This window comes from Kitasatospora sp. NPDC038210 (genome assembly GCF_055600605.1).
In genome coordinates this window covers 1-55,641 of the sequence record NZ_JBVJYK010000003.1, presented here as the reverse complement: position 1 = coordinate 55,641, position 55,641 = coordinate 1, and the positions used below count along the sequence as shown (strand labels likewise).

The 55,641-nt window shown below is 74.9% G+C and carries 46 protein-coding genes and 1 tRNA gene; 16 read left to right on the top strand and 31 right to left on the bottom strand.

Going from position 1 to position 55,641, the window contains the following annotated elements; genetic code table 11:
* Nucleotides 1-419: 419 nt before the first annotated feature.
* Nucleotides 420-1,433 carry a hypothetical protein gene (locus tag ACZ7KX_RS06685; protein ID WP_470325612.1) on the bottom strand — a complete coding sequence of 338 codons (1,014 nt, stop codon included), beginning with the start codon at nucleotides 1,431-1,433 and terminating at the stop codon, nucleotides 420-422.
* Nucleotides 1,430-2,269, bottom strand: a complete 840-nt coding sequence (locus tag ACZ7KX_RS06680; protein ID WP_470325611.1) for an RNA polymerase sigma factor — start codon at nucleotides 2,267-2,269, stop codon at nucleotides 1,430-1,432. The genes ACZ7KX_RS06685 and ACZ7KX_RS06680 overlap by 4 nt, the downstream gene beginning before the upstream one ends.
* A gap of 589 nt (nucleotides 2,270-2,858) precedes the next feature.
* On the opposite strand from ACZ7KX_RS06680, the gene ACZ7KX_RS06675 reads away from it, so the two are divergent.
* The 3 genes from ACZ7KX_RS06675 (at nucleotide 2,859) to ACZ7KX_RS06665 (ending at nucleotide 5,329) form a co-directional block, all read left to right on the top strand.
* Entirely contained in the window at nucleotides 2,859-3,599 is a 741-nt protein-coding gene (locus ACZ7KX_RS06675) for a VC0807 family protein (RefSeq protein ID WP_470325610.1), read from the top strand.
* A gap of 129 nt (nucleotides 3,600-3,728) precedes the next feature.
* On the top strand, nucleotides 3,729-4,472 hold the full coding sequence (locus tag ACZ7KX_RS06670) for a tyrosine-protein phosphatase (protein ID WP_470325609.1): 744 nt from the start codon (nucleotides 3,729-3,731) through the stop codon (nucleotides 4,470-4,472).
* 98 nt (nucleotides 4,473-4,570) lie between these two features.
* Nucleotides 4,571-5,329, top strand: a complete 759-nt coding sequence (locus ACZ7KX_RS06665) for a Clp protease N-terminal domain-containing protein (protein WP_470325608.1) — start codon at nucleotides 4,571-4,573, stop codon at nucleotides 5,327-5,329.
* A gap of 88 nt (nucleotides 5,330-5,417) precedes the next feature.
* Here the strand turns inward: ACZ7KX_RS06665 and ACZ7KX_RS06660 are convergent, their stop codons facing one another.
* Complete coding sequence (locus ACZ7KX_RS06660) at nucleotides 5,418-5,909, bottom strand: NUDIX hydrolase (RefSeq protein WP_350519845.1); 492 nt, start codon at nucleotides 5,907-5,909, stop codon at nucleotides 5,418-5,420.
* A 98-nt stretch (nucleotides 5,910-6,007) separates the two neighbouring features.
* On the opposite strand from ACZ7KX_RS06660, the gene ACZ7KX_RS06655 reads away from it, so the two are divergent.
* Entirely contained in the window at nucleotides 6,008-6,412 is a 405-nt protein-coding gene (locus tag ACZ7KX_RS06655) for a hypothetical protein (RefSeq protein WP_470325607.1), read from the top strand.
* Here ACZ7KX_RS06655 and ACZ7KX_RS06650 read toward each other — a convergent pair.
* The 4 genes from ACZ7KX_RS06650 to ACZ7KX_RS06635 all read right to left on the bottom strand — a co-directional run bounded on the left by ACZ7KX_RS06650 (nucleotide 6,305) and on the right by ACZ7KX_RS06635 (nucleotide 9,138).
* Entirely contained in the window at nucleotides 6,305-7,297 is a 993-nt protein-coding gene (locus ACZ7KX_RS06650; RefSeq protein ID WP_470325606.1) for a sigma-70 family RNA polymerase sigma factor, read from the bottom strand. The two genes, ACZ7KX_RS06655 and ACZ7KX_RS06650, sit on opposite strands and share 108 nt — an antisense overlap.
* A gap of 176 nt (nucleotides 7,298-7,473) precedes the next feature.
* A complete protein-coding gene (locus ACZ7KX_RS06645; protein ID WP_470325605.1) occupies nucleotides 7,474-7,746 on the bottom strand; it encodes a hypothetical protein in 273 nt (90 codons plus the stop codon).
* A 176-nt stretch (nucleotides 7,747-7,922) separates the two neighbouring features.
* On the bottom strand, nucleotides 7,923-8,189 hold the full coding sequence (locus ACZ7KX_RS06640) for a UBP-type zinc finger domain-containing protein (protein WP_350519841.1): 267 nt from the start codon (nucleotides 8,187-8,189) through the stop codon (nucleotides 7,923-7,925).
* A 52-nt stretch (nucleotides 8,190-8,241) separates the two neighbouring features.
* Nucleotides 8,242-9,138 (bottom strand): helix-turn-helix transcriptional regulator, encoded by an 897-nt coding sequence (locus tag ACZ7KX_RS06635; protein ID WP_470325604.1) that lies wholly within the window; start codon nucleotides 9,136-9,138, stop codon nucleotides 8,242-8,244.
* A gap of 183 nt (nucleotides 9,139-9,321) precedes the next feature.
* Between ACZ7KX_RS06635 and ACZ7KX_RS06630 the strand changes: the two genes are divergently transcribed.
* Both ACZ7KX_RS06630 and ACZ7KX_RS06625 read left to right on the top strand, forming a co-directional pair.
* Nucleotides 9,322-10,083: an SDR family oxidoreductase gene (locus tag ACZ7KX_RS06630; RefSeq protein WP_470325603.1), complete on the top strand. Its 762-nt coding sequence runs from the start codon at nucleotides 9,322-9,324 to the stop codon at nucleotides 10,081-10,083.
* Between the two features lie 293 nt (nucleotides 10,084-10,376).
* Nucleotides 10,377-12,920 (top strand): lysylphosphatidylglycerol synthase transmembrane domain-containing protein, encoded by a 2,544-nt coding sequence (locus tag ACZ7KX_RS06625; protein WP_470325602.1) that lies wholly within the window; start codon nucleotides 10,377-10,379, stop codon nucleotides 12,918-12,920.
* Between the two features lie 40 nt (nucleotides 12,921-12,960).
* On the opposite strand, the gene ACZ7KX_RS06620 is transcribed toward ACZ7KX_RS06625, so the two are convergent.
* Nucleotides 12,961-13,158 (bottom strand): hypothetical protein, encoded by a 198-nt coding sequence (locus ACZ7KX_RS06620; RefSeq protein WP_470325601.1) that lies wholly within the window; start codon nucleotides 13,156-13,158, stop codon nucleotides 12,961-12,963.
* Between the two features lie 234 nt (nucleotides 13,159-13,392).
* Here ACZ7KX_RS06620 and ACZ7KX_RS06615 point away from each other — a divergent pair, with 234 nt between their 5' ends.
* The 6 genes from ACZ7KX_RS06615 (at nucleotide 13,393) to ACZ7KX_RS06590 (ending at nucleotide 18,845) form a co-directional block, all read left to right on the top strand.
* Nucleotides 13,393-13,860: a carboxymuconolactone decarboxylase family protein gene (locus ACZ7KX_RS06615; RefSeq protein ID WP_470325600.1), complete on the top strand. Its 468-nt coding sequence runs from the start codon at nucleotides 13,393-13,395 to the stop codon at nucleotides 13,858-13,860.
* 164 nt (nucleotides 13,861-14,024) lie between these two features.
* Complete coding sequence (locus ACZ7KX_RS06610; RefSeq protein ID WP_470325599.1) at nucleotides 14,025-14,669, top strand: class I SAM-dependent methyltransferase; 645 nt, start codon at nucleotides 14,025-14,027, stop codon at nucleotides 14,667-14,669.
* Nucleotides 14,666-15,250, top strand: coding sequence for a TrmH family RNA methyltransferase (locus tag ACZ7KX_RS06605; RefSeq protein ID WP_470325598.1), 585 nt, complete (start codon nucleotides 14,666-14,668; stop codon nucleotides 15,248-15,250). Before ACZ7KX_RS06610 ends, ACZ7KX_RS06605 begins: the two co-directional genes overlap by 4 nt.
* A gap of 125 nt (nucleotides 15,251-15,375) precedes the next feature.
* Nucleotides 15,376-16,284: an ABC transporter ATP-binding protein gene (locus tag ACZ7KX_RS06600; protein WP_470325597.1), complete on the top strand. Its 909-nt coding sequence runs from the start codon at nucleotides 15,376-15,378 to the stop codon at nucleotides 16,282-16,284.
* A complete protein-coding gene (locus ACZ7KX_RS06595) occupies nucleotides 16,278-17,891 on the top strand; it encodes an ABC transporter permease (protein ID WP_470325596.1) in 1,614 nt (537 codons plus the stop codon). The genes ACZ7KX_RS06600 and ACZ7KX_RS06595 overlap by 7 nt, the downstream gene beginning before the upstream one ends.
* A gap of 363 nt (nucleotides 17,892-18,254) precedes the next feature.
* Nucleotides 18,255-18,845: a YbaK/EbsC family protein gene (locus ACZ7KX_RS06590; RefSeq protein ID WP_470325595.1), complete on the top strand. Its 591-nt coding sequence runs from the start codon at nucleotides 18,255-18,257 to the stop codon at nucleotides 18,843-18,845.
* Nucleotides 18,846-18,947: 102 nt separating this feature from the next.
* Here ACZ7KX_RS06590 and ACZ7KX_RS06585 read toward each other — a convergent pair whose 3' ends face one another.
* The 15 genes from ACZ7KX_RS06585 to bldG form a co-directional block, all read right to left on the bottom strand.
* Complete coding sequence (locus tag ACZ7KX_RS06585) at nucleotides 18,948-19,718, bottom strand: PaeR7I family type II restriction endonuclease (protein WP_470325594.1); 771 nt, start codon at nucleotides 19,716-19,718, stop codon at nucleotides 18,948-18,950.
* A 12-nt stretch (nucleotides 19,719-19,730) separates the two neighbouring features.
* Nucleotides 19,731-21,473, bottom strand: a complete 1,743-nt coding sequence (locus ACZ7KX_RS06580) for an Eco57I restriction-modification methylase domain-containing protein (RefSeq protein ID WP_470325593.1) — start codon at nucleotides 21,471-21,473, stop codon at nucleotides 19,731-19,733.
* A 26-nt stretch (nucleotides 21,474-21,499) separates the two neighbouring features.
* Nucleotides 21,500-21,573, bottom strand: a tRNA-Thr gene (locus ACZ7KX_RS06575).
* An 81-nt stretch (nucleotides 21,574-21,654) separates the two neighbouring features.
* A complete protein-coding gene (leuE, locus tag ACZ7KX_RS06570) occupies nucleotides 21,655-22,305 on the bottom strand; it encodes a leucine efflux protein LeuE (protein WP_402802855.1) in 651 nt (216 codons plus the stop codon).
* Between the two features lie 108 nt (nucleotides 22,306-22,413).
* The gene (locus ACZ7KX_RS06565) at nucleotides 22,414-24,084 is read right to left on the bottom strand and encodes an alpha/beta hydrolase (RefSeq protein ID WP_470325592.1); all 1,671 of its coding nucleotides are present in this window, start codon (nucleotides 24,082-24,084) and stop codon (nucleotides 22,414-22,416) included.
* A gap of 210 nt (nucleotides 24,085-24,294) precedes the next feature.
* Nucleotides 24,295-25,449 (bottom strand): alpha/beta hydrolase, encoded by a 1,155-nt coding sequence (locus ACZ7KX_RS06560; protein ID WP_470325591.1) that lies wholly within the window; start codon nucleotides 25,447-25,449, stop codon nucleotides 24,295-24,297.
* A gap of 314 nt (nucleotides 25,450-25,763) precedes the next feature.
* A complete protein-coding gene (locus ACZ7KX_RS06555; RefSeq protein ID WP_470325915.1) occupies nucleotides 25,764-26,975 on the bottom strand; it encodes a DNA polymerase III subunit delta' in 1,212 nt (403 codons plus the stop codon).
* Between the two features lie 286 nt (nucleotides 26,976-27,261).
* Nucleotides 27,262-30,840, bottom strand: a complete 3,579-nt coding sequence (gene tmk / locus ACZ7KX_RS06550) for a dTMP kinase (RefSeq protein WP_470325590.1) — start codon at nucleotides 30,838-30,840, stop codon at nucleotides 27,262-27,264.
* Between the two features lie 280 nt (nucleotides 30,841-31,120).
* Nucleotides 31,121-33,991 (bottom strand): type I DNA topoisomerase, encoded by a 2,871-nt coding sequence (gene topA / locus ACZ7KX_RS06545; protein ID WP_470325589.1) that lies wholly within the window; start codon nucleotides 33,989-33,991, stop codon nucleotides 31,121-31,123.
* Nucleotides 33,992-34,465: 474 nt separating this feature from the next.
* Nucleotides 34,466-34,924 (bottom strand): DUF3592 domain-containing protein, encoded by a 459-nt coding sequence (locus ACZ7KX_RS06540; protein WP_470325588.1) that lies wholly within the window; start codon nucleotides 34,922-34,924, stop codon nucleotides 34,466-34,468.
* A gap of 258 nt (nucleotides 34,925-35,182) precedes the next feature.
* The gene (locus tag ACZ7KX_RS06535) at nucleotides 35,183-36,715 is read right to left on the bottom strand and encodes a DUF7059 domain-containing protein (protein ID WP_470325587.1); all 1,533 of its coding nucleotides are present in this window, start codon (nucleotides 36,713-36,715) and stop codon (nucleotides 35,183-35,185) included.
* 374 nt (nucleotides 36,716-37,089) lie between these two features.
* Entirely contained in the window at nucleotides 37,090-37,866 is a 777-nt protein-coding gene (locus ACZ7KX_RS06530) for a hypothetical protein (protein WP_470325586.1), read from the bottom strand.
* 129 nt (nucleotides 37,867-37,995) lie between these two features.
* A complete protein-coding gene (locus ACZ7KX_RS06525) occupies nucleotides 37,996-38,364 on the bottom strand; it encodes a cyclophilin-like fold protein (protein ID WP_470325585.1) in 369 nt (122 codons plus the stop codon).
* Between the two features lie 127 nt (nucleotides 38,365-38,491).
* On the bottom strand, nucleotides 38,492-38,911 hold the full coding sequence (locus ACZ7KX_RS06520) for an ATP-binding protein (protein WP_350519822.1): 420 nt from the start codon (nucleotides 38,909-38,911) through the stop codon (nucleotides 38,492-38,494).
* A gap of 160 nt (nucleotides 38,912-39,071) precedes the next feature.
* Nucleotides 39,072-39,413 carry an anti-sigma factor antagonist BldG gene (bldG, locus tag ACZ7KX_RS06515; protein WP_049659132.1) on the bottom strand — a complete coding sequence of 114 codons (342 nt, stop codon included), beginning with the start codon at nucleotides 39,411-39,413 and terminating at the stop codon, nucleotides 39,072-39,074.
* 222 nt (nucleotides 39,414-39,635) lie between these two features.
* Here bldG and ACZ7KX_RS06510 point away from each other — a divergent pair, with 222 nt between their 5' ends.
* On the top strand, nucleotides 39,636-42,053 hold the full coding sequence (locus ACZ7KX_RS06510) for a DEAD/DEAH box helicase (protein WP_470325584.1): 2,418 nt from the start codon (nucleotides 39,636-39,638) through the stop codon (nucleotides 42,051-42,053).
* On the opposite strand, the gene ACZ7KX_RS06505 is transcribed toward ACZ7KX_RS06510, so the two are convergent.
* The 7 genes from ACZ7KX_RS06505 to ssd all read right to left on the bottom strand — a co-directional run bounded on the left by ACZ7KX_RS06505 (nucleotide 42,048) and on the right by ssd (nucleotide 48,237).
* Nucleotides 42,048-42,515 (bottom strand): Rv3654c family TadE-like protein, encoded by a 468-nt coding sequence (locus ACZ7KX_RS06505; RefSeq protein WP_470325583.1) that lies wholly within the window; start codon nucleotides 42,513-42,515, stop codon nucleotides 42,048-42,050. The genes ACZ7KX_RS06510 and ACZ7KX_RS06505 overlap by 6 nt on opposite strands.
* A gap of 122 nt (nucleotides 42,516-42,637) precedes the next feature.
* Nucleotides 42,638-42,982 (bottom strand): TadE family type IV pilus minor pilin, encoded by a 345-nt coding sequence (locus ACZ7KX_RS06500; RefSeq protein WP_470325582.1) that lies wholly within the window; start codon nucleotides 42,980-42,982, stop codon nucleotides 42,638-42,640.
* Nucleotides 42,983-43,238: 256 nt separating this feature from the next.
* Nucleotides 43,239-43,511, bottom strand: a complete 273-nt coding sequence (locus ACZ7KX_RS06495; protein WP_470325581.1) for a DUF4244 domain-containing protein — start codon at nucleotides 43,509-43,511, stop codon at nucleotides 43,239-43,241.
* A gap of 43 nt (nucleotides 43,512-43,554) precedes the next feature.
* Complete coding sequence (locus ACZ7KX_RS06490; protein WP_470325580.1) at nucleotides 43,555-44,172, bottom strand: type II secretion system F family protein; 618 nt, start codon at nucleotides 44,170-44,172, stop codon at nucleotides 43,555-43,557.
* 164 nt (nucleotides 44,173-44,336) lie between these two features.
* A complete protein-coding gene (locus ACZ7KX_RS06485; protein ID WP_470325579.1) occupies nucleotides 44,337-45,173 on the bottom strand; it encodes a type II secretion system F family protein in 837 nt (278 codons plus the stop codon).
* Between the two features lie 566 nt (nucleotides 45,174-45,739).
* Nucleotides 45,740-47,113, bottom strand: a complete 1,374-nt coding sequence (locus ACZ7KX_RS06480) for a TadA family conjugal transfer-associated ATPase (RefSeq protein WP_470325578.1) — start codon at nucleotides 47,111-47,113, stop codon at nucleotides 45,740-45,742.
* Complete coding sequence (gene ssd / locus ACZ7KX_RS06475) at nucleotides 47,113-48,237, bottom strand: septum site-determining protein Ssd (protein WP_396544975.1); 1,125 nt, start codon at nucleotides 48,235-48,237, stop codon at nucleotides 47,113-47,115. The genes ACZ7KX_RS06480 and ssd overlap by 1 nt, the downstream gene beginning before the upstream one ends.
* Nucleotides 48,238-49,065: 828 nt before the next feature.
* Between ssd and ACZ7KX_RS06470 the strand changes: the two genes are divergently transcribed.
* Nucleotides 49,066-49,863 (top strand): HAD family hydrolase, encoded by a 798-nt coding sequence (locus ACZ7KX_RS06470; protein WP_350519854.1) that lies wholly within the window; start codon nucleotides 49,066-49,068, stop codon nucleotides 49,861-49,863.
* Nucleotides 49,864-50,237: 374 nt separating this feature from the next.
* On the opposite strand, the gene ACZ7KX_RS06465 is transcribed toward ACZ7KX_RS06470, so the two are convergent.
* Nucleotides 50,238-51,128, bottom strand: coding sequence for a Fic family protein (locus tag ACZ7KX_RS06465; RefSeq protein ID WP_470325577.1), 891 nt, complete (start codon nucleotides 51,126-51,128; stop codon nucleotides 50,238-50,240).
* Between the two features lie 220 nt (nucleotides 51,129-51,348).
* Here ACZ7KX_RS06465 and ACZ7KX_RS06460 point away from each other — a divergent pair, with 220 nt between their 5' ends.
* Together ACZ7KX_RS06460 and ACZ7KX_RS06455 are read left to right on the top strand one after the other, a co-directional pair.
* Entirely contained in the window at nucleotides 51,349-52,356 is a 1,008-nt protein-coding gene (locus ACZ7KX_RS06460; RefSeq protein WP_470325576.1) for an ATP-binding protein, read from the top strand.
* Between the two features lie 476 nt (nucleotides 52,357-52,832).
* Nucleotides 52,833-55,250 (top strand): SulP family inorganic anion transporter, encoded by a 2,418-nt coding sequence (locus ACZ7KX_RS06455; protein ID WP_470325575.1) that lies wholly within the window; start codon nucleotides 52,833-52,835, stop codon nucleotides 55,248-55,250.
* The last annotated feature ends 391 nt before the right edge of the window (nucleotides 55,251-55,641 follow it).

Sequence of the window (55,641 nt, the reverse complement as noted above, 5' to 3'; positions counted from 1 at the left end):
CCTCCCTCTGTTGGAGATTGGGGAGACCCCCAATTGCCTTGGGGGGGGGGTGGGGGACCGCTTGCCCGGGTGGTTGCGGGCTTCCCCAAAGAACGGGTGGGGGGGTTGGGGGTGGGGGGCCGGGCCAGTTTCCCCCCTTCCCCCGGCGCGGGGGTGCGGCCCGCCCTGACTGCGGGAGGGCGGGCCGCACGTTTCCGGGCCGGCCGGGCCGGCGGCGCGTCCGGGGTGACGCCTTGCCGGTCCGGCCGGGGCCGGCCGGGTGGACGGTGGGCACGGGGGAGCCGACCGGCCACCCGGGGTCTTCGGGTGGTACTGCTTCCTGCTGTCCCGCGGGTGGTGGTGCGTCCCGCGGGTGGTGCGATCCGGGTGGGCGGCGAGCCCGGGGGGAGTCGCTCGCCGCTCACCCGGAGTTCTCGGGGTTACCTCTCGGTGTTCTGGCCGTCGGCGTGACCGGGCTTGCTCGCCCGGACGTCGGGTACCAGGGGTGTGGCGGGCACGGCCGGTACGGTCACGCCGCCCTTGCCGGGCTTGACGACGCCGCCGGTGTCCTCACCGTTGCTGCCGCCGTTGGCGTTGCCGCCCCCGCCGTTCCTGCCGTCGGTGCTGCCCTTGCCGGTGCCGGGCGCGGCGCCGGTCCTGGCGGGGTCGCGCGGCTGCGCGCCGGTGCCCTGGTGGTCGTCGTCCCCCGCGCCGGCGCAGAAGTCCGCCACCCGGTCCGCGCCCCCGGCCGCCGCGACCAGCGGGCCGTAGACCGGATCGGTGACCAGCTGGGCCTGGCGCTCGCCCTTGGCCATCCGGTCGGCGAAGCTCCGGCACGGGCCGAGCAGCGCGGGCGGGACGACGGGACGGTCGCCGCGGCCCTCGGCCGACGGGGTGCCGGGGGTCGGGCTGCCGGACGGGGCGACCGTCTGCTGGCCCGCGGAGGCACCGCCGGACGGACGGGCCGACCCGGCCCCCGGGGCGAACGGGGCAGCGCCGGGCGAACCGGCGGCCGACGCACTGCCGGAAGCGCCCTGGGCCCCGAGCGTGTGCTCCGGTTCGCCGAGGCCGCCCAGCGCGGACGACAGGTTGCCGGTGCCGGCGGCGACCGCGACCCCGCACAGCGCGGTGGCGCCGAGCACGACGGCAGCAGCCTTCGTGCTGAAGGCCCTGGCCAGCGCGGCGGTTGCCATCGATCGTCTCCGGACTGGGGTCACTACGGGTGCGGGCGTGAGACTCGCCTCCCGGAACGCGGCCAGCGCGGCCTCCTCCCCGGCCAGTTCGCCGACCGTCGCGGGAGCGGCGGCCGCGGCGAGCACCCGGGCGAGCTGCCCGGGGTCTCCGTCCGGTCCGGTGAGCGAGGCGCCCTGCCCGGCCGACGGGGCGGCCACGGCACCGCCGAGCAGTTGCTCGGCGGTATCACGGTCGATCCGACGGGATCGGTTGGTGCTCATCTCATGTCCTTCAGCGTCGCGGCCCGGCGTTCTGTCACACCCTGCGGAGAATTTTTTTTCGGCGGTTTCCCCGCGGGTTGCGCGGAGGCCTTGCCGGCGCTCCCTCCGGCGGTCCCGCCGGGGGCCGGATCCCGGTCCCCCGGCCACGCGGCCGGGATCCCGTCACCGGACGCGTAGGGCTGCTCCAGCAGCTTGGCCAGCCGGCGCAGCCCCCGGTGGGCGGCCATCCGGACACTGCCGGCCCGCTTGCCGAGCACCCGGGCGGCGCTCTCCGCGTCCAGCTCCATGACCACCCGCAGCAGGACCGCCTCGGCCTGGTCACGGGGCAACCGGGAGATCAGTGCCAGCGCGTCGGCGGTACCGACCGTGGTCAGCGCGGCGCCCGCGGTGTCGTCCCCGGCCGCCAGCTCGACGAGGTACTCGAAGGGCAGGTCGGCGACCGGACGGCGGCGGCGGGCGCGCAGGTGGTCGAGCGCCCGGTGGCGGGCGATCGTGGCGGCCCAGCCGCGGAAGCCGTCCCCGTCGCCGGAGAAGCCGTGCAGGTCGCGGGCGATCTGCAGCCAGGCCTCCGAGGCGATGTCCTCGGCGTCCTGCATGTCCTCAGGCCGGCCGCCGACCAGCACCCGCAGGTAGCGCAGCAGGCCGGGCTGGACGGTCCGGAACAGCAGCCGGAACGCCTCCTCGTCCCCGCCCTGCGCGGCTCGGACCGCCTCGGTCAGATCGATGGGAGCGGCGACCGGTCCCGGGGGTGGGCCGGTGGTCGGTACTGGTCCGGACCGGCCGACGCGGCTGCCGGTGCCCGCTCCGGGGCGCTCTGCACTCTGCACCCGCCACATGATGCGCCATTCCGACGATCAGGTCGGCTTCGACCGAAGGACCGGACCACCCAGGGGCCGGGCCCCCGCGCGCTGCCGCCCTTCGTCCGCCGCCCCTTCGGGCCTGCCCTGAAAGTGTCATCCGTGGACGAATCAGTCCGGCCTGCCGCCGCGTCCGGGGGCGGGGCGCCGGAAGCCCGGTCCGGCCACGCGCCCCCGCGTGCTGCGACCCGCCCGCCGGGATCCGCCCGCAGCGATCCGCCGCCGGGATCCGCCGCCGGGATCCGAGGTGCCCCGCCGCCGACCGGGCGCCGCCCGACTTCGACCCCGGACCGGCCCGCCGCGCCCGACCCGACGGCCGCCGCCCGGCACGCCGGGGACGAGCGCTTCGACACCGTCCGCCGCCCGGCCCCGTGCGCCACGAGCCGTGGACCTCCCCCGGGGTCGGCCGGAAGAACCGCAGGTGGGGCGGGGTGTCACGGCGCGCATCATGACAACTGTCACGCGGATCCCGCAACGGACGGCACTGCTCCGACGGAGGGTCGGACGGAAAGACTGGAGGCACGACGCGGGCAGCAGCCCGCGGCCACCAGCCGGGGAGGAACCCACCGTGAGCCAGACCGTCAGCGCCGCCGCCGTCACCGTCGCAGCTCCCGCGCAGGCCACCACCGCCGGCTCCGCCCAGGCCGAGGCCCCCAACCCGCTGGCCTCCGGCCTCCGCCCGCTGGCGCTCGACGTCGCCGCGCCGCTGGCCGGCTACTACCTGCTGCACTCGGCCTGCGGCCTGAGCGAGTTCGCCGCGCTGGCCTGGAGCAGTGCCTTCCCGGCTGCCCGCACCGTCGTCGGCCTGCTGCGCGAGCGCAAGCTCAACCTGTGGGCCACGCTGATGCTGACCGTCAACCTGGCGGGCCTGGCACTGACCTTCGTCACCGGCGACGCCCGGCTGATGATCGCCAAGGACGGCGGCCTGAGCGGCACCGTGGCACTCGCGATCCTGGTCTCCGCGCTGATCGGCAGGCCGGTGATGAGCCCGGTGCTGATGCCCTTCGTCACCAAGGGCAAGCGGGACCGCTCCGCCGCCTGGCAGCGGCTGGCCGAGGGCCGGGCGGCCGCGTCGCGGTCCTTCCGCCGCCACGAGCGCCTGTTCTCGGCCATCTGGGGCACCGCCCTGCTGGCCGAGTGCGCGGCCCGGGTGGTCGGCGCCTTCACCCTGCCGGTGTCGACCATGGCCTGGCTGTCCACCGTGTTCCTGATCGGCGCGATCGTGGCCGGTTCGATGCTCGGCCAGATCGCCGTCGAGCCGATGGAGAAGCTGGTCGGCGCCGAGGCCGAGGCCCCGACCGCCGACTGAGCACCGCCCCGACCGGCACGTGAACAAACGGTTCCGGGCGCTCGAACGGCCAGGAACCATCCGGATCCCCCGGGAGTCCTTACATAACGAGGGGGTAACGGGACCCCCGACGAGGAAACGGGGAGCCCCATGCACCGGACGACGGACGCGCTGACCACCATCGAGGACCGCACCCTCGTCTGGGACGGCTGCCTGAACGTCCGCGACCTGGGCGGGCTGCCCACCGCCTCCGGCCGGCTCACCGCCCGCCGCGCGATCGTCCGGGCGGACAACCTGGACCGCCTCACCGCCGAAGGCTGGGACGCCCTCCTCGACCACGGCGTCCGCACCGTGATCGACCTGCGCAACACCGAGGAGTACAAGCCGCTCCTCCCGCTCCCCGACGGCGTCGACCTGATCCGGGTCCCGCTGGACGAGCTCGCCGGCCCCGCCTGGTGGGAGGCCCACGGCCGGCTGGACGGCACCCCGCTCGCGCTCCGCCCGTACCTGGACCACTGCCCGCACGCCGCCGCCGCGCTGATCGCCGCGATCGCCGGCGCCCGCCCCGGAGGCGTGGTCGTGCACTGCGGCGCCGGCCGTGACCGCACCGGCCTCGCCGCCCTGCTGCTGCTCGCCCTGGCCGGGGTCGACCGGGCCGCGATCGCGGAGGACTACCTGCAGAGCGCCCCCAACGTCCGCCCGCTGTACGGGATGCTGGGCCTGCCCGACCCGTACCGCCGGATCGACGCGGTGCTCGCCGAGGCCGGGACCACCGCCGAGGCCGCCCTGGGGGCCGCGCTCGACGGGTTCGACCCGGCCGGCTACCTGCTCGCCGCGGGCGTCACGCCCGCCCGGATCGCCGCCGTCCGCGGTCGGCTGCTGCCCGCCGCGTAGGACGGTCGCCGAAGCCGCACCGAGCGGGCCTCCGGGACCTCCCAATCAATCGTCAACCGATGGTTGACGTCCTCCGATCGACAACCTACGGTTGACGCATGGAGAATCCCGTTGTTCCCAACACCACTCCGCTGCGCCTCGACGACCTGATCGCGGCGATCAAGAAGGTCCACACCGACGCGCTGGACCAGCTCTCCGACGCGGTCATCGCCGCGGACCACCTCGGCGAACTCGCCGACCACCTGATCGGCCACTTCGTCGACCAGGCCCGCCGCTCCGGCGCCTCCTGGACCGACATCGGCCGCAGCATGGGCGTCAGCAAGCAGGCCGCCCAGAAGCGCTTCGTCCCCAAGGACCCGGCCACCCCCGACGACCTCGACCCCAGCCAGGGCTTCAGCCGCTTCACCCCCCGGGCCCGCAGCGTCGTGGTCGCCTCCCAGGAGGAGGCCCGGAAGGCGGCCAACGCCGAGATCACCACGGCGCACCTGCTGCTCGGCCTGCTCGCCGAGCCCGAGGGCATCGGGATGAAGGCGCTCGCCGCCCAGGGCGTCACCCCCGAGGCCCTGCGGGCGGCGGCCACCGCCGCCCTGCCGGCCGCCGCCGCCGAGCTGCCCGCACTGATCCCGTTCGACGCGGGGAGCAAGAAGGTGCTGGAGCTGACCTTCCGCGAGGCGCTCAGGCTCGGCCACAACTACGTCGGCACCGAGCACGTCCTGCTGGCACTGCTGGAGCAGGACAACGGGCAGGACGTCCTCACCTCGCTCGGCGTGGACAAGTCCGAGGCGGAGACCTTCGTCTCGGAGGCCATCGCCGCCCTCGTCGCCGCCCGGAACACCGAGTCCGAGCAGCAGGGCTGAGGACCCGGCGCCGCACCCCGGGCGGAACTCCCGACCGGGGCGCGGCACTTCCTCCCGGAAACCGGATCAGGCCGGAACCCGGATCAGGTCAGAAACCGGAGACGTTGGTGGTGACGATCCGGACCCGGCCGTCCTCGGCCGCCTCCAGGGCCGCCCGCAGCCGGGCCGAGCGGGCGGGGCCGAGCAGCTCCAACGCCTCCTCGACCGGGGCCCAGCGGTGGTCGTCCAGCTCACCGGCCGGGACGGTCACGGGGGTGCCGTCCGGGACGGTGCCGAAGTCGAACATGAAGTGCTCCGCGGGGTGGTCGAGTTCGCCCGACGGGTGGGTCCAGGAGATGGCCAGCAGCTCCCCGGCCTCCCCGACGATCCCGGTCTCCTCCTCCAACTCCCGTACGGCGCACTCGACCGGGCCCTCGCCGAGGTCGATCGTGCCGCCCGGGAACTGCCAGTGCTCGCGGTACCCGGCCTTCACGATCAGGACCCGGCCGGACTCGTCCCGCAGCAGGCAGCCCGCCGCCGCGTAGATCCTGGGCAGGGACGCCAGCCATTCCTCGCGGGACTTCAAGGGCTCTGTCGTCACGGTGGTCCTCCTGGGGCGCGTGGATTCGGCGACCCCACTCTGCCACCGGATTTCGGGCCGGACCGATGAGTCGGCGCCCTCACGCCGGTCCAACCCGCATGACGACCGCCACCGGGACGACACCCGGCACGACGCCCGGCACCGCACCCGCCGTGACCGTACTGACCTGCGACCTGGGCGCGCTGGGCGCCCCCGACCTCGCCGTCGTCGACGCGCTCGCCAGGCTGAGGCTCGCCGCAGCCCGGCACGGGGTGGGCGTGGTGCTGCTGAACGCGAGCGGCCCGCTGCGCGAACTGCTCGCCTTCAGCGGGCTCGCGGCGCTGCTGCCGGACGCGGCCGATCCGCTCGGCCCGACCGATCCGCTCGGCCCGGCCGGACTACTCGACCCGGCCGGACTACTCGGTGTCGCCCTCCTCGGCGTCCAGCCGGGGCGGCAGGCCGAACAGCGGGAAGAGCACGTCGGTGTCCAGGAAGTTGGTGAACCCGGTGATCCGGCCCGCTGACACCTCCGGCACGATCAGCGCCCACGGCTCGTGCCCGCCCGCCGGGCTCGGCCGGTACTGGGCGAAGGCCGGCCCGCCGTTGGCCGTGACCGGGAGCAGCCGGGAGCCGCGGCAGCCGTTCCCGGGGCCCAGCATCCAGGCCCTGATCTCGTCCTCCCCCTGCAGCCACATCGCGAACGGCGGCATGTTGAGCGTGACGTCCTCGTGCAGCAGCGCGGCCAGGCCGTCCATGTCGTAGGCCTCGAAGGCGCGGACGTAGCGGTCCAGCAGCGCGCGGTGGTCCTCGTCCAGCGCGGGGGCCGGCCGGGCGGCCGGGGCGTCCGAGGCGAGCACCGCACGGGCCCGCTGCAGTGCGCTGTTGACCGAGGCCACCGTGACGCCGAGGAGTTCGGCCACCTCGGCGGCCTTCCAGCCGAGCACCTCGCGCAGGATCAGCACCGCGCGCTGCCGGGGCGCGAGCCGCTGCAGCACGGCCACGAAGGCCAGCTTCACCGATTCGCGCTGGGCGGCCACCTCGGCCGGGTCCCCCGTCTCGGGCAGCACCCGGCCGTCCGGGGCGGGGCCGATCCACGTCACCTCGGGCAGTTGCGTGCCGTGCGCCGCGGCCACCGTGACCGGGCCCGCCAGGTCCATCGGACGGGCCCTGGCGTTGCGGCCGTTCAACGCGTCCAGGCAGACGTTGGTGGCGATGCGGTACAGCCAGGAGCGCAGCGCCGCCCGGCCCTCGAAGCCCCGGTGCCCTCGCCAGGCCCGGACCATGGTCTCCTGCACCGCGTCCTCGGCCTCGAAGACCGAGCCGAGCATGCGGTAGCAGTAGCCGGTGAGTTCGGTCCGGTACCGCTCCAGCTGGAGCTCGACCGGCTCCTCCGTGATCACGTCGGCCATGGTGTGCCCCCGTCGTCCTGCCGTGCGTGCTGAACGGGACGAACCTAGCGCAGGGCACCGACAGTCCGGCCCGCCGCGCTCCGGCCGCTCCCCGCAACGCCCCTGACCGCGCATCAGGGGCGGGCGCCGACGGCCCGGCGCCCGCCCCTCGGCGGAACGGCGCGCCGGGCGGCCGCTCAGTGCGCGGAGTGCTTCTCCGCGCCGCGGTGCCGGTGGCCCTTGAGCTCACCGTGCATCGCGGGGGCGGCGTGGACGGCGGTGGTCGGCGCGTCGCGCCCGCCGTGGCGGAACACGTCGCCGCTGCCGTGGCCGGTGCCGGCCGCGGACATCGCACCGGTGCGCAGCTTCGGCGCGATCCGGGCGGGTGGGCTCGCCATGCCGCGGCGTTCGAGCAGTTCCTGGGTGCCCTGACGGAGCTGGGCGGTGCTGCCCGGGGCTCGCTTGGTCATCGTCGGCCTCCCTTCGGCGGTCACCGGCCGGACGGCTGTCGACCGGAGGGGCCGCGCGGTCGCTATGTCCGGATTTTATCCGGCTTGCGCGCCCGTGCCACCGGGGCGGCCCGCAGCCCGCGACCCGTGACGAAGGCCCGCCCCGGCCCACGGCCTCCCCCGGCCCACGGTCTCCCTCAGCCCATGACCTCGTGGACGAAGCACCAGCGCCAGTCCTCCCCCGGCTCGTACGAGCGGATCACCGGGTGGGAGGTGTTGTGGAAGTGCGCGGCGGCGTGCCGTTGCGGCGAGAAGTCGCAGCACCCGACGTGGCCGCAGTCCAGGCAGATCCGCAGGTGCACCCAGTCCCTGCGGCCCTGCGCCAGGCACTCGGCGCAGCCGCCGGCGGGCGGGAGCGGCTCGATGTCCTGAGGGGCCAGAGCGAGGTCTTCGCAGGCACTCATGAGTGCAGGCTAAGCCGCTCGGGGCCGCTCCGCCCGCTCAGGGACGGGCCGCTCAGGACGCCTCCGACACCCCGGAGGGGCCGGCCGCCTCGGCCGTCCCGGCCGGGGCCGTCCAACTCGCCAGCAGGGCCAGCTTCTGCGCGGTCGGCGACCCCACCGGGGCGGTGTAGACGACCAGCAGTTGGTCCGGCGAACCGTTGACGCCCAGGGTCTCGTAGCCGAAGTCCAGGTCGCCGACCAGCGGGTGCCGGACCAGCTTGACGCCGTGGGTCTTCTCCCGGACCAGGTGGTCCGCCCAGAGTCGGCCGAACTCCTCGCTGCGCACCGATAGTTCGCCGACCAGCGCGCTCAGCACCGGGTCGTCGGGGTGCAGTCCGGCATCCCGGCGCAGGTAGGAGACGGTCTCCGCGGCGACCGCGTCCCACTGCCGGTAGTACTCCCGGGCCGCCTGGTCGAGGAAGGCGTGCCGGGCCTGGTTGGGCGGGCCGTCCGCGCCGCCGTCCGGACGCGTGGAGAAACCGTTCACCGCCTCGCCCAGGGCGTTCCACGCCAGGACCTCCATCCGGCGGCCCAGGACGAAGGCCGGCACCCCGGTCATCAGGTCCAGCAGCAGCCTCGTCCCCGGCCGGACCTGCTGCCGCGCCCGCCCCCGGCCGGCGGCCGTCCCGGTCGGGGCCCTGGGCGGCCGGGCGAGCGAGCGCAGGTGCGCCGTCTCCACCGCGTCCAGCCGCAGCACCCGGGCCACCGCGTCCAGCACCGCGTCCGAGGCGCTGCCGCCCCGGCCCTGCTCCAGCCGGACGTAGTAGTCCACGCTGACGCCCGCGAGCTGCGCCACCTCCTCCCGGCGCAGGCCCTGCACCCGGCGGCGGCCGTGCGAGGGCAGGCCGACCTCCTCGGGCAGGATCCGGGCCCGGCGCGAACGGAGGAAGTCCCCCAAGGTGTTCTCCATGCCCGGCAGGTTAGTCGCGTGCGGCGGAGCGAGGGTGGTACTGCCGTTCCCAGGAAAGGCCGTCCCCGGAAGGGAGTTCCCAGGACGGCGGTACCCGGGAAGCACACGGCCCTGGGTCGGCCGTCGCGGTCCGCGCAGAGTGGTCGACGTCAGCCCGACCGCACCAGGAACCCGGAGCCCCCGATGAGCCTCGCCCCCCTCGCCGCCCGCACCGCCGTCGTCACCGGAGCCGCCAGCGGCATGGGCGCCGCCACCGCCCGGACGCTCGCCTCCCAGGGCGCCCGGGTCGCCCTGCTCGCCCGCCGCACCGAGCGGCTGGACGCCCTCGCCGCCGAGATCGCCGCGGCGGGCGGCCAGGCGCTCGCCGTCACCGCCGACATCACCGACCAGGCCTCCGTGGACGCCGCCGCGAAGGCCGTCCACGACGCCTGGGGACAGGTCGACCTGGTGGTCAACAACGCCGGGGTGATGCTGCCCAACCCCCTGGCCGACGGCCGGATCGACGAGTGGACCCGCATGGTCGACACCAACCTCACCGGCGCGCTGCGGATCGTCCGCGCCTTCACCGCCGACCTCACCGCGGCCGCCGCCGAGGGCCGCACCGCCGACCTGGTCAACGTCTCCTCGATCGCCTCGCACGTGGTCTTCCCCGACTACGCCGTGTACGGCGCCACCAAGGCCGCGCTCACCCAGCTGTCGGCCGCCCTGCGCAGCGAGCTCGGCCCGCGCGACGTCCGGGTCAGCGCCGTCGAGCCCGGCCTGACCGACACCGAACTCGGCGGGCACATCGACAACCCGGTGCTGCGCGACCAGCTCGGCGGCATGTTCGCCGCCATCCCGGCGCTCGCGGCCGAGGACATCGCCGACCTCGTCGCGTACACCGTCAGCCGCCCCCGGCACGTCAACCTGCGCCACCTGGTCGTGCTGCCGACCCGGCAGGCGTGACCGGCCCACCGGCGTCCCCGCTCCGCGTCCACGGGTGACATGGGAGCATGCCACCCGTGGCGATCGTGACGGGGAGAACGAACGGCGACACCGACGGTGGCGACACCGGAGGTGTGCCTGCGCAGCGCAACGGCGGCGCGGGGGCGCCGGACAGCCGGGCTGTGGGCAGTGGCGCTGCAGGTGGTGGCGCTGCGAGCGGCGGCGCTCCGGGCAGTGGCCCGAGAGGCGCCGGCGCGAGGGGCGCCGACGGCATACCCGGGCAGCCCGGACCGGCCCGGTTCCTGGCCCGGACGATGCCCGCCACCGGTCGGCTGCGGCAACCCGTCGCCCTGATCCGGCTGCTCGGCGGCCTGCTCGCCATCGCGCTGACCCTGCTGCTCGCCGACTACGCCCGCGCCACCACCGGCGGCATCGCCGCCGACGTCGCCGAGGCCGCCGGCCTGGTGCCGCGACCGCTGGCGAGCCTGGCCGGCGGTCTCACCACCGCCGCCGTCCTGCTGCTGCCGGTCGGCCTCGCCGTCCGGCGCCTGTTCGGCCCCGACCGGCGGCGGGCCCTCCAGCAGGTCTCCGACGGACTGCTCGCCGCCGTCCTCGCGTACGGCGCCACCCTCGGCGTGGACCTGTGGGCCGACAGCCTCGCCCCGCACTCGCTGCTCACCGCGCTCACCCAGCCGCTGCCCGGCAACGTCCTCGGGCGCACCGAGCCGGTCTACGGCTACCTCGCCCCGGTCCTCGCCTTCATGACCGCCTCCGGCAGCCGTGAACGCCGCCTGCCCTGGACGGTCCTCGCCCTCTCCGGCCTCGCCGGACTGGCCTGCGGCTACGCCACCCCCACCGCACTGCTGCTCGGCCTGCTGATCGGCTGGACCGGCGCCCACGGCACCCTGTACGCGGTCGGCAGCCCCGACCCCTGCCCCCGGCCCGGCGAGATCCTGCGCGCCCTGCGCGAGAGCGGCCTGCGCCCGGTCGAGGCCCAGCCGACCGGGCCCGACCGCTACCGGGTCCGGCAGACCGACGGCCGCCCCGACCTCGACGTCCAGCTCCTCGACCGGCAGGCCGTCACCGCCGCCGCCGTCCAGCGGGCCTGGCGCCGACTGCGCCTGCGCACCGCCCCCGACCCCCGGGCCCTGCGCTCCCCGCGCACCGGGCTGGAGCACGAGGCCCTGGTCACGTACGCGGCCCTGGCGGCCGGCGTCCGCACCCGCGACATCGCCGCCACCGCAGGCCTCGGCCAGGACACCGCCCTCATCGCGTACGAGCGGCTGGACGGCCGCACCCTGGACCAGCTCGCCGACGAGGAGATCACCGACGAGCTGCTCGTCGACGCCTGGGGCCAGCTCGCCCTCCTCCAGCGCCGCGAGATCGCCCACCGCGCCCTCGTCCCCTCCTCCCTGCTGGTGGACGGCTCGGGCGCGGTGCACCTGGTCGACTTCGCCGACGGCGACATCGCCGCCACCGAACTCGTGCTGCGCTGCGACGTCGCCCAGCTCCTCACCACGCTCGCCCTGCGCACCGGCGCCGCCCGCTCGGTCCGCACCGCCACCGCCGTCCTCGGCCCCGACCCGATCGACGCCGTCCTCCCCCTCCTCCAACCCATGGCGCTCACCCACACCACCCGCCGCGCCCTCAAACGCCACGGGAAACCCGCCCGACCGGCCCCGGTCCACCCGGAGCCGTCACCCGCCGACGCGGGCTCCCGCCCCACCGCCGGCAACCGTGCGAACGCCGTCACCGCCACGCTCACCGCCACGTCCGCCACCACATCCACCGCCCCGACCGCCGGCTCCGGCAGCGACGGCGCGCAGGCCGAGCACGCCCCCGCGCCCGGCGGGCTGCTGGAGGAGATCCGGGCCGAGGTGCTGCGGGCACGCCCGCAGGTGGTGGGCCGGCCGGTGCGCCTGGAGCGGCTGCGGCCCCGGACGCTGCTGGCCGTCGTGGGCGGGGTGGTGGCCGGGTGGCTGCTCATCCCGCAGCTGTTCGCGGCGGAGGACAATCCGGTCTCCGCCCTGGCCGACGCCGATCCGTGGTGGCTGCTCCTGGCACTGGCGGCAGCGGCGACCAGCCACGTCACGGCGGCGATGGGCTTCGTCGGCTTCGTGCCGGAACGCCTGGACTTCCGCAACGCGGTGCTGGCGCAGGTGGCCGGGTCGTTCGTGAAGCTGGTGTCACCCGGCGGGGTCGGCGGGGTGGCGCTGAACACCCGGCTGCTGCAGAAGGCGGGCATCCCGACGGCGCAGGCGCTGTCCAGCGTCGGCGTGGGGACGATGATCGGGCTCGTGCTGCACCTCCTGCAGCTGGGCGCCTTCGTCTACCTGCTGGACCTGCAGCCGGGCGGCTCCGAGCTGGACGCGCTGCCCGCCGTGGTGGGCGGGCTGGCGGGCGCAGCGGCCCTGCTGGCGGTGGTGTCGGCGATCCCGGTGGCCCGGCGGTGGCTGGCCGCGCGGCTGCGGCCGCTGACGACCGAGGTGCTGCCCCGACTGCTGGACCTGCTGCGCAGCCCGACCCGCCTGGCGGTGGGCGTGACCGGCCAGCTGCTGGTGTCGATCTGCCTGATCTCCTGCCTCTACTGCTGCGCCCGGGCGATCGGCCGCGAGCCGTCCTTCGCCTCCGTCGCGGTGGTGTTCCTGGTGGGCAACGCGGCGGGCAGCGCGGCGCCGACCCCGGGCGGGGCCGGCGCGGTGGACGGGGCGCTGATCACGCTGCTGCAGCAGACCGCGTCGATGGAGAAGGGCGGCGCACTGGCGGCGGTGGCGCTGTACCGGCTGCTGACGCTGATCCTGCCGGTGCTCCCGGGGTGGGCCGCGATGGCCTGGCTGCAGCGCCGTCGCGCGCTGTAGACCCCGGGGGCCACCGCCCCGGGGACCACCGCCCCGGCGGCTACTCCCGGTACTCGTCCTCGTCGAGCTGGACCACCCGGGACTGCTCCGCGGCGTCCGCGACGTCGGTGGCCGGGTCGGCGCCGAGGGCGCGGCGCTCGGCGACCTCGTCGTACTCGTCGACCTTCGGCGCCTCCTCGTCCGGCTCGACGGTCTCGACGGTCTCGTCGATCAGGTACTCCTCGTGATCCTGCGGCATGGCGTCCGTCCTCACTGTTCGGAGGCTCCCACGGGCTCGGGTGGCGTACTGGAAGTATCCGCCGCCCGGCGCCCCGACGCGAAGCGCCGGGTCCGCCCCGGCGTGTTGCCGGAGGCCGCGCGACGCCCGGCCCGGACGCGGCCCGGGCCCGGCGCGCGCCCCCCTGATTGACCCGCGGATCATGCGCCCGAATGACCCTGATGACGGGTGCACTCCGTCCCTAGGGTCGTCGTCATGACGACGAACGGGACCATCGGATCCCCCGCCCGCCTCGACTACGCCCGCACCGTCCCGAAGGTGTTCCGCGCGATGATCGCCCTGGACGCCGCCGCCCGCGAGGGCCTGGACCCGGCGCTGGTCGAGCTCGTCCAGATGCGCACCTCGCAGCTGAACGGCTGCGCGTACTGCCTGGACGTGCACACCAAGGACGCCCGCAAGGCCGGCGAGAGCGACGAGCGGATCTACCTGCTGCCGGTCTGGCCGGAGGCCCCGGCCGGGGTGTACGGCGAGCGGGAGCGGGCCGCCCTGGCGCTCGCCGAGGCGATCGCGCGGGTCGGCGACGGGGTGGCGGACGCGGTGTACGCCCGGGCCGCCGAGCACTTCGCCGAGGCCGAGCCGGCGCAGCTGATCTCGGTCTGCTTCACCGTCAACGCCTGGAACCGCCTCAACGTGGCCACCCGCAACGTCCCCGGCGCCGCCTGAGCGGAGGGCCCGCCGTCCGATCCGCCCCGGGGCCCGCCGCGGCGCCCGCCGGCCCGCCCGCCCGGAACGCCGCCGAGGCCGCCGGGGGTACGATCGGTGCCGTACAAAGGGCTTACCCACACCCACCCGGTGGCCCCGAGGCCCATACGAACGACGGGGAAAGCATGTCCGGCTCGCACTACTTCACCGGTGCACCCGAGGTCGCCAGCGACCGCCGGCCGATCACGGTCTCCCTGCCGGACCTCACCCTGGAACTGACCACCGACACCGGGGTGTTCTCCCGCAGCCGGCTCGACCCGTGCACCCGGATCCTGCTGGAGCACGCACCCGCGCCGCGGGTGCGCGGCCCGATCCTGGACATCGGCTGCGGGTACGGTCCGATCGCGCTCACCTGGGCGAGCCGGCGCAAGCGCCTCCCGGTCTGGGCGGTGGACGTCAACGAGCGCGCCCTGGAGCTGGTCCGGCTGAACGCCGAGGCGCTGGGGCTCGGGAACGTCCACGCCGCCCTGCCCGACGACGTCCCCGAGGACGTCCGCTTCGCCACCATCTACTCCAACCCGCCGATCCGGATCGGCAAGGCCGCGCTGCGCCGCCTGCTCGCGCACTGGCTCGGCCGGCTGACCCCGGACGGCTCGGCGTTCCTGGTGGTGCAGAAGCACCTGGGCTCGGACTCGCTCCAGAAGTGGCTGAACGAGCAGGGCTACCCGACCAGCCGGGTCACGTCGGTCAACGGGAGCCGGATTCTGGAAGTGCGGCCCCGCCCCGAGGCGGGCGAGGGCTCCGAGAGCGGACGAGGGACGACGACGTGAAGCAGCTGCGCGGGACCGAACTGAAGCGACTGCACCGATCCTGGCGGCGCAGCAACGCGTTCCGGCTCGCGATGATCCTGGAGAACCTGCAGTCGCCGTTCAACGTCGGCTCGGTGGTCCGGACCGGTGCGGCGATGGGTGCCGAGAAGCTGTACCTGACCGGGGACACCCCGTCGGTGCGCTCGTCCGGCGCGCAGAAGGCCGCGATGGGCACCGACAAGTACCTGAAGGTGGAGCACTTCCCGACCGTCGCCGAGGCGGTGGCGGCGGCGAAGGCCGACGGCTTCAAGGTGGTCGGCCTGGAGCTGGCGGACGAGGCCGTGCCGATGTTCGCCGCCGAGCTGACCCCGGCGGTGGCCTTCGTGCTCGGGCACGAGGACCGCGGGATCACGCCCGAGGCGCTGGCGCTCTGCGACCAGGTGGTGTTCGTGCCGCAGCTGGGCCGGGTCGGCTCGCTGAACGTGTCGGCGGCCGCGACGGTGGCCTGCTACGAGGCGCGCCGGCAGGGGTACGCGATCAGCGGCACCCCGGACGGCGACCTCGCGGGCGACCTCGGCGACCTCGGCGGCGACGAGGACTGAGTCGTGTGAACGGCGGGAGGGGTGTGCCGAAAGGCCCACCCCTCCCGCCGTTTCCGCCCGGAAACCCGCGCATCTCTGCCGAACGGCAGATGTGCGAACGGGCCCCGCCCGGAAGCATTCCGGTCGTGACCGAACTCCGGATCCTCGACCTGACCAAGGAGTACCGCGGCGGCAAGCGCGCGGTGGACTCCTTCTCGCTGACGCTACGGCCCGGCGTGCTCGGCCTGCTCGGCGCCAACGGCGCCGGCAAGTCGAGCCTGATGCGCATCCTGGCCACGGTCACCCGGCCCTCCTCGGGCCGGGTGCTCTGGGAGGGCGTCGACACCGCCCGCCGCCCCGGGCCGCTGCGCCGTGCCGTCGGCTACCTCCCGCAGGACTTCGGCGTGTACCCGCAGCTCACCGCCCGCGAGTTCCTCGGGTACCTGGCCGCCGCCAAGGGCATGCGGCGCCGCCCCGCGAAGGCCCGGATCGACGAACTGCTCGACCTGGTCAACCTGTCGGGCGCGGCCGGGCAGCGGCTCGGGGCGATGTCCGGCGGGATGCGCCAGCGGGTCGGCATCGCCCAGGCGCTGCTCAACGACCCGGCCCTGCTGATCGTGGACGAGCCGACGGTCGGGCTGGATCCGGAGGAGCGCCTGCGCTTCGGCAGCCTGCTGAGCGCGCTCGGCGCCGACCGGATCGTCGTGCTGTCCACCCACATCGTCCCGGACGTCGCCGCCACGGCGGACCGGATCGCCGTCATGGGGCACGGCCGGCTGCTGCACCACGGCACTCCGGAGGAGCTCCTGGGCCGCGCGGAGGGCTCGGTGTGGGAGCTGACCGTCGCCGCCGACCGACTCCCGTCGCTGCGTTCGCGGTTCCTGCTCGGCGGCACCACCCGCACCCCGGAGGGCGTCCGGGTCCGGGTGCTGTCCGGGGGCCGGCCCGCACCGGAGGCGCAGCCCGTCACGCCCCGGCTGGAGGACGCGTACCTGCTGCTCACCGCCGCCCCGGCCGGGACCTCGGCGTCAGCCGAGGAGGTGGCGGCGTGGTGACGCGCGTCGGGGCGCTCGCGCTGGCCGACTTCCGGGAGCGTCGGCGGCGGCCCGGGTACCTGGTCGTGCTGATCGGCACGCTCGCCCTCGGACTACTGGCCGCACCGCTCGGCGACTCCCGGTGGGAGGTGTTCCAGGTGACCGACCTCCACGGCCGCTACACCAGCGGCTACGTGGGGACGGTGACCGCGCTCGGCGGCGCGGTCTGGCTCTCGCTGGCGGGCTTCGGCATCGCGCGCGGGGCGATCCCCCGGGACGAGCAGAGCGGCGTGGGCCGACTGCTCGCCGCCACGCCGACGGGCCGGATCGCCTACCTGGCGGGCAAGTTCGGCAGCAACCTGCTGCTCTTCGGCTCGATGCTGCTCGCCCTGGCCGGGACGGCCCTCGGGGTGCAGCTGCTCAAGGGGGACTCGGACCGGGTGGACGTGGTGCGGCTGTTGCTGCCGTACGTCCTGATCACGCTGCCGCTGCTGGCGGCGGTGGCCGGGTGCGCGGTGCTCTTCGACACCGTGCCCGGGCTGCGCGGCGGGCTGGGGTCGATGGTCTGGTTCGCGGTCTGGCTGGTGTTCGTCCTGGGCGCGCAGACCACCGGCGGGCTGGACCTGCTGGGCATGCGCCGGATCACCGCGTCGATCCGGGAGGTGCTCGCGGCCGGCGGACGGCCGGTCGACGGTGTGGAGTTCGGGGTCGGGCTGACGGCGGACAACCGGGTGCTCGGCACCTTCGACTGGCCCGGTCTGGGGCCGGGCGAGGCGGGCGGGCCGGCCGCGACGGGGCTGCTGCTGATCGCGGCGGCGCTCGGGCTCGCGCTGCTCGGGGCGCTGTGGTTCCGGCGCTTCGACGGGACGGAGGCCCGCCCGGCCCCGACGGGGCTCCGCCCGGGCGCGACGGGGGTGCGTCCGGGCGGATGGGGCCGCAGCGCGGCGCGGGACGGCGAACGGGCCGGCACGGCACCGGAGCCCGGAGCGGCCGGCTTCGCCCTGGATCCGGCCCGGCTGACCCCGGCCCGCCAGGGCCGCACGGTGACCGCCGCGCTCACCGGCGAGCTGCGGATCCTGGTGCAGGGGCAGCAGTGGTGGTGGGCCGGGGCCGCCGTCATCGCCGCGGCGGCACTGAGCGTGGCACCGGACGGGCCGAGCCACGCGGTGCTGCCGTTCGCGATGCTGTGGCCGGTGCTGCTCTGGTCCCGGATGGGCCACCGGGCGGACGGCGGCAGCACCGCCGAACTGCTCGGCGCCTGCCCGTCCCCGCTCCGCCGGGGGCTGGCCGCCCTGCTCGCCGGAATCGTCCCGGCACTCGCGGTGGTGGCCGGATCGCTGGTCCGGCTGCTCGGCGCCGGAGAGCCCCGCGCCGCCGCGGGCGCCCTGGCCGGCGCACTGCTGATCCCAGCCCTGGCCATGCTCTGCGGCACCGTCACCCGCGGCCCCCGGCTGTTCCAGACCGTCTACCCGCTGCTCTGGTACGGAATGATCAACCACGTCGGCGGGCTGGACTTCCTCGGCGTCTCGGGGGACCGCGCCCCGGCACCCGCAGCCGTCGCCGGCCTCGCCGCCGTACTGGCGCTGGGCGTGCTCACGGTGGACGCGATACGCCACGCCACCCGCTGAGCCGCCGGGCGGGCGCGAGCGCCCCCGTCCGGACAGGTGCCCGTCGCCTCCGGCAACAAGGAGTCCGCGCGCCCGCCCGGGTCCGCAAAGCTGCCGGTCAACCGGCAGATTGGGCCCGGCCCGGGGCCGGAGCGCCGGAGTACGATGGCCCGGTCCCGGAGGCGCCGAACACCCGAGCGCCCTGGCAGGCCCGACCCTCGCCGAGGCGATCCTCCCGGCGCACGGTGGGCCAGGGCCGCGCGCGCCCAGGACCGTCAACCGCACCACAGCACCAGGCAAGGCCCAGAACGACGGCCCGTCGTGCTGCGCAGGCAGGGCGACGGGCCGCGCCACGCCCCGATGCCCGTCTGTGAGGACGCACCCATGACCCCTGCCCTGTCCAGCACGAGCCCGGACACCGGCGGACGCCCGACCGGGATCACCGACTCCTCCGACTCCTCCGACCCCACCGCACCCTTCGACCCCGCCGAACTCTCCACCTACAGAAGACTGTTGGTCCTCCTGGCGACCAACCCCGCCGCCTACCGCACGATCTGCCACGAGCCGGAGGGGAACACCGCCCTCGCCAGCGAACTACGCGGCCACCCACTGGCACAGGCCGCCAAGTCCATCGTCCTCCGAGCCAAACGAACCAAGCGGGACGGCGGCGGCCGCTACGCGCTCGCCGTGGTGCCGGGCGACCGCCGGGTCGACCTGGATGCCGTCGGCCACGCCCTGGGATCCGACCGGGTCGGCTTCGCGGACCGCACCACCGCCGAACGACTGAGCGGCTGCACGAGCGGCTCGATCATCCCCTTCTCGTTCCACCCCGACCTCGAACTCCTCGTGGACCACGACCTCTTGACCAACCGCCACCTCTACTTCAACGCAGCACGACTCGACCGCTCGATCGCCCTGTGCACCGCCGCCTACCGAACCCTGGCCCACCCCCACATCCTCGCCATCGCCGCCTGACCCACCCATCCGTCCGCCCGCCCACCCACACCGGGCCCACTCCCCCGCCCGCGGACGCAAAAGGCCCAGGCCGGACGACCCCCGGCCTGGGCCCCACCCCGATCAGCCCCGGCCGGGGTCCCCGAACAGCGGGTTGTCGGGCCAGTGCGGCTTCGGCAACCCCAGCTCCTGCAGGTAGCCGATCCGCGCGTTGATGGCGGCGGAGAAGTGCCTCCAGTCCAGACTGGCGACCGGCTCGTTCGGCTTCGGCTCGGTCGCGGACGACGTGACGTAGCAGACCGCGTCGTACAGCTGCTCGGTCATCAGCCGCTGGCAGAAGATGCCGAACCGTTCCTGGTAGGACTTGCCGTGCCAGATCTCCTCGACGGGGAGAGCTCCCGCGGCCGGCCTGACCGGCCGCCTCGATCCCTCCTCGTCCTGCATGATGAAGAAGTAGCCGAGCCAGGGCTTCTCGCCGGGGTAGAGGTCGGCCAGCGCGGCCCTCCGGAGGTCGACGGCGCTGCCGAGGGCCTCCTCCACCCGGTTGTTGTAGTTGTTGCCGAACGACGGCCCGCCCAGGGCCTTCAGCTCGAAGGCGGCCACCAGCGTGTCCTCGTACGCGACGACGACGTCCCACTGCTTCTGGGGCCTGTAGTAGCCCGGGAGTTCCAGCCGCTGGGACTTGGCGATCCGGATGCTCCCGGGCGGGTAGCCGGCTTCGAGGAAGAACTTCGCGAGGAGGGTCGCGATGGAGTCGAAGTGCTTGCCGCCCCGCACGGAGCCGGCGGTGCCCGCGCCGACCGCCGCCTTGATCGCCGACTGTTCGTTCTGGGCCTGTTTGACACCCCAGTACGCCGCGACGGCGTCCTCGAAGTCCTGGCGGCTGACCGTCAAGGTCGGTTCCTCCTAATCGGGAAGCTCGGTGAGCCCGTAGACACGCAGCGCTGCCTCGGTGGCCGCCTCCACGTCCCGCTCGTCGAAGGCGCGCGCCAGGGCGGTCCGGTCCTCCTCGGCGATGGCCGCCGGGTCCGGCACGCGGATCCTGCGGAGGTACTGCGCCTGGAAACGGAGCGTGCCCCCACGCATCTTGACCGCGTACGCCTCCACGAACGCCTCAGCCACCTTGGAGAGGAGCAGGCCCCCGAGCACCCGCATGTTCCAGACGTCCGAGACGATGAAGTACAGGTTGTGGTGAGGGTACAACCTGCCCTTGTCAAGGACCGGATGGATGGTCAGTTTCATGTCCGGGAACAGGAGTTTCTGCCGACTGGTCAGCCCGTGGTCGACCTTGTCGATGGTCTTGTACCAGCGCTCCGGCTGCTTGGCCGCCACGTACCGCTTGCGCAGGACCCCGCTGTGCCGACGGAAGTGGGCGGCGAGCTTCGGATAGGCAGCGAGGTCGACGAGTCGGCCCTCCGAGTCCCACGGATTGACCAGACGGGAGCCGCTCCAGTCGATGGAGCCGCTGGTGGTGTCCCGCACCATGGCCAGGGGCAGGAGGCGGTCCTCCTCCACCAGTTGGGGATCGTCGGTGATGAAGACCTTGTCCGCGCCGGTGGCGATGCCGATGCCGACGCGCGTGCCCGTGACGCTGTCCTCCAGCGGCCGGAACCGGTCGCTGAGATCCTCGAGAACGGCCAGCCTCGCGGGTGAGGCCGCCGGCCAGGAGTCCTCTCCGGGGAACCAGTGCGGCAGCGGAGCGGCCTGGTAAGCGGCCGTGACGATCGGCTCCCGGTCCTCCGCCTCGTACCAGGCGAGGAACTCGCGGGCCTCCGGCTCCCCGAACGCCCGGGTCGTGTCGGCCGCAACCGCTCCGCCCTGCTCCCGGCGGGAGACGACCGTGATCGCGGGGTAGGCCGAGACCTGTTCCTGGAACGCGTCCACGTCGTGCATCACCAGCGCCAGGTCCATGCTGAACTCCCGCGTCACCAAATGCCGGAGCTTGCGGCCGTACTGGTTCCGCATCCAGCGGTCCGCGCAGATGAACCCGAGACGGCCCCCCGGCGCCAGGCTCCGGAGTGCCACCTCGTAGAAGCCGATGTAGATGTCGGCGCGGCCTCCCATCGTGGCGCAGGCACGGCGGTAGGCGTCCATCCGCCCCTCGGGGACGTCCTCCAGCCTGATGTAGGGGGGATTGCCCACGACGAAGTCCGCGCGCTGCCCGGAGTCGGCCCGGAGCAGGTAGTCGTCCTGTACCACCCAGCTCGAAGCGACCTTCCGGGCGTCGCCCCGCTCCCAGCCGTCATCCTGGAGCCGCTGCTCGACGAGCCCCCGGCTCTCTGCCACGTTCCGCCCGAGCAGGTCGAACGCACGCACAGCGCCCACCGCATCGGTGATCGGCCGACCGTGAGCCCGGCACGAGGCGCTGATCCGGGAAGCGATCACACCGAGGAACGCTCCCCCGCCGCACGCCGGCTCGACGACCCTCAGCCGCGCGAGGTCCTTGTCCGCCGTGTACCCGAGCAGATCGAGGATGAGCTCGACGACCCAGCGCCTCGTGAACACCTCGCCGTGCTCGACCGCCTCTTCAGGGACCTCTGGCAGAGCCTGCTTGTCGACGCCGAAGAGCGGGAGATTTGCCACCGGTCGACCATACAGCGGCCCCACCCCGCCCGAGCGCGCCCACGAACGACAAAAGGCCCAGGTCACGGGCTACATGACCTGGGCCTCCACTGAGCCGCCTGCGGGATTCGAACCCGCGACCTACGCATTACGAGTGCGTTGCTCTGGCCAACTGAGCTAAGGCGGCACCGTTGCCGTGTGTGGCGGCAACGCGGGCCAGTCTACACAGGTTCGCGGGTGATCCGTACTCGGATACCAGGGGGGTGGGTCAGGCGGAGGAGACGGCGAGCTTGGCGGCGAAGCCGGCGAAGAGGACGGCGACGCCGCTGGTGAGGGTGGCGGAGAGGCGCTTGCGGCGGCGGAAGGCGGTGGCGAGGGTGGTGCCGGCGAAGATCAGCAGGGAGAGGTAGAGGACGCTGAAGGTCTGCAGGATGCCGCCGAGGAGGACGAAGGAGAGGGCGGGCCGGCTGTAGGAGGGGTCGACGAACTGGGTGAAGAAGGAGAGCAGGAAGAGGATGGCCTTGGGGTTGAGAAGGCTGACCACCAGGGCGCGGCGGAAGGGGTTCTCGGTGGACTCGGGGGCCGTCTCGGTGGCGGGGTCGGCCGCGGCCCGGCGTTCGCGCCAGAGCTGACGGGCGGCGCGGAGCATGCCGTAGCCGATCCAGAGCAGGTAGGCGGCGCCGCCGAACTTGACCACCGCGAAGACGGCCGGGTTGGCCTTCAGCAGGGAGGCCGCGCCGATCGAGGTGAGGCTGATCAGGGTGAGGTCGCCGACGAAGACGCCGGCTGCGGCCCGGTAGCCGGTCCGGATGCCCTTGCGGGCGGCGACGGACAGCACGTACAGGGAGTTGGGGCCGGGCAGCAGGACGATGACGAGGGCGCCGAGGACGTACGTCGCCAGGTTGTCGACTCCGAGCACGATGCGCTCCTGTGGGGGAAGGGCGGCAGAGGGGGGCGCTCATCGTAACGTCGCACCGGTAATCGATTGAAACGAAAACTACCTGCCGGCCGCCCGGCGCCCCAGCCCCTACCGGTCGCAGCGCTTGCCCTGCTCAGGGGCCTCCCCGGTAAGCAGGAAGCGGTTCACCGCGCCGTCCACGCAGGCGCTGTGCCGGCCGTAGGCGGTGTGGCCGTCACCGTCGAATGTGAGCAGGCGACCGGACTCCAGCTGTCCGGCCAGGGACTGGGCCCAGGCGTACGGCGTGGCCGGGTCGCGGGTGGTGCCGACGACGACGATCGGGGCGGCGCCCGCCGCCCGGATGGTGTGCGCCGCACCGGTGGCCCGGACCGGCCAGTACGCGCAGGTCAGCGCCATCCAGGCCATGTCCCGCCCGAAGTGCGGCGAGGTGTGCTCGAAGTCCGGCACCGCTCGCTGGACGTCCTCCGGCCCGCTGAACGGGGCGGGCAGGTCCAGGCAGTTCACCGCGGTGTTGGCGAACATCAGGTTGGGGTACGAGCCGTCCGCCTCGCGCCCGTAGTAGGCGTCGGAGAGCTTCAGCAGCCCGGTGCCGTCGCCCGCCGTGGCGTCGGCGAGGGCGGCGCGCAGCTTGGGCCAGAGGAAGTCGGCGTACATCGCCTCGATGACGCCCGTGGTCGCCTGGGCCTCGGTGAGCCGCCGCCCGTTGTCGGTGGTGGGCAGTGCGGCGGTCCGGACGGCCGCGAAGAGGGCGGTGAGCCGCTCGCCGGCCTGCTGCTCGGTACGCCCGAGCGGGCAGTCCTCGCGCTTGGCGCAGTCCTTGGCGAAGGCGGCCCAGGCCGTCTCGAAACCGCCGGCCTGGGTGCGGTTGCCGGTGACCGAGTCGAGCGCCGGGTCCATCGCGCCGTCCAGCACCAGCCGGCCGGCCCGGCTCGGGAACAGCCCGGCGTAGGTGGCGCCGAGGAAGGTGCCGTAGGACTTGCCGACGAAGTTGAGCTTCTCGTCGCCGAGCAGGGCGCGCAGCACGTCCATGTCCCGGGCGGCCTCGACGGTGCTGAGGTGGCCGAGTGCCGGACCGGCCTGCTTCCGGCAGCCCTCGGCGAACTCCTTGTCGGCGGCGACCAGTGCGTCGATCCCGCGCTGGTCGCCGGGGGTCAGGTCGACGGCGGTGAAGGCGTCCATCCGGTCGCCGCTGAGGCAGGTGACGGGACTGCTGCGGCCCACCCCGCGCGGGTCGAGGCCGACCAGGTCGTACCGGGCGCGCACCCCGCTGTCGAACGTCCGGGCGGTCGCCTCCAGGTACTCGATCGCCGAGCCGCCGGGCCCGCCCGGGTTGAGCAGCAGCGACCCGAGCCGCGGGTCGTGGGCGCCGGCGCCGGTGACCGCCCCGGCGCCGGTGACCACTCCGGCCGCGGCGGGTTCGGCCACCGAGCGGGCAGCAACGAGGGTGAGGTCGCCGTCCCCCGGGTGGTCGTAGTCCAGCGGCACCCGGAACGTCGTGCACTCGAACCCGCCATCGCACGACTGCCAGGCCGGCCGTTGCGCGTAGTACGGCGCGAGCCCGGCCGGGACGTCGGCGGGCAGCGGCTCCAGCGGCGTGGCCCCCGACGTGCCGGGGCCCGGGGCCGAGGACCCACCGGGGTGGGCCGAGTCGGACGAGGCCGCCCCCGGCACCCCGGACGGGCCCGAACTGCACCCGACCGCCAGCAGCCCGACGACCACCGCCGCGGCCGACAGCCGCACCGCGGCGGCCCGTACCCGAACCCGCCCGAAGGCCCTCATCCGGTTGCTCTCCTCAGAAGGGATCGAAGGAACGAAAACGCGATGACGTGATGACGCGATGACGTGATGACACGAAGACGGACCGGAAGGCAGGAAGACAGGAACACGGGGAGACGGGAAGGCCGGGGGACGCGGGGAGCCCGGGGGATGCGCCGCTGCCCGGCACCCACCCCGGGGTACCGGGCAGCGTAACGCCCGCTCGGCGCTCCCTCAGGAAGACTTGGCCAGCGCCTCGGCCAGGAACTGCGCCGCCTGCCGGACCAGCCTCAGCCGCTCCCGGTCGGGCGTGAAGTCCTGCACGTTGTCCGAGATCCGCACCTCGGCCTTGGCCGCCGGACCGGCGCCCGCCTTGAGCGAAGCCTGGAGCTTGCGGGCCGCGTCCAGCCCGGCGGCGTCGGCCTTGGCGGCGGCCAGCAGCAGCTTGGCCGCGCTGCCGGTCGGGGCCTCGGCGCCGGTCTGGGTGAGCGCGGCGGCGTCGTACCGGCCGGAGACCGCGGCGGCCGCGCCGTACAGGTCGGGGCGGGCCAGCCCGGCGGCGGCCGCGCACGGCGCGCCGCCCTCGACGCCCAGGGCACCCCAGGACGCCGGGCCGGGCGGCAGGGTGCGGAAGGAGGCCGCGATGGTCGTGCGCAGCGCCGCGTCGTCGGCGACGGCGGCCGGGGCGGCGGCGACCAGCTCGCAGGGGTGGGCGGTGCCGTTGGGCGCCTCAGGGGCGACCAGGATGAACGGACGGGACTTGCCGGTCTGCAGCGCCGAACCGATGCCCTCGAAGACGTCGGGCACCTCGGCGTCGGCGGTCTTGCGCGGCGCGGCCGCGTGCATCACCACGACCGGGAAGCGCGCGTTGGGCTCCTTGGGGTACTGCGGCGGAAGCCAGACCCGGACGTTGCGCGGACGCCCGTCGGGGCCGAGCACGGCGGACTGGAGCAGCTCGCCGCCGCCCGGGTGGCCGACGCTGTCGAAGCGGCTGGCCACCGCAGGGGCCGTGGTGGCGGCCGTGCCGGGGGCGGCAGCGGCCGACTCGGTGGCCGCGGGGGGTACCGCCTGCTGCCGGACGGCCGCACCGCCCGCTGCCCCCGCGTCCGCACCCGCCGTGTCCACGACGGGCTCCGACCGGTCCGGTTGCCGGTCGCCGCGACCGAGGCCGCCGAAGGCGCCGAGGGCGGTGAGCAGCGTCAGTCCGGTGACGCACACCCCGCAGACCATCGCGCCGCCCGCCCGCAGCAGCATCGGCCACCGGTCGCCGGCCAGCTCGTAGGTCTCGGCGGCCCGCAGGTCGCGCCAGCGCTGGAGGGCCCCGCGGGCGAGCCAGATCCCGCCGAGCGCGGCGGCCAGTAGGGGGATGACGAGGAGCGAACGAACCATGCGACGCACCGCCTCGGAGGAGGGCCGGCGCCGGACCGGACCCGGCGCGTACGGGAGGCGACCGGCCCGTCCGGGCGCAGTCGGCCCCCAGCGTGCACAACCGGCGGACGGTCACACGCGGGTGTGCCCGGCGCGTATCGCTCGTTCACTCGAAGGTGGGACAGCGCACCGGCTCCGGCAGGCGTACGGCCGTCGGCCGGTGGAGCGGTCGGACGGAGCCGGTCAGGCGGAGCGGGGCCCGCAGAGCGCGTCGGAGCAGAACGCGACGGAGCAGAACGGGCCGGCGGACGACCGGCGGACGCCCCGCGGTCGGCTCAGCCCGCGCGCAGCGCCACCGTCATCGCCTCGACCGCGAGCAGCGGGTCCACGTTGCGGTCCAACGCCTCGCGGCAGGCCAGCACCGCCTCGATCCGGCGCAGCGTACCCTCCGCCGGACCGGCCTGGGCCACCCGGTTCAGCGCCTGCCGCTGGTCCTCGTTGGCGAGCGCGCCGCTGGAGCCGAGCTGGATCGCGAGCACGTCCCGGTAGAAGCCCAGCAGGTCGAGCAGGGCCACGCCGAGGGTCTCCCGGCGAGTACGGGTGGCGCGGCTCTTCTGCCGCTTCTCCAGCTCCTTGACCGCGCCGGCCATGCCGCGCGGGGCCTTGCTGCCCTCGGCGGCGCCGTAGGCCGCCTTGAGGTCGTCGGTCTCCTTGGCATCCTGGGTTTCGGCGAGCGCCTCGGCGTCGGCCTTGGCGGTGTCGACCAGGCGCTGGGCGGCGGCCAGGCAGCCGCCGATGTCGCCGACCTCCAGCGGGATCCGCAGCACCTCCGCACGCCGGGAGCGGGCCTGCTCGTCGACGGCGAGGCGGCGGGAGCGCTCGATGTCGCCCTGCCCGGCGAGCGCGGCGAGCCGGGCGGTCTCCGGCTCGACGCCGTCGCGGCGCACCAGCGTGTCGGCGACCGCCTCGGCGGCGGGGGTGCGCAGCACCAGCAGGCGACAGCGCGAGCGGATGGTCGGTAGGACGTCCTGGACGGAGGGGGCGCAGAGCAGCCAGACGGTGCGCGGGGAGGGTTCCTCCACGCCCTTGAGCAGCGCGTTCGCGGCGGCCTCGGTGAGCCGGTGGGCGGCGTCCACCAGGATCACCGACCAGCGGCCGCCGGTCGGGTAGCTGGAGGCGCGCATCACCAGGTCACGCATGTCGCCGACGCCGATGGACAGGCCGTCCGTCCGGACGTACTTCACGTCGGCGTGGCTGCCGGCGAGCACGGTGTGGCAGCCGTCGCAGAATCCGCAGCCGGGCGTGCCGCCGAGCGCGAGGTCGGGGCTGGTGCACTGGAGTGCGGCGGCGAAGGCCCGCGCGGCGGTGACCTGACCGGCGCCGGGCGGACCGGTGAACAGCCAGGCGTGCGTCATCAGCGAGGCGTTCCCGCCCTCGACCGGTGCTGCCCCGCGACCGGCCTCGACCGTCGCCCCGGCCGCCCGGGCCGCGGCGGTCAGCTGCTCGACCACCCGCTCCTGGCCCACCAGGTCGTCCCAGACGGCCACTGCTGCTCCCAAGCTCCGTACGGCAGCGCCCACGGCGCCTCTTCCCCGCCGTCGAGCATACGTCTCCGCCCTGACAGCCATTGCTCCGTCCGGGTCACGACGGACGGGCCCGGAAGCGGACGGCAGCACGCGGAGACACCGGTGGAGGGCACCGGGGGACGGCACCGGCGGAGGGCACGGGCGGACGGCGGGACCACCACCGACCGGCACCGACGTCGGCGCCCGCCGACAGCAAGGCGGCGCCGCCGGGGACCTGCCCCGGCGACGCCGCCCGCGTCGTGTCCGGTCAGCCCCGGCGGCCCCAGCGACGGCCCTTGCCCTTGCCGTCGCCCTTGTCCTGCTTCTCCTGCTTGTCCTGGCCCTCCTGGCCGAACCCGCCGCGCGGGTCCGCCCCCTGCTGCGGAGCGCCCTGCGCCGGGCTGCCGCCGTGCTCCCAACGCGTCCACTCGTCGTGCGAGCCGAGCAGGGTGTCGGTGAGACTCGGAAGGTCGTCCATCGGCGTCTCCTCGGCCCACTCCGGCCGCGACCGCTCGGCGGCCGACGGGGGCTCCGGCTGGGCCTGAGGCTGAGGCTGCCGGCCCTGGGGCTGCGGCTGGCCCTGGGGCCGCTGCGCGGCGGGCTCCCCGCCGACCCGCGGCAGCTCACGCGTACCGTCAACCGGACGGTCCGATCCCACCTGCGGCAGCACGGCCGTCCGGTCCGCGGCCTCCGCCGGGACCCGCGGCAGCACGGCCGTCCGGTCGGTGGCCTCCGCCGGGACCTTCGGCAGCACGGCCGTCTGGTCCACCGCCGGCACCTTCGGCAGCGGGGCCGTCTGGTCCACCGCCGGCACCACCGGCAGCTTGGCGGTCTCGTCGACCGCCCCGGCGGCTCCGGCCGCCTTGCGCGCCTCGGCGGCATCGGCGGCCCGGACCGCGGCCTGCCGGTCCCGCAGCGACAGCTCGCGCGTCGCCTCGTCCCCGAGCCCGTCCGTCGGGCCCTGCGCCGACTCCTGCGGCACGTCCCGAACCGGAGCACCCTGCTCCGAAGCGCCCCGGTCCGAAGCGCCCCGAACCGGAGTGTCCCGAACCGGAGCGTCCTGCGGCGTCTCCCGGACCACCCGCAGCTCCGTGGTCACGGCGTCCCCGCCCGTCGACCCCGGCCGCCCGGCCGCCCGGTCCGCCGCCGTCTCGGCCGCCTCGGCCGCTGCCGCCAGGGCGGCGGCCTGCGCCAGCCGGGCCTCCTCGGCCCGCTGCAGCGCCTCCTCCGCCCGACGACGCTGCTCCTCGCGGGCGAGCTCGCGCTGGCGCTGCAGCTCGGCCTGGGCGGCCGCCTCGTCGGCGATCCGCTTGCGCTCGGCGGCCTCGGCCGCGAGCCGGGCCTCCTCGGCGGCGCGGAGCTTGGCCTCCTCCGCCGCGCGGCGCTCGGCTTCCTCCGCCGCCCGACGGCGCGCCTCCTCCTCGGCCTTGCGCCGGGCCTCGGCAGCGGCCCGCTCGGCCTCCTCCTTGGCCAGCCGTTCCTTCTCCGCCTGCTCGGCGCGCAGCTGAGCCAGCACTTCCTGCCGCTTGCGCTCGGCGGCCTCCTCCTCGGCCTTCTTGCGGGCCTCCTCCGCGGCGCGGCGCTCGGCCTCCTCACGGGCGAGGCGCTCCTGCTCGGCGCGGGCGGCCTTCTCCTGCTCGGAGAGCGGCAGCTCGCGGTCGAGCCGGTGCCGGATGGCGGTGGTGACGAAGCCGGGTGCCTGGCTGCCGTCCACGACCAGGTAGCGCGCCGGGTCGGCGGCCGCGAGGGCGAGGAAGCCGGCCCGGACCCGCTGGTGGAACTCGGTGGGCTCGGACTCCAGCCGGTCCAGCGCCTCGGTGAAGCGCTCCCGGGCCCTGGTCGGGTCGACGTCCAGGACGACGGTGAGGTCGGGCAGCAGCCCGCCGGTGGCCCAGCGGGAGATCCGGGCGACCTCGGTCGCGGCCAGGTCGCGCCCGGCGCCCTGGTAGGCGATGGAGGAGTCCATGTACCGGTCGGTGATCACCACGGCGCCGCGCGCGAGGGCCGGGCGGATGACGTTCTCGACGTGCTCGGCGCGGTCGGCGGCGTAGATCAGTGCCTCGGCGCGGTGCGACAGGCCGGTGTTGCCGACGTCCAGGACGAGGCCGCGCAGCCGCTGGCCGACCGGACTGCCGCCGGGCTCGCGGGTGAGCACGACCTCGTGCCCCTTGCCGCGGATCCACTCGGCGAGCGCCTGGGCCTGGGTGGACTTGCCGGCGCCGTCGCCGCCCTCCAGGGCGATGAAGAAGCCGGTGCCCGCGCCCCGGTGCGGCACCGGGCCGGCCGCGCCGCGCAGCGCGTCCACCAGGTCCCGGCCGAACGGCACGGTGCCCCGGCGGTCGTCGGTGCGCAGCAGCACGACGGCGGCGAGCACCAGCGTGAGCAGCCCCGCGGTGGCCACGGCGAGGGCCGCGCCGCCGTGGATGAAGGTGAAGGAGCCGGGCTCGGCGGTGCCGTACTCGACGTCCCCGTAGGCGGCGGCGATCAGCGGGACGACGACCAGCGCGGCGGCGACCACGATCCGCAGCACCGCGTACAGGTGCTCGGTGACCTTCGGCAGCCGGGCCTCCTCGACCTCCTGGGCGAGCAGGGTGCGCCCGGCGGAGAGGACGATCCCGGCGGCCAGGGCGGCCAGCACGGTGAGCAGCAGGACGAGCACGAAGTCCAGCACCAACCCGGCCAGGATCAGCGCGACGCCCTGGGTGAGCAGCGCCAGCGCGAGCAGCCGCCGGCGGGAGAAGGTGGGCAGCGTGGCCCTGGTGAGCCGGGCGCCGAGGGCGGGCGCCCCGGTGGCGGCGAGCACCAGCAGGCCGTAGCCGATCGGACCGGCGCGGTGCTCGGCGGCGGTCAGCAGCGCGAGCGCGGCGACGCCCGCCATCGAGGCGAGGGCGGCGGCGACGGCGAAGGTGAAGTAGGGGGCGCTACCGGTGCGGCCCTTGCTCAGCGCGGGGCCGGGGACCGCATCGGTCGGGGCGCGCAGGCCCTGCAGCGGGGAGACCGGGGCGACGGCCACCGGACCGCCGGGCAGCTGCTGGAGGTAGCCGCGGGCGGCCGAGGCGGCGAACAGCCCGGCCGCGCCGAGCGCCGCGAAGGTGAGCTGGTGGGCGCGGAGCCAGTCCGCACCGGCCGCCGCGCCGATGTTGTTGAGCAGGGTGAAACCAACCAGGCCGACGGCGGCCAGCGGCACGGTGACCCAGCCGGTGAAGCGGTCGATGACCCGGACGGTCTCCAGGTTGGCGGCGGCGGGCCGCCGCTCGGCGGCCGGGGCGTAGGGGTCGGCCGCCGGGAGCAGGCCGGGGACGGCGGAGGCCCTGGCGATCTCCCGGACCCGCTCGACCGCGCCGGTGACGAACACGGTGGCGAGCAGGACGTAGGTGGCGGCGCCGGAGGGCTTCGAGCCGGAGCTCAGCCAGACGGTCCACCAGGGCGCGAGGCCGATCAGCAGGGCGCGCAGCGCGTCGGCGCCGAACAGCGTCCAACGCCGGTCGAGCTTGCCCGCGACCAGCTGGTGCACCGGGCCGAGCAGCGCCACGCCGACCAGGCCGGTGGCCACCACGCGGACGGCGAGGACCGCGGCGAGGGCGAAGGAGAGGCTGCGCGGCAGGTCGCCGAACTGGCCGCCGAGGGCGGCGGCGATCACGGTGAGCGCGAGCAGCACCAGCAGGCCGAGTCGGTCGGCGGTGCCGCCGATCAGCTGGGTGGTCCACAGACGCCGGTAGGCGCGTGTCCGCAGCAGTGCCCGGGCCCGGTCCACCGGGGTACCGGCGGGTGCGACCTCGGGCAGGTCGGACGCCCAGGCTCTGGCGGCCGGGGCGGCGCTGGGGGTGGGCTGCTCCTCGCTCGTCATACGGTCAGCGTAGCGGGCGGGGCTTGGCCGGAATGTGATGAACGGGCTTCCGGATCCCGCTCATCACCGGGTTGTGACGTTCCCCGCACAGATCCCGATCGCCTCGCCGGTCGGCTGAGGCCGACCGGGCCCACCGCTCGCCCGTGACTCGCCCCGCCACTCGCCCGCCCGCTCGCCCCGTGCCCTGCCCGCGACTCGCACGCCCGCTCGCCCGAACGCCGACAGCGAACGGGCCCGCACCCCGGGATCGGGGGCGCGGGCCCGTCGGCGTGACCGGCGATCAGCCCTCGTCGGTCGTCGTGGTCTTGCTCGCGGCCGTCTTCTTGGCCGCCGTCTTCTTCGCCGCCGCCGTCTTGGTGGTGGTGGTCTTCTTGGCGGCGGTCTTCTTCGCGGCCGCGGTCTTGGTGGCCGCGGTCTTGGTCGCCGTCGCCTTCTTGGCCGCCGTCTTCTTCGCCGGGGCCTTCTTCGCCGCCTTCTTCACCGGCCCGCGCGCCCGCTTCTCGGCGAGCAGCTCGTAGCCGCGCTCCGGCGTGATGGTCTCGACGTCGTCGTCCTTGCGCAGCGTGGCGTTGGTCTCGCCGTCGGTCACGTACGGGCCGAAGCGGCCGTCCTTGACCACCACGGGGCGCTCGCTGACCGGGTCGTTGCCCAGCTCCTTGAGCGGCGGGGCGGCGGCGGCCCGGCCGCGCTGCTTGGGCTGGGCGTAGATCGCCAGTGCCTCGTCGAGGGTGATCGTGAAGAGCTGGTCCTCGCTGGTGAGCGAGCGGGAGTCGGTGCCGCGCTTGAGGTACGGGCCGTAGCGGCCGTTCTGCGCGGTGATCTCCGCGCCCTCGGCGTCGGTGCCGACCACGCGCGGCAGCGAGAGCAGCTTCAGCGCGTCCTCCAGGGTGACGGTGTCCAGCGACATCGTCTTGAAGAGCGAGGCGGTACGCGGCTTGACGGCGTTCTTGCCGGTCTTGGGCGTGCCCTCGGGCAGGATCTCGGTCACGTACGGGCCGTAGCGGCCGTCCTTGGCGACCAGCACGTTGCCGCTGACCGGGTCCGGGCCGAGCTCGAAGTCGCCGCTGGGCTTGGCCAGCAGCTCCTCGGCCAGCTCGACGGTGAGCTCGTCCGGCGGCAGGTCGTCCGGGATGTCGGCGCGCTGGCCGGGCTCGCCCTCGACCACGGAGGCGCGCTCGACGTACGGGCCGTAGCGGCCGACCCGCAGGGTGAGGTCGTCGCTGATCCGGAACGAGCTGATCTCCCGGGCGTCGATCGCACCGAGGTCGGTGACCAGCTCCTTCAGGCCGCCCAGGTGGTCGCCGTCGCCGTTTCCGGCCTCGGCGGCGCCGCCCGCGGCGTGGCCCTCGCCCTCGCCGAAGTAGAAGCGCTTCAGCCACGGCACGGACTTCGCCTCACCGGCGGCGATCCGGTCGAGGTCGTCCTCCATCTTCGCGGTGAAGTCGTAGTCGACCAGCCGGCCGAAGTGCTTCTCCAGCAGGTTGACCACGGCGAAGGACAGGAAGGACGGGACGAGCGCCGTCCCCTTCTTGAACACGTACCGGCGCTGGATGATCGTGTCGATGATCGACGCGTAGGTGGAGGGACGGCCGATCTCCCGGTCCTCCAGCTCCTTGACCAGCGAGGCCTCGGTGTAGCGGGCCGGCGGCTTCGTGGCGTGGCCCTCCGGGGTGATCCGCTCGGCACCCAGCGGGTCGCCCTGGGCGACCTGCGGCAGCCGGCGCTCGCGGTCGTCGAGCTCGGCGTTCGGGTCGTCGGCGCCCTCGACGTAGGCCTTGAGGAAGCCGTGGAACGTGATGATCTTGCCGGAGGCGGAGAACTCGACGTCCCGGCCGTCGGCGGAGTTGCCGCCGACCCGGACGGTGACGGACTGGCCGACCGCGTCCTTCATCTGGGAGGCGACGGTGCGCATCCAGATCAGCTCGTACAGCCTGAAGTCGTCACCGGTCAGGCCCGTCTCGGCAGGGGTGCGGAAGCGGTCGCCGGAGGGGCGGACGGCCTCGTGCGCCTCCTGCGCGTTCTTGACCTTGCTGGCGTAGGTGCGCGGGGCGTCCGGCAGGTAGTCGGCGCCGTACAGCTGGGTGACCTGGGCACGGGCGGCGGAGATCGCGGTGTCCGACAGCGTGGTGGAGTCGGTGCGCATATAGGTGATGAAGCCGTTCTCGTACAGCTTCTGGGCGACCTGCATGGTCCGCTTGGCGCCGAAGCCCAGCTTGCGGCTGGCCTCCTGCTGGAGCGTGGTGGTGCGGAACGGCGCGTACGGCGAGCGGCGGTACGGCTTGGACTCGACGCTGCGGACGCTGAACGCGGTCTGCTCCAGGGCGGCGGCCAGCTGCCGGGCGGCCTGCTCGTCCAGGTGCATGGTGTTGGCGCTGCCGGCCTTCAGCTGGCCGTCCGAGCCGAAGTCGCGGCCGCTGGCGATCCGCTTGCCGTCGACCGAGGCGAGCCGGGCGCCGAAGGTCTCCGGGTTGGCGGCGTCGGACGGGGTGCGACCGGTGCCGAAGGTGCCGACCAGGTCCCAGTACGAGGCGGTGCGGAAGGCCATCCGCTCGCGCTCGCGCTCGACCACCAGCCGGGTGGCGACGGACTGGACGCGGCCCGCCGAGAGCTTCGGCATGACCTTCTTCCACAGCACCGGCGAGACCTCGAAGCCGTAGAGGCGGTCGAGGATGCGGCGGGTCTCCTGGGCGTCGACCAGGCGCTGGTTCAGCTCGCGCGGGTTGGCGACGGCCTCCTGGATCGCCGACTTGGTGATCTCGTGGAACACCATCCGGTGCACCGGCACCTTGGGCTTCAGCACCTGCTGCAGGTGCCACGCGATGGCCTCGCCCTCGCGGTCCTCATCGGTGGCGAGGAAGAGCTCGTCGGACTCCGCGAGCAGCGACTTCAACTTGCTGACCTGGGACTTCTTGTCCGCGTTGACCACGTAGATGGGCGCGAAGTCGTGGTCGACGTCCACCCCGAGGCGGCGCACCTCGCCGGTGTACTTGTCCGGCACCTCGGCCGCGGTGCTCGGCAGGTCGCGGATGTGCCCGACGCTCGCCTCGACGATGTAGCCGGGGCCAAGGTAGCCCTTGATCGTCTTCGCCTTGGCCGGCGACTCGACAATGACGAGTCGCTGTCCGTGCGCGGTCTCGCTGCTCGGGGACACCTTCGCTCTTCTCTCCCGGTCCTTATGTGGCTGGTCGGCGCGGCAGCACGGGCTGCGCTCCGCCCGACCCCTCCACCGTCCCGGGGTCGCCGCTTCACGACACCCCACCAGCGGAGTGTGACCGTACCCCGGCCACCCTTGTCAAACGGACGGATCCCGCTTTTTCACTTGCCGGGCTCACCGACGCCACTCGAACGGTAACCCGATGACGGAGGTTCGCGCCCCGTGGAGGCCGGGCTTCGGCAGGTTCCGGAGGATGGAATGACGGATTTCAAGATCTGTCAACGGAAAATCGACGGCCGGGCGGGGGAGCTCGCCGAGGGCGCGGTCGGGACGTCGGCGGGCGGGTGAGCGGGAACGGCGGCGCGGGTGGGCGGGAACGGCGGCGCGGGTGGGCGGGAACGTCCGCACGGGTGGCTGGAACCAACTGCTCGCGGGCGGCCGGGGACGACCGCGCGCCGGTGGGCGGACCGCTCAGCCGCCGACCGCGGCCAGGAGTCCGGCGCCCGCCACGAGACAGGCCACCCCCAGGGCGCTCCACAGCAGGTCGGCGACGCCGGCCCGGTCGATCTCCCCGGCCGCCAGCACCACCCGGCTCGGGCGCTGCGGGTCGTAGCAGATCCGCACCGGGGCACCGGGCGCGAAACGGGCCGGACGGCGCAGCGGGGTGTGCCCGCGCGGACGGGTGAGCACGAGCCCCGCCACCCGGCACGCGCCGGAGCCGCCGACCGAGGGCGGCACCGAGAAGGAGATCAGTGGTGAGCTGTCCAGCTGGCCGTGCACGTCGTCGTCGGCCACCACCGTGGCCACCACCGCCACCCCCCGACGGCGCACCCGGTGGCGGAGGCGCACTTCGGCGGCGCACCAGAGCAGCAGTACGCCACCGAAGAGGGCGAGCACCAGCCCGGCCACCGTCGCCGTCGTCGTGTCCACTCCTGGCCCCCGGCTCCCCAGCTCTGTCCACAGCCTGTGGACAGAGCCTCACAGCGGAGGGCCAACGCGGGGCAGCCGTTCGGGGACCACTGGACGAACCAGGGGGTACGGGCGGGTGAACCGGCCCCTTGCGGGCCCCGGGCCGACGCCCCCGACCGTCGGGCGGGCGCGGGCGTGAGCGGGCGGCGCCACCGGTGGACGGGGGCGCGATGCGGGCGACGCCGCCGGGTGGACGGGGGCGCGATGCGGGCGGGACCGTCAGCGAACGGGTTCGATGAACCCCTGCTCGGTCAGCAGCCGCAACGACTCCGGCACCCGGTCCCGCAGGACCACCCGGTCCTCGCCGAGCAGCTGCGCGATGGCGTCCACGATCTCGCCCGCGGACAGCGTGCCGTCGCAGACACCGACGAAGCCTGCGCCCACCGTGTCCACCTTGGTGGCCCGCCGCATGCCGCGGTTGTGACGCAGGATCACGTGCTCCGGGTCCTCCGCGCCCGGCTCGCCGACCTGTTCCTGGACCACCTCGTCGGCCAGCACGTAGCGGGCTGCGAGCAGGCCCGCGTCGTCGTGCGCGCGGAGGAAGTCCTGCCGGTCGAACCAGGCCTCGATGTGCGGGCCGAGCGGCTGCTCCACCGGGTGCGGCCACTCCTCGACCCGCACGGTCGGACGCTCGGCACCGCTCGCCCGCAGGGTGATCCACCCCATGCCGATGCCCTCGACCCCGCCCGCCTCGAAGGCGTCCAGCCACTCGCCGTAGCGGGCCTGGTAGTCGCCGCCGGGGCCGCGGTGGTCGCCGCCGTCGCGCAGCCACAACTCGGCGTACTGGGCCACGTCCTGGACCTCGCGCTGGACGACCCAGGCGTCCAGGCCGGTGCCCGCGACCCAGCCGGCCAGCCGCTCGCGCCAGTCCTCGCCCTTGATGTGCTGCCAGTTGGCGAGCAGCTGGCAGTAGCCGCCGGGCTCCAGGTGGTCGGCGGCGGAGCGGACCAGGCTGCGGCACAGGTCGTCGCCGGCCATGCCGCCGTCGCGGTAGGTGAACCGGCCGGCGGGCGAGATGACGAACGGCGGGTTGGAGACGATCAGGTCGAACTTCCGCTCCCCGACCGGCTCGAAGAGGCTGCCGGGGAGCACCTCGGTGTGGTCGAAACCGGACAGCGCCAGGGTCAGTTCGGTGAAGCGCAGCGCGCGCGGGTTGAGGTCGGTGGCGGTGACCGTGCCGGCGTGCCGGGCCGCGTGCAGCGCCTGCACGCCGGAGCCCGCGCCGAGGTCCAGCGCGGCCCGGACCGGACGGCGCACGGTGATGTTGGCCAGCGTGGTGGAGGCACCGCCGACACCCAGCACCAGGTCCTGCCGGGCCACCCCGTGCGCGGTCTCGCCGGAGCCGATTCCGCCCGCGCCACCCACCGCGCAGCCCAGGTCGGAAACCACCCAGGCGTCCGAACTCGGCATCCCGGCGACCTCGTTGGCGTACGGCCGGACGTCGACGGTGGCGCGCACCAGCTCCCCGTCGGGGCGCAGCCAGCCGTCCGCCAGGCAGTCCTCCACCGGCAGCGCGGCGGCGGCCACCCGGTACGGCACCGGCTGCTGCAGCAGGAACAGCCGCACCAGCGTCTCCAGCGGACTGCCACCGCGTGTCGCACGCAGCGCCGGAACCGCCTCGCTGCGGGCCAGCGCCGAATAGCCGGTGGGCCCGAGCAGGTCCAGACACCCGTCGGCGGTGAACGAGGCGGCGAGCAGCGCCTCGCGCAGCTTGGCGAGGCGGGTCGGGTCGAGAACGGGGCTACTGATCACCCCGCCATTGTCCCCCGCCGATCCCCCGCCGCCGCCCGCCCGCGGGCCTGGCGCCCCGCGCTGCGGGGTCCGCCGCCGGGCCGGCCGACCGCGAGCATCCGGTCGGGAGCCCGAGCCGGGACGCGCGCCCCACCGGGCTTCCACGCGCCCGGTCGCACGCCCCGGAGCCCGGGCGCGGTGGTTCCCTGCCGGTCGGCTCGCTGTCCGGCGCTCATCGGCCGCGGGCTCGGCCTCACCCGAGTCCGAGCCCGCGTTTGCGCCTGTGCCTGCGCCTGCGCCTGCGCCCACGATGCGCAGCAGCCGGTGCCCTTCCTGCGAGCGGCACCGGCTGCTGTTCTCCCTCCCCTGACAGGAGGGCGGGATCATCTGCCCGGTCAGCTCGCGGTGGGAGCCGGGGTGCCGGCCGGGGCTGCCGGGGTGGTGGCGCCGGCGGCGGGGCTCGCGGTGTCGGTCGCACCGGGCGCGGGCGTGGCGGCGGTGCCCGGGGTGCCGCTCGCACCGGGGGTCGGGGTCGCGCTCGCGCCCGCGGGAGCCGGGGTGCCGCTCGCACCGCCGGTCGGGGCACCGCTCGCACCGCCGGTCGCGCCGCCCGTGGGGGCGTCGGCCGGGGACGGCTTGCAGCCCTCCTGCTTGGCCATCGCCGCGCCGAGGTCGCCGCGCTGCAGCTTGCTCTGCGCCTGGGTGGAGAGCGTGGCCAGCTGCTGCACCTGGTCGGCGACGCTGCGCAGCCCGTCGGCGAACTTGGCCTGGTCGTCGTTGGGCAGCGCGTCCAGCTTCTTCTGGACCTCCTGGTAGCCGTCGGCCGCCTTCTTCAGCTCGTCGACGGTGTCCTTCTGCAGGGCCGCGCCGTCCTGCACCTTGGGGGCACCGGCCGAGTCGATGGCAGTCGCTATGTCCTGGTTGGTCTTGGCCAGCCGCCCGATGTCCGTGGAGAGCCGCTTCTGCAGGTCCGCCGGGACCTCGCCGGTCTTCACCTGACCGGTGTCCGCGAGCGCGGTCCGGGCCTGGGCGATCGGGTCCTTGGCCGCGCCGCAGACGTTCGATGCCCAGGACTCCAGCTGCTTGCTGTTGTCGTCGCCACCGCCGCAGCCGACGGCGCCGAACGCCAGCAGCACGCCGAGGGCGGGTACGGCCAGCAGTCGCTTGTTCACCGGGAGAAGCCTTTCGGTTCGGTCGTCATCGGTCGTCGAACCTACACGGCCGCTCCCCATCGCCCGGTTCCCGGTTCCCGCCGCCGACCTCCCGTCCGGCCCGCCCAGGTCTGCGGCCGCAGCCACGGCTCAGGCCCGCTCGACCCGGATCGGATCACCCGGTCGGACGGTGCGCAGCACGGCGGCGTCCCCGTTCAACGCGCCCAGGACGTTGCAGGGACTAGCCAGCCGGCACTCGCCGTCGCGTGCGATCGGCGTAGGCCCGTACGGCAGCGCGAGGCTGTCGCCGTCCGTCCAGAAGGCGACCGTGCCCGGCTCCACGACCTGCCGGGCGTCGTTCTCGCGCGGCACGCTGACGGGCGTGCCGAAGTAGACCTCCTCGCCCCAGGTGCTCGCCGACGAGCTGATCGGCAGCTCGGCCCAGAGCGCCTCGGCGGTGGGGGTGGCCGCCAGCGTGGCAGTCGCCTGCCCGGCCGGCCACAGGATGCGGATCCGCATGGAATTCCTCTTCCGCGACGAGGTCCGATCAGCGATCGGACCCGGTCGTGCCGGAAGCAGCGAACCGCGAGGCTCAACAGTTTGTCAACGCATGCCCGGGGAGCGGACCCCGCGCGCGTGGGGGGCCTCAGACCGAGACGGAGGCGACCGAGACCGGCCAGCTCATCCGGATCAGGCCACCGTCCGTGCCGTTGGTGACCTCCAGGTCCTCGACCAGGCCGGTGATCACGGCGATGCCCAGCGTGTCGTCCTCCGGCTCACCGCCGTCGGCGGCGCCCGAGTCCGGGACGGCGACGGGGCCGGCCTCGTCCTCGACCTCGATGAGGAAACGCTTCTCCTGGTCGGTCAGCGCGACCCTGACCGTGCCGCCGATGCCGCCCCGCTGGTGCAGGCCGACCGCGCGGGAGCACGCCTCGCCGACCGCGAGCCGTACCTCGTCGAGCACCGACTCGTCGACCCCGGCCCGTCTGGCGACGGCCGCGGCGACCAGGCGGGCCGTCCGCACGTGCTCGGGAAGCGCGCTGAATCGAAGTTCGACGGTTGCCATCTCTCCCCCTCGGGGTGCTCCGACCGGGGCCGGAAGTACGGCCCCTACGGGCCGGCAGGGCCGGCCCAGAGGCGACCGGGACGCGCCGGGCCGCGGGGGCCCAGGCACCCCGGACGCGAGGAAACGGGGCGGGCCGGCCACGAGGGCCGGCCCGGCCGCGTCAGTCGGTCGCGTTGACCGCGTCGTCCACCGAGGTGTGGATCGGGAAGACCTTGGTCAGGCCGGTGATGCGGAAGATCTTCAGGATGCGCTCCTGGTTGCAGACGAGGCGCAGCGAGCCCTCGTGAGCGCGCACCCGCTTCAGACCGCCCACCAGCACACCCAGACCGGTCGAGTCCAGGAAGTCAACGCCTTCCATGTCGACGACGAGGTGGTACTTGCCGTCGTTGACGAGCTCGACCAGCTGCTCGCGCAGCTTCGGGGCGGTGTACACATCGATCTCGCCGCCAACCTCGACGACCGTGCGATCGCCGACTGAACGGGTCGACAGGGACAGGTCCACGGAACCTCCAGCACCTTGCCTTGCTACGTCATGTGCGATCCTCGGCCGGACGGCCGCCACCGCATGGTCGCGAGCCCGGGCGCGCCCAGCCAACGCGTGGCAAGCCTCAGCGCTGCGACCCACGGCCGTACGGCCGTCACGGCCACATTCAACCACCTGCGACCATGACCGCACGATGGCTTACGACGATTCTCCGTCACGCCGGTGACACACTGGGTCCTCATGCCGCCCCGACACAGCCCGCCCGAGGCACTGCTGACGACCCTGACCACTGATCGGGGGCGGTCCGACCGGCTCACCCATACGGAGCACCTTCCCGCCCGACCTGCGCGTTATTCACCCTGGCCCGAGTCGATCCGTCCGGAGATCGTGGACGCGGCACTCGCGGTCGGGGTCGAACAGCCCTGGGCGCACCAGGCAGAAGCGATGAACCTGGCGAAAAGCGGTCAGACTGTGGTGATCGCCACAGGCACCGCCTCGGGCAAGTCGCTGGGCTACCTGGCCCCGGTGCTCAGCGACCTGCTGGACGGCACCGAGGCCCGCAACGGCCGCGGCGCCACCGCGCTCTACCTGGCACCGACCAAGGCCCTCGCCGCCGACCAGCGCCGCCGGGCCGCCGAACTCGCCCCGCCGAGGGTCCGCGCCGCGCTGTACGACGGCGACACCCCGCCCGAGGAGCGCGAGTGGGTCCGCCAGTACGCCTCCTACGTGCTCACCAACCCGGACATGCTGCACCGGGGCGTCCTGCCCGGCCACGCCCGCTGGTCCTCCTTCCTCAAGGCGCTGCGCTACGTGGTCGTCGACGAGTGCCACAGCTACCGGGGCGTGTTCGGCTCGCACGTCGCCCAGGTGCTGCGCCGACTGCGCCGCGTGTGCGCGCGTTACGGTTCGTCACCGACCTTCCTGCTGGCCTCCGCCACCACCGCCGATCCGGCCGCGACCGCCGAGCGCCTCACCGGCCTGCCCGCCGTGGCCGTCACCGAGGACGCCTCGCCGCGCGGGCCGATGGTCTTCGGCCTCTGGGAGCCGCCGCTGACCGAGAACGTCGGCGAGCACGGCGCGCCCGTCCGCCGCACCGCCACCGCCGAGGCCGCGCACCTGCTCACCGACCTGGTCGAACGGGGGACCCGCACCGTCGTCTTCGTCCGCTCCCGCCGCGCAGCCGAACTCGTCGCCCTCCAGACCCAGGACCAGCTCGGCCGACCGCTCGCCGACCGGGTCGCCGCCTACCGCGGCGGCTACCTGGCCGACGAACGCCGGGCCCTGGAACGCGCCCTGCACAGCGGCCGACTGCTCGGCCTCGCCTCCACCTCGGCCCTCGAACTCGGCGTCGACGTCTCCGGCCTCGACGCCGTCCTGATGGCCGGTTACCCGGGCACCCGGGCCTCGCTCTGGCAGCAGGCGGGACGGGCGGGCCGCGAGGCCCAGGGCGCACTGGCCGTCCTGATCGCCCGCGACGACCCCCTGGACACCTACCTGGTGCACCACCCGGAGGCGCTGTTCGCGGCGCCCGTCGAGGCCACCGTGCTCGACCCCGACAACCCGCACGTGCTCGCCCCGCACCTGTGCGCGGCCGCCGCCGAACTGCCGCTCGCCGAAACCGACCTGGAGCTGTTCGGACCCTCCACCGCCCCGCTGCTGCCCGTCCTGGAACGGCGCGGTCTGCTGCGCCGACGCGGCGACGGCTGGTACTGGACCCGCCGTGAGCGCGCGGCCGACGCCGTTGACCTGCGCGGCAGCGGCGGCAGCCCGGTCCAGATCGTCGAGGCCGACACCGGCCGACTGCTCGGCACGGTGGACGCCGCGGCCGCGCACACCACCGTCCACACCGGAGCCGTCCACCTCCACCAGGGCCGCACCTACCTGGTCCGGGACTTCGACCTGGAGAACTCCGTCGCCCTGGTCGAACCGGCCGATCCGCCGTACACCACGGCCGCCCGCGACATCACCTCCATCTCCGTCCTCGACACCGACACCACCGTCGACTGGGGCGAGGGCCGGCTCAGCTTCGGCTCGGTGGAAGTGGTCAACCAGGTGGTCGGCTACCTCCGGAAGCGGATCTCCACCGGGGAGATCATGGGCGAGACCAAGCTCGACCTGCCGCCCCGCACGCTGCGCACCCGCGCGGTCTGGTGGACCGTCACCGAGGACCAGCTGCTCGACGCGGACATCCCGCTCGACCAGCTGCCCGGCGCCGCCCACGCCGCCGAGCACGCCTCGATCGGCCTGCTGCCGCTGTTCGCCACCTGTGACCGGTGGGACATCGGCGGCGTCTCCGTCCCGCTGCACCCGGACACCGGGCTGCCGACCGTGTTCGTCTACGACGGTCACCCGGGCGGGGCCGGCTTCGCCGAACGCGGCTTCCGGCGGGCGGTCGAGTGGCTGACGGCCACCCGCGCGGCGATCGCCTCCTGCGAGTGCGAGCGCGGCTGCCCGTCCTGCGTGCAGTCGCCCAAGTGCGGCAACGGGAACGACCCGCTGGACAAGGCGGCCGCCGTCCGGCTCCTGGACGTCCTGCTGGCCGGAGCACCGGGGGCCGCGGAGGCGGAGGCCGGGGCCGGAGCCGGGACCGGGGCCGGGGCGTCCGAGTCGCGGGAGGTCGGGTCGGGACCGGACGGTGGGGCGCCGAGCGCGTCATGAGGCCGCCTCCGCGCCGCCCGGGGCGCCGTCGAGGCCGTCCTCGGCGGCGGTGACCGCAGCCCGTACCGGCCCGGCCCGGGCCCTCGCCCGCGCCGGGCCGACCGGCAGGCGCACCGGGAGCCGGCCGACCTCCACCTCGGCCACCACATCGACGGCGTCCGCCGACCGGTCCACCGCGCAGGACACCAGAACGGCGCCCTGGGCGGTGGCAATCCCCGCGGCCCGGGCGCAGCCGCCGTCCGGGTCCAGCAGCAGCCGGTCCGCCGCCGCGAGGGCTGCGAGGTCGGCGGCCGCCTCGGCCCGGTGCCGGGCGGCGACCACGGCGCCGATCGCGAGCGTCGCGGCGAACACCGCCGTGCCCAGCATCGCCAGGGCGAGCAGCCAGACCGTCGCCGAGCCGGCGTCCGGCCCCCGCCCGTCCGCCGCCGCTCGTCCCGCACGGGCCCGGGCGGCCCGTTCCACCGCCCTCCGCAGGCCGGACCGGACTGGCGGCCCCGCGAGGGCAGCCGGCCCGGGCCCGGGCCCGACGGTCGGCCCGGCAAGACCCGTCGACGCGGTCAGGGTGGGCGGGACGGGCGGGACGGTCAAGGCGGCCACGGGGAGCCACCTCCCTCCGCGGCTCGCGCCAATACGTCCTCACGCGCTGCCACGGCCGCCGCCCCGACCCGTACCGCGAGCAGTCCGCCGAGCCTGCCCGGCGCCGTGCACGGTGCGTCCACGTCCACCCGTACGGTGTCGGCCGCCGGGGTCACCCGGACGCGCGCGCCCGCCGGGGCAGCCGCACGGGCGAGTCCGGCGGCGTCCGCCTCCCCGCGCGCGGCTGCCCTGGCCCCGACCCGGGCGGCGTCCACGCAGCGGATCTGGGCGGCCGCCGCGAGCACGCCCCAGATCAGCATCGCCGCGAGCAGGACGAGCGCCGGCAGGGCCACCGCCGTCTCCGCCGTGACGAAGCCGCCGTCACCCCGCCGCCCCGATCGGCCTCCTCCCCGCCTCGCTCCGGGGCCCGGACCGACGCCCGCGCCCGGACAGCGGGTTCCGGGCCCCGTCCTCGGCCCCCGTTGGTCCGTCCGGCGGGCCGGCGCGGCTGCGTCGAGGAGCACGCCGAGCACGGCGTCGGACGGGGGCGCGTCCCGGCCGCCGGGGCGCGGGAGCGGCGGTGGGCCCACGACGGTCCGAGGACTGGAACTAGGCCGCATGGAGCGCCCGTTGGAGCGTGTCGGTCAGCGCGCCGAAGACGGCTTCGCTGGTCACCACCTTGTACAGCACCGCGGCGAGGGCGCACGCGCCCAACGTCCCGACGGCGTACTCGGCCGTGGTCATCCCCGCGTCCGAGCGGCCCCGGCGCCGGGCCACCCCGCGCATCCGGCAGCCCGCCCAGCGGCTCTTCCTCCGCCACGCCCCGAGCAACCTCCGGAGCGGGCCCCCACCGACGGGCCTGATCGCGATCACTGCAGTCATGGATCCCTCCTGATCTCTCGATGTCCACACTTCTGACGTCACGTCACATCACTTGCCGGAAGCGGCCGGCGAGGCCGACGACCACCGGAACCACCCCGATCAGCACGAAGGCCGGCAGAAAGCAGAGCCCGAGCGGGGCGGTGGCGAGCACCGCGGCCCGGCGGACCCTGGCGTGGGCGGCTCGGGCCGCCGCCGTCCGCAGCCCCTGGGCCAGCCCGATCAGCGGCTCGGCGGCCGGGGTCCCGCCGAGGCTCGTGCGCACCAGGCAGCGCGCCATCGACTCCAGCGACGGATGCTGGTCGCCGAGTCGGTTCCAGCACAGCTCCGGCGGAGCGCCGAGGGCCAGCTCGGCCCCGATCGCAGCCAGCCGCGGGCCCATCGGCGCGCCCACACTCCGGCCGACCGCCGAGACCGCCTCGGAGGGCAGTGCCGCCGAGCCCAGGCAGGCCGCCAGGAGTTCGGCGCTCAGCGGGAGTTGCCTGGTCAGCAGCTCCTCCTCCAGCGCCGCCCGGCGCTCCGCCGGTGACCGTGCCCCGGCCGACCAGCGGTGGACGGCCGCCGCCGCCAGCGCCCCGGCGACGAGCCCGGCGCCGCCACCGATCAACAGGGCCGCCGCGAGCCCCGCTCCGACGGCGGAGGCCGTCCGCCGCCGGCGTCCCACGCCGGGATTCGTCAGCCCTGTCGGCGTCCGCCCCTCCTCCTCCCGCTCACGGGCCCCGGCCATCGCCCGCCGACCCCTCGCCCTTTGCCGCACCAGCGCCCGCGCCCGGACCACGGCGGCCGCCACCGCCGGAACTCCGGCCGCCGCCCACTCGGCTCCCCGCATCACCCGGTCACCGCTTCCGTGCCGAGCGCCCGCTCCCGCAGTCGCGACAGCCCGCAACTCCGTCCGCCCGGGCGGGATGCGGACGGTGGACCGCCGGGAGCCCGGCGGGGGTCACCGCGCCCCGGAGGCGCCTCCAACGCGCCCCGGGCCGCCGACCGGACGATGCGCGCCGTCCAGAGCACGCCCAGACCCTCCAGGACCGCCCCCGCCACGAGGCAGCCCAAGCCGACGGGCGTGTGCAGCAGGACGGCCAGCGGGTCGGCCCCGAGTGCGGCACCGAGGAACAGCCCGGCTCCCGGCAGCGCGGCCAGGACGGCGATCGTCGTCCGCGGCCCGGCCAGTTCCCCGGCGATCTCCTCCGCCAGCGCCTGCTCTCCGCGCAGCGCCTCCGCGACGCGGTCCAACGCGGCGGCCAGCCCCGCCCCGCTGTCCGCGGCGACCCGCCAGCAGGCCGCGAGGGCCGCCGCGCCGCTCCCGCCCGGCAGTTCGGCCAGCAGGTGGAACGCTGCGGGCACGTCCCCGCCGTAGCGGCCCGCCGCGAGCCGGGCCACCGGCTCCTCGCCGAGCCTGCGCCGCCCGGCCGGGTCGCCGGCGAGCCGACCGGTGACCACGTGCAATGCCCGCTCCGGTGTCGCTCCGCCGCGCAGTTCCCCGGCCAGCCCGGCACAGAGCTCCACGACGGCGGCGGCCCGCTGCCGGGCCTCGGCCGCCAGGCGTCGCCGCAACCGCCAGCGGCGCAGCGGCAGGACGGCCAGGGCTGCCGCGAGCACCGGCACCGGAGAGGCGGTGGCCTGCCCGGCCACCAACCCAACGGGCAGGGCAAGGAGTTCGGGCACGAGCACTTCCGATCGCCGGAGCCCGAACCGGAGTCCGGGCCGCAGCCACCCCGCCCGGGCCCGGCCAGGCCCCCGTACGGGAGGCCCACTGCCCGCAAGCACCAGCCTGGAACGCCGCCCGCCCGGCAGCCGATCCTGCAGCGCTCGCCACCCGGCGAAAGCCACCAGGCACAGCGCCAGCGTCCAGCAGAGCGCGAGCTGGTCCCTCGCCGCCATACCTACCTCCATGGCCATGTCGCCGTCACTCCTTTCTCCTCCAGGCCCTTGGGGCCGGTCTTCAAGCCCCCGTCGTCCGCCCGGAGGGCGGGCGGGGCGGCGTTGGGGTGCGTGCATCGCAAGGCGGAGGACGGGGGCACCTCCCGGCCGGAGGCTGGGGGCCATCGGCGACCGACGACAACGCCGCGAGGTGCGTGCCCCGGGGCACCTCCCGGCCGCCAGGCCGGGGGAGCGTCGCCCCGCAGGCGGGGGCTTGAGGACGGGCCCGAGCAACGCCAGGGCAACGACGGCGCAGCCGCCGAGCAGCAGGACGAAGCCGAGTTCGACCGCCCGTGCCCACGCGTCCGCCGTCACGACGGGCCTCCGGTCCTGGTCCCGAGAGGCCCCGGTCCGAACCCCGGCCCGAGCGCCACTCCACGGGCCGCCAACAGCCCGACCAGTCGCTCCCAGCCCGCCCCGGGAACGAGCCCGCCCGCCGCCGGGAAGGCCACCGCCGGGGTGGTCACCGCCAGCCCGGTGCGGTCCCCGGCCAGGGTGTGGATCTCCGCCACCCGGCGCCGTCCCGAGCCCGGATCCCGGACCAGGTGCACCACCACGTCCAGCGCGGCCCGCAGTTGGCTGTGCAGCGCAGGCCGGTCGAGCCCGGCGAGTGAGCCCAGTGCCTCCAGCCGGACCGGCACGTCCGCCGCCGTGTTGGCGTGGATCGTGCCGCAGCCGCCTTCGTGCCCGGTGTTCAGCGCGGCCAGCAGGTCCGACACCTCGGCACCGCGCACCTCGCCGATCACCAGCCGGTCCGGGCGCATCCGCAGCGCCTGCCGGACGAGGTCCCTGAGCGTGAACTCGCCCAGCCCTTCCTGGTTGGGCGGCCTGCTCTGCAACCGGACCACGTGCGGATGAGCCGGTTGCAGCTCGGCGGAGTCCTCGGCGACCACGACCCGCTCGTCCGGCCCGACCAGCCCGAGCAGCGCGGCGAGCAAGGTGGTCTTGCCCGAGCCCGTCCCCCCGGAGACGAGCAGCGACAGTCGTGCCCGCACGATGCCGGCCAGCAGGTCGGCGCCCTGTGGTGGCAGTGCCCCGCCCGCCACCAACTCGTCGAGCGTGAACGGCCGGGGCCGGCACACCCGCAACGAGATGTGCGTGCAGCCGGCCGCGATCGGCGGGAGCACGGCGTGCAGCCGGGTGCCGTCCGGCAGCCGGGCGTCCACCCAGGGCCGGGCGTCGTCCAACCGCCGCCCGGCCGCAGTGGCCAGCCGGTGGGCCAGCCGCCGCACCGCCTCGGTGTCGGCGAAGCGGACTCCGGTGGCCCGCTGCAGGCCGCCGCCACGGTCGACCCACACCTCCTCCGGACCGTTCACCAGGACGTCCGTGACGTCGGGCGCCGCCAGCAACCGGTCCAGCGGGCCCGCACCCACCAGTTCGGCGCGCAGCGAGCGCACGGTGTCCAGGACCTCGTCCCCGCCGAGCGGTGGGCGGGTCGCCCGGAGCGCGGCGGCGACCGAGCCCGCCGTCGGGGCGGCCCCCGACTCGGCCAGTCGCAGCCGTACCGCGTCCACCAGGGCCGCCGCCCGCTGCTCACGGGCCGTCCGGCCGTACGGGCAGGGCCCGTGCTCGGCCTCCGGCGGCCCGTCGGGCGGCGGGACGCTCCGGAGCGGACGGTGCTCCCGCGCACCGGCGAGCGGACCGGGCTCGCCGCCCCGAAGGCTTGTTCTGCGCAGACGGACCATCAGTACACACCTCCTCCGACCGCCGGAACCGGCGGCAGCACCTCGTCCAGGAAGGTCGCGCAGAAGCGCGCCAGCGGGCCGCTCTCCCGGATCCCGGGCGGGACGCCCTTCTCGACGTCCGATGCCAGACCGGGCTCCGGCTCCAACTCCCCCGCCAGCGGCAGCCGTAGCCCGCGGGCGATCCGGTGGGCCGGGAGCCCGCCGGCCCGGACCGGCCGGACCACGGCCCGGACGTCCCCGAGCCGCATCCGGGCCGCCGCGGCGACCCGGTCGGCGGCGGCAACCGCCCGCAGCTCGGCCGGCACCACCAGCAGTGCCAGGTCGGACTGTTCCAGCGCCTGCCCGGCGGCCGCGTCGAGATGGCGGGGCACGTCGACCACCACGAGTCCGCCGCGCCGCCGGGAGGCGGCCAGCACGCTGCGCATGGCCTCCGGCGGCACCGTCAGGGTGTCGCCGCGGTCCCAGGAGAGGCAGGCCAACGCGGAGAGCCGTTTGAGCGCCGGCAGTGCCCGGGCCAGTTCGGCCCCGCTGACCCGCCCGCGCGAGCCGGCCAGATCGGGCCAGCGCAGCCCGCCCGCCGTCTCGCCGCCGAGGAGGACGTCGAGGCCGCCGCCCAGCGGGTCACCGTCGATGAGCATGGTCCGCCGGCCCGCCCGCGCGGAGGTGACCGCCAGCGCGCAGGCCAGCGTCGAGGCGCCGGCCCCACCGCGGCCGCCGAGCACCGCGACGGTGACCGCCGGGGGCCCGCCACCCTCCGCGGCGTCGGCGATCCGGTCGAGGAGCCAGGCCTCCGCGTCGGGCAGGAACAGCACGTGCTCGGCGCCGAGCCGGACGGCCCGGACCCACACGCCGGGGTCGTCGAGGTCCAACCCGAGCAGCAGGACCCCGCCGCGCCGGCCCAACTCGGCGCAGTGGACGGCCTGGTCGTCCCCGACCAGGACCAGTGAGGCCCCTTCCCAGAGCTCCCGCGTCGGCGGTGCGCCGCGGATCAGCCTCGGCTCGGTGCCCGCCGCCGCGCAGAGCCGCAGCAGGTGCTCGGCCAGGCCGTCGTCCTCGGTGACGACGAGCGGCCCGGCGGAGCCGGGGCCCTCGGCGGTGACGTGGTCGGCGATCGGCGTCGACATGGTGGTCTCCCCTCCGCGTCGCCGGCCACCTGGGCGGCCGGCTACGCACGTCGGACGGTTCCGGCGGACGGCCGCCCGGCAGACCCCCGGGAGAAGAAGGGGGATGGGGCCTGCCCGGCGACCGCCGCCGACCATCACGGTGGGGGGAGATCCGGATTCCGTCATCCACGTTGCGATTGCCTGTGGATAACTCGTGGGCTGTGGATGAAAACGTTCACCCGGGCGGGGGGCTAATCGGCGAAGAATTGACGAAAGGAGGTCACGGAGATGAACCGGCGACTCGTCGCGACGGGATCGGAGGATCTTCCGGCGGCCCTCACTCGGGTAACGGCACCCCGCGGACCGGTCCTGCCCCGCCGATCGGAACCAGCCGTTCGCTTCCCGGCAGCCATGAGCAAACAGCAACACAGAGTGACCGAAGACGGCCGGCGGGCCGAGGTGTCGACACCCCCTGTAGACCGCCGGCGAGGCGCGGGCGGAATGCGCCCCCAGGCGCCTTCAAGCCCCGAAAATGGCCCCGGACGTGCGACGACCCCCGCCGGGGGGGAGAGCGGGGGTCGTCTATCCACAGCCCGACTCGGGGGGGAGGAGCCGGACCGGGTTAGCACGGTCGCGAACGATCCGTGACTTCCATGGTGTACCCGAGCGGCCAGAAACACAAACCCGCACGCCCGCGAGTACGCCGAATGGCGGGGTGTTTTGTGGCTCCCTCTATCCTCGGTTCCCGTGGACACCACCGAGAACGCCGACGACCACGCCGACGAGTCCCAGGGCGGCACCAGCGGGCCCGAAGAGCTCCGCGCACCCGCCCCCGCCCGGTCCGGCGGGCTGCGCACGGCGGCCTTCTTCGACCTCGACAAGACCATCATCGCCAAATCGAGCGCACTGGCCTTCAGCCGCCCCTTCTACCAGGGCGGCCTGATCAACCGTCGGGCCGTACTGCGCAGTGCGTACGCGCAGTTCGTCTTCCTGGTCGGCGGCGCGGACCACGACCAGATGGAGAAGATGCGCGAGTACCTCTCCGCGCTCACCCGGGGCTGGAACGTCCAGCAGGTCCGCGAGATCGTCGCCGAGACCCTGCACAACCTGATCGACCCGATCATCTACGACGAGGCCGCCTCGCTGATCGAGCAGCACCACGCGGCCGGCCGGGACGTGGTGATCGTCAGCAGCTCCGGCTCCGAGGTGGTCGAGCCGATCGGCGCCCTGCTCGGCGCGGACCACGTGATCGCCACCCGGCTGAAGGTCGAGGACGGCTGCTACACCGGCGAGATCGAGTACTACGCCTACGCCGAGAACAAGGCCGCCGCCATCCGGGAGTTGGCCGCGGTCGAGGGCTACGACCTCGCCGCCTCCTACGCCTACAGCGACTCCTCCACCGACCTGCCGCTGCTGGCGGCGGTCGGCCACCCGTCGGCCGTCAACCCGGACCGCGCGCTGCGCAAGGAGGCGCAGGCGCGGGAGTGGCCGGTGCTGGTCTTCGACAAGCCGGTGGAACTGCGGCGGCGGCTGCCCGAGTTCTCCGCCCCGAGCGGTTCGGTGCTGACCGCGGTGGCGATCGGGACGGCCGCCGTGACCGCCGGGGTGATCTGGTACCTGGCCCGTCGGCGCCGTCCACTGGCCTGAGGACCCGCCCGGACTCCCCTCTTCGGACAAAACGGGCAATCGGCACAGACTTCTTGTTTCGGGTTCCCCTTTCGCCCGAAACGCGATACAAATGAAGCACGGCCCGCGAGACCCGGTCAGGACCGAAGAGGTCAAACCGACAACGCAGTTCAGGCCCCACGGACCGCACGTACAGGTATCCGAGCACCCACATGCAGCCGACCCGCTGTCGGGCCGCCGGACCAGACGAACGGGCAGGATCCCCGTCTGATCGGCACTTCCGGTGCATGCATGGTCACCCGGTACCTGCACCAGCGGCGGCACCCTGCAACACCAGGTGCCGCCGCATCCGTGCGTACGGGCCCGCGCACGGGCCCTTCCACCGCTCCGGCCGCTCAGGCCATGCCGCGTTGCATCGCCTCGCAGACCGCCGTGCTCTCCCGCACGCCGAGCCGCAGCGCCGCACCGCAGTGCGCGATCCAGGCCGCCATCCCCTCGGGCGTGCCCGCGAGGTAGCCCGCGAGGGCCCGCCGGTAGGTGCCGGTGCCGAGCTCCGCCAGGCCGACCTCGGCCGGGCAGATCGCCTTCGGGTCGAGCCCCTCGGCGATCAGCACGATCCGCTGGGCGGCCCGCGCGATCACCCCGTTGTGGGCGCCGAACGGCCGCAGCGCGAGCAGTTCGCCGTGTACCACCGAGGCCACGACGAGGGCCGGCGTGCCCACGCCCTGCCCGTCCGCGCGCGCCACCAGCAGCCGGGAGAGCTGGTCGAGCCGGGCCGCGACCTCCTCCGCGCCCGGCGCGGGCGGCAGCTCGGGCAGCGGCTCGTCCACGGCCTCGACCCGGACGCTCTCCACCGGTTCCAGCTCCAGCGGGAACAGCGCCTCCGCGCCCTCCCCCGCCCGGCGCGGACGCCCGGCGGCCGGGTCCCCGTCGCCGACCGCGAGCAGGTGCAGCCGGGCCAGCACCTGGAGCGGTGAGTGCCGCCAGATGCTGAGCAGCTGGCCGGCCTCGGCGGCGATCCGCAGGGACGCGCCGACCGTGCGGGACTCCGCGTCCGCGCCGAAGTCGGTGCGGCGGCGGACCTCCTCCAGCGGCCAGTCGGCCCCCGCCAGGGCCGCCGACGCGCGGGCGCCGCGCAGTGCGGACTCGGAGGTGACCTCGGCCGCGCGGCGACGCATCACCCGGTGGCCGTAGAGCCGGTCGACGGCCTTGCGCACCTCGGCCACCGCGTCGGGCACCCCGGGGAGCTGGGCCAGCGGGGCGAGGGGATCTGTTCCAGTGCTCACCTACCCGAGAGTAATGAACGGGCCGCCCATCCCGGAACAGCAACCCCGCATCACCCGTTAGAGGCAATCCTCACTTCCCTCCCCCGACGACGCCCAAACCCCGGCTAGCATGGCCACTATCGGAGACGATAACGATTTCCAACTAGGGCCGCCCCCGTCACACGCGCCCCTGGACAGGCGGCCCCGAGCGAGGGCCCTGAGCGAGAGCCGGAGTCCCCAGATGAAGATCGCCTTCGTCGGCAAGGGCGGCAGCGGGAAGACCACGCTGTCCGCACTGTTCATCCGCCACCTGGCCGCCGCCGGCCGGCCGGTCATCGCCGTGGACGCCGACATCAACCAGCACCTGGGCCCCGCCCTCGGACTGACGGACGGCCAGGCCGCCGACCTGCCCTCGCTCGGCGCGCACCTGCCGGAGATCAAGGAGTACCTGCGCGGCAGCAACCCGCTGATCCGCTCCGCCGAGGAGATGATCAAGACCACCCCGCCCGGCCGGGGCTCGCGGCTGCTGCGGATCGTCGAGGAGAACCCGGTCTACGCCGCCTGCGCCCGCCCGGTCGCGCTGGACGAGGGCTCGGTCCGGCTGCTGGCGACCGGCGCCTTCACCGAGGATGACCTCGGGGTGGCCTGCTACCACTCCAAGGTCGGCGCGGTGGAACTGCTGCTCAACCACCTGCTGGACGGCCCCGACGAGTACCTGGTCACCGACATGACGGCGGGCTCGGACTCCTTCGCCTCCGGCCTGTTCACCCGCTTCGACCTGACCTTCCTGGTGGCCGAACCGACGCGCAAGGGCGTCTCCGTCTACCGCCAGTACCGGGACTACGCCGCCGACTTCGGCGTCCAGCTGCGGGTGGTCGGCAACAAGGTGCAGGGCCCGCACGACCTGGCCTTCCTGCGCCGCGAGGTCGGCGACGACCTGCTCACCACCTTCGGGCACTCGGACTGGGTGCGCCGGCTGGAGCAGGGCGCCGAGCCGCCGCTGAAGTCCCTGGAGCCGGCCAACCGCGCCGTGCTGGAGCAGCTGCGGGCCGAGGCCGACGCGGCGTACGGACGGCGGGACGCGCACCGCTACACCGAGCAGGCCGTGCTCTTCCACCGCCGCAACGCGGAGAGTTGGGCCAACGCCAAGGTCGGCATCGACCTGGCGACCCAGGTGGACGAGGGCTTCGTGCCGGGCGGGTTCGCGGACGACCGCGAGCAGCCGACCCCGGCGGGCGCCCACGCCTGACGCACGCGCCACCGCGCCCGGACGGGCCGCGGCCTCCCACCACCCCGGGGAGGCCGCGGCCCGTCCGCCGTTTCCGGCACCGCCGCCCACCCCGCCGCCCGGCACCCACCGCCCGGTGCCCGGCCGCCCGCCTACCCCCACCAGCAGATTCCCTGCGGTTCGGACACCACCCATTGGGGTGAACCAGGGGGTTTTCCGCTTCCCACCCGCAACCACGCTGTGCAAAGCTTTCATTACCCTTGGTTTACCGAGTCTTGATGGTCCGTCCCAACGGCCCTCGGCGAGACGTCCCGCACCTCGCCCGGGCTCCTGGCGGGCCCGATGGTCAACGCCGGCCGGTGACACCCGCACTCCCCGCCGCGCCACGCCATCCCGCCACGCCGTCGCGACCCACGACAGCCGATCCGCCCGGAGCCCCACCCCGGACTCACCGCCGGACCTGACTGCGTTCGTTCCCCCGGACAGACGGGAAGACAATGACCCTCGACATCTCCAGCGCCCCCATCGCCTCCGACACCACCGACCACGCACCACCGGGCCCCGGCGCCCGGATCCGCTGGGCCCAGGACCTCTCCGCCTCGCTCGTGGTCTTCCTGATCGCCGTGCCGTTCTCCCTCGGCATCGCGCTGGCCACCGGCGCCCCGCTCACCGCCGGGCTGGCCGCCGCCGCCGTGGGCGGCATCGTGGTCGGGCTGTTCGGCGGCACCGCACTCATGGTCAGCGGCCCCTCGGCGGCGCTGACCATGATCACCGCCGGGCTGATCACCCAGTACGGCTGGCGGGCCACCTGCGCCATCACCCTCGCCGCGGGCCTGCTCCAACTCCTGCTCGGCGCACGCCGGGTGGCCCGAACGGCGCTCGCCGTGTCGCCCGCGATCGTGCACGGCATGCTGGCCGGGGTCGGCCTCACCATCGCCATCGCGCAACTGCACGTCGTGCTCGGCGGCTCGCCGCAGAGCTCCGCGATCGCCAACCTCCTCGCCCTGCCCGGCCAGTTGGCCGGCCCCCACCCGCCCGCACTGCTGGTCGGCGCGGTGACGGTGACCGTCCTGCTCGGCTGGCCCCGGCTGGGCCGGCTCCCCGGCCGCGCGGGCCGGTTGGGCGCCCGGGCGGCCAGGCTGCCGGGTCCGCTCGTCGCCGTCGCCCTGGCCACGTCCCTGGCGCTCGCCCTGGACCTGCGGCTCGCCCACATCGAGCTGCCCGCGTGGCAGCCGCACTCCCTCGTGCCCGCCCTGCCGCACGGTCCGGTGCCCGGCCTGATCGCCGCCGTCCTCACCGTCACCGCCGTGGCCAGTGTGGAATCGCTGCTGTCCGCCGTCGCGATCGACCGGATGTCCCGCCGCACCGGCGACCTCGACCGCGAGCTGCGCGGCCAGGGCCTCGCCAACCTGCTGAGCGGCCTGGTCGGCGGGCTGCCGATCGCCGGCGGCGCGGTGCGCAGCACCGCCAACGTGCAGGCCGGCGCGCAGTCCAGGTGGGCCTCCGTGCTGCACGGCGTCTGGGTGCTGGCCGCCGCGCTGGCGCTGACCGGCGGGCTGCGCCGGATCCCGCTGGCCGCGCTCGCCGCGCTCGTCCTGGTGGTCGGGCTGCAGATGGTGAGCTTCGCGCACATCCGCAACGTGCACCGGCACCGGGAGTTCCCCGTCTACCTCACCACCATGGTCGCCGTGGTGGCGGCCGGGGTGCTGTGGGGCGTCGCGATCGGGGCCGGCACCGCCGTCCTGCTCGCGCTCTACCGGCTGACCCGCGCCCACGTGGACGTCGAGACCGGGCCGGACGGCTCGGTCACCGTCCAGACGCACGGCCCGCTCACCTTCACCGCCGTGCCCCGGCTCAGCCGGGCACTGGCCGGCATCCCGTCCGGAGCCGGGGTCACGGTGATCCACGACGGCTCCTTCCTGGACCACGCCGCGTACGAGACGCTGCACACCTGGCGCGCCGGACACCAGGACGCGGGCGGCCGGGTCTCGATGGTGACGAGGCGCCAGGACGACGAGGTGCTCGATCCCGACGGCACGGTGCGCGCGGGGAGTTCACCGGGGCCGCACCGCTGCCGGGCCTGGACGCCCTGGGTCGGCCACCACTGCATCGACCAGCAGGAGGACCCGCACGGTCGGCTGCTGGACGGGGTCCGGGTGTTCCAGCTGCACACCGCCCCGCTGATCAGGCCCGAACTCGCCCGGCTGGCACGGGAGGGGCAGACGCCCTCCCAGCTGTTCCTGACGTGCGCGGACTCGCGAATGGTCACCAGCATGATCACCAACAGCGGCCCGGGCGACCTCTTCACCGTCCGCAACGTGGGCAACCTGGTGCCGGCCCCGTTCGAGCCCGGCGCGGCGGACGACTCGGTGGCCGCCGCGGTGCAGTACGCGGTCGAGGTGCTGGAGGTGCGCTCCATCACGGTCTGCGGCCACTCCGGCTGCGGCGCGATGCAGGCCCTGCTGGACGGCGTGCACGAGCGCCCCGGTCCGCCCACCGCCCTGGCCCGCTGGCTGCGCAACGGCCGCGGCTCGCTGGACCGGCTCCGACGGGTGCCCGCGGAGTTCGCCACCCGGCCCGTGGTGGACCCGGTGGAGCAGCTCTGCATCACCAACGTGGTGCAGCAGTTGGACCAGCTGATGGCGAACCCGGCGGTGGAGCGGCGGGTCCAGGAGGGCACCCTGCGACTGGTCGGGATGTACTTCGACTTCGCGACCGCCCAGGCCTACGTCCTGGACCGCGCCGCCGGGACGTTCAGCCCGGTCGAGGCCCGCGTCGGACCCGGAACAGGTGCAGGTTCCGGGTGTGGCCCCGGTCCCGGATCCGGGACCGGCGAGGGCTCCGCCGAACGGGTGAATGAGGGCGGTCTGGTTCCGTCCGGCGGCGGCGGGGAGGGCCCCCGGCTGGCCGCCTGAGAGCCGGGCCCGTGTCCCCGCCGGGCGGGCCGGGGCACGGGCCCACCAGCCCCCGGACGGTCTTCCGCTCCCGGGCGGCGAACCGTGCGGGTCTCAGCCCGCCCAGCAGCCAAAGGTCTACACCAATTCCCGGGAGCCTCTTGTCAAGTGCCCCATTCGCCTGGTGAGCTGTGCGCTGGGACACACGGGACAATCCCCACGCACGGGATCGTCCCCGATCATGACTCGATGAGGAGTGCGTGTTGAGCAACGAGAGCCTGGCCAACCTGCTCAAGGAGGAGCGTCGCTTCGCTCCTCCGGCAGAGCTCGCCGCAGCGGCCAACGTCACCGCGGCCGCGTACGCGCAGGCCTCCGAGGACCGCCTGGCGTTCTGGGCCGAGCAGGCCCGCCG

Excerpts from the sequence above, each read along its gene's own strand:
- ACZ7KX_RS06685 (WP_470325612.1), bottom strand. The coding sequence starts at position 1,433 with ATGAGCACCAACCGATCCCGTCGGATCGACCGTGATACCGCCGAGCAA.
- ACZ7KX_RS06460 (WP_470325576.1), top strand. The coding sequence starts at position 51,349 with ATGAAGATCGCCTTCGTCGGCAAGGGCGGCAGCGGGAAGACCACGCTG.
- ACZ7KX_RS06520 (WP_350519822.1), bottom strand. The coding sequence starts at position 38,911 with ATGGCAACCGTCGAACTTCGATTCAGCGCGCTTCCCGAGCACGTGCGG.
- ACZ7KX_RS06615 (WP_470325600.1), top strand. The coding sequence starts at position 13,393 with ATGACGACGAACGGGACCATCGGATCCCCCGCCCGCCTCGACTACGCC.
- ACZ7KX_RS06625 (WP_470325602.1), top strand. The coding sequence starts at position 10,377 with ATGCCCGCCACCGGTCGGCTGCGGCAACCCGTCGCCCTGATCCGGCTG.
- ACZ7KX_RS06590 (WP_470325595.1), top strand. The coding sequence starts at position 18,255 with ATGACCCCTGCCCTGTCCAGCACGAGCCCGGACACCGGCGGACGCCCG.
- ACZ7KX_RS06560 (WP_470325591.1), bottom strand. The coding sequence starts at position 25,449 with ATGGTTCGTTCGCTCCTCGTCATCCCCCTACTGGCCGCCGCGCTCGGC.
- ACZ7KX_RS06495 (WP_470325581.1), bottom strand. The coding sequence starts at position 43,511 with ATGACTGCAGTGATCGCGATCAGGCCCGTCGGTGGGGGCCCGCTCCGG.
- ACZ7KX_RS06635 (WP_470325604.1), bottom strand. The coding sequence starts at position 9,138 with ATGGAGAACACCTTGGGGGACTTCCTCCGTTCGCGCCGGGCCCGGATC.
- ACZ7KX_RS06455 (WP_470325575.1), top strand. The coding sequence starts at position 52,833 with ATGACCCTCGACATCTCCAGCGCCCCCATCGCCTCCGACACCACCGAC.
- ACZ7KX_RS06650 (WP_470325606.1), bottom strand. The coding sequence starts at position 7,297 with ATGGCCGACGTGATCACGGAGGAGCCGGTCGAGCTCCAGCTGGAGCGG.
- ACZ7KX_RS06620 (WP_470325601.1), bottom strand. The coding sequence starts at position 13,158 with ATGCCGCAGGATCACGAGGAGTACCTGATCGACGAGACCGTCGAGACC.
- ACZ7KX_RS06610 (WP_470325599.1), top strand. The coding sequence starts at position 14,025 with ATGTCCGGCTCGCACTACTTCACCGGTGCACCCGAGGTCGCCAGCGAC.
- ACZ7KX_RS06670 (WP_470325609.1), top strand. The coding sequence starts at position 3,729 with ATGCACCGGACGACGGACGCGCTGACCACCATCGAGGACCGCACCCTC.
- ACZ7KX_RS06645 (WP_470325605.1), bottom strand. The coding sequence starts at position 7,746 with ATGACCAAGCGAGCCCCGGGCAGCACCGCCCAGCTCCGTCAGGGCACC.
- tmk (WP_470325590.1), bottom strand. The coding sequence starts at position 30,840 with ATGACGAGCGAGGAGCAGCCCACCCCCAGCGCCGCCCCGGCCGCCAGA.
- ACZ7KX_RS06640 (WP_350519841.1), bottom strand. The coding sequence starts at position 8,189 with ATGAGTGCCTGCGAAGACCTCGCTCTGGCCCCTCAGGACATCGAGCCG.
- ACZ7KX_RS06630 (WP_470325603.1), top strand. The coding sequence starts at position 9,322 with ATGAGCCTCGCCCCCCTCGCCGCCCGCACCGCCGTCGTCACCGGAGCC.
- ssd (WP_396544975.1), bottom strand. The coding sequence starts at position 48,237 with ATGTCGACGCCGATCGCCGACCACGTCACCGCCGAGGGCCCCGGCTCC.
- ACZ7KX_RS06665 (WP_470325608.1), top strand. The coding sequence starts at position 4,571 with ATGGAGAATCCCGTTGTTCCCAACACCACTCCGCTGCGCCTCGACGAC.
- ACZ7KX_RS06680 (WP_470325611.1), bottom strand. The coding sequence starts at position 2,269 with ATGTGGCGGGTGCAGAGTGCAGAGCGCCCCGGAGCGGGCACCGGCAGC.
- ACZ7KX_RS06480 (WP_470325578.1), bottom strand. The coding sequence starts at position 47,113 with ATGGTCCGTCTGCGCAGAACAAGCCTTCGGGGCGGCGAGCCCGGTCCG.
- ACZ7KX_RS06565 (WP_470325592.1), bottom strand. The coding sequence starts at position 24,084 with ATGAGGGCCTTCGGGCGGGTTCGGGTACGGGCCGCCGCGGTGCGGCTG.
- ACZ7KX_RS06525 (WP_470325585.1), bottom strand. The coding sequence starts at position 38,364 with ATGCGGATCCGCATCCTGTGGCCGGCCGGGCAGGCGACTGCCACGCTG.
- ACZ7KX_RS06510 (WP_470325584.1), top strand. The coding sequence starts at position 39,636 with ATGCCGCCCCGACACAGCCCGCCCGAGGCACTGCTGACGACCCTGACC.
- ACZ7KX_RS06655 (WP_470325607.1), top strand. The coding sequence starts at position 6,008 with ATGACGACCGCCACCGGGACGACACCCGGCACGACGCCCGGCACCGCA.